Annotated in this window: 55 protein-coding genes and 1 tRNA gene; 26 read left to right on the forward strand and 30 right to left on the reverse strand. The window is 67.8% G+C overall.

The window, feature by feature from the left end:
- Positions 1-406: 406 nt before the first annotated feature.
- From EOW65_RS12740 to EOW65_RS12750, 3 genes are all read right to left on the reverse strand, one after another.
- Entirely contained in the window at positions 407-1009 is a 603-nt protein-coding gene (locus EOW65_RS12740; protein ID WP_128150005.1) for a protein-methionine-sulfoxide reductase heme-binding subunit MsrQ, read from the reverse strand.
- Positions 1009-1929 (reverse strand): protein-methionine-sulfoxide reductase catalytic subunit MsrP, encoded by a 921-nt coding sequence (msrP, locus tag EOW65_RS12745; RefSeq protein ID WP_128150007.1) that lies wholly within the window; start codon positions 1927-1929, stop codon positions 1009-1011. Before msrP ends, EOW65_RS12740 begins: the two co-directional genes overlap by 1 nt.
- 87 nt (positions 1930-2016) lie before the next feature.
- Positions 2017-2463: an ion channel gene (locus EOW65_RS12750; protein ID WP_113898656.1), complete on the reverse strand. Its 447-nt coding sequence runs from the start codon at positions 2461-2463 to the stop codon at positions 2017-2019.
- Positions 2464-2568: 105 nt separating this feature from the next.
- Between EOW65_RS12750 and smpB the strand changes: the two genes are divergently transcribed.
- The 6 genes from smpB to EOW65_RS12780 all read left to right on the forward strand — a co-directional run bounded on the left by smpB (position 2569) and on the right by EOW65_RS12780 (position 8392).
- A complete protein-coding gene (gene smpB / locus EOW65_RS12755; RefSeq protein ID WP_121530482.1) occupies positions 2569-3042 on the forward strand; it encodes an SsrA-binding protein SmpB in 474 nt (157 codons plus the stop codon).
- 106 nt (positions 3043-3148) lie between these two features.
- A complete protein-coding gene (sseA, locus tag EOW65_RS12760; RefSeq protein WP_164880096.1) occupies positions 3149-4000 on the forward strand; it encodes a 3-mercaptopyruvate sulfurtransferase in 852 nt (283 codons plus the stop codon).
- Positions 4000-5181 carry an amino acid aminotransferase gene (locus tag EOW65_RS12765; protein WP_128150011.1) on the forward strand — a complete coding sequence of 394 codons (1182 nt, stop codon included), beginning with the start codon at positions 4000-4002 and terminating at the stop codon, positions 5179-5181. The genes sseA and EOW65_RS12765 overlap by 1 nt, the downstream gene beginning before the upstream one ends.
- 126 nt (positions 5182-5307) lie before the next feature.
- The gene (locus EOW65_RS12770; protein ID WP_128150013.1) at positions 5308-5766 is read left to right on the forward strand and encodes a MarR family winged helix-turn-helix transcriptional regulator; all 459 of its coding nucleotides are present in this window, start codon (positions 5308-5310) and stop codon (positions 5764-5766) included.
- The gene (locus tag EOW65_RS12775; RefSeq protein WP_128150015.1) at positions 5756-6820 is read left to right on the forward strand and encodes an HlyD family secretion protein; all 1065 of its coding nucleotides are present in this window, start codon (positions 5756-5758) and stop codon (positions 6818-6820) included. Before EOW65_RS12770 ends, EOW65_RS12775 begins: the two co-directional genes overlap by 11 nt.
- Before the next feature lie 3 nt (positions 6821-6823).
- Positions 6824-8392 carry a DHA2 family efflux MFS transporter permease subunit gene (locus EOW65_RS12780; protein ID WP_128150017.1) on the forward strand — a complete coding sequence of 523 codons (1569 nt, stop codon included), beginning with the start codon at positions 6824-6826 and terminating at the stop codon, positions 8390-8392.
- A gap of 91 nt (positions 8393-8483) precedes the next feature.
- Here EOW65_RS12780 and EOW65_RS12785 read toward each other — a convergent pair whose 3' ends face one another.
- Complete coding sequence (locus EOW65_RS12785) at positions 8484-9815, reverse strand: ammonium transporter (protein ID WP_128150019.1); 1332 nt, start codon at positions 9813-9815, stop codon at positions 8484-8486.
- A 24-nt stretch (positions 9816-9839) separates the two neighbouring features.
- A complete protein-coding gene (locus tag EOW65_RS12790; protein WP_113898648.1) occupies positions 9840-10178 on the reverse strand; it encodes a P-II family nitrogen regulator in 339 nt (112 codons plus the stop codon).
- Between the two features lie 262 nt (positions 10179-10440).
- On the opposite strand from EOW65_RS12790, the gene EOW65_RS12795 reads away from it, so the two are divergent.
- Positions 10441-12672, forward strand: coding sequence for a transglycosylase domain-containing protein (locus tag EOW65_RS12795; RefSeq protein ID WP_128150021.1), 2232 nt, complete (start codon positions 10441-10443; stop codon positions 12670-12672).
- Between the two features lie 74 nt (positions 12673-12746).
- On the opposite strand, the gene EOW65_RS12800 is transcribed toward EOW65_RS12795, so the two are convergent.
- Positions 12747-13388 carry an MlaC/ttg2D family ABC transporter substrate-binding protein gene (locus tag EOW65_RS12800; RefSeq protein WP_128150023.1) on the reverse strand — a complete coding sequence of 214 codons (642 nt, stop codon included), beginning with the start codon at positions 13386-13388 and terminating at the stop codon, positions 12747-12749.
- A complete protein-coding gene (locus EOW65_RS12805; protein ID WP_128150025.1) occupies positions 13360-14106 on the reverse strand; it encodes an MlaA family lipoprotein in 747 nt (248 codons plus the stop codon). The genes EOW65_RS12800 and EOW65_RS12805 overlap by 29 nt, the downstream gene beginning before the upstream one ends.
- Positions 14107-14335: 229 nt before the next feature.
- Here EOW65_RS12805 and EOW65_RS12810 point away from each other — a divergent pair, with 229 nt between their 5' ends.
- Positions 14336-16072, forward strand: coding sequence for a type I secretion system permease/ATPase (locus EOW65_RS12810; RefSeq protein WP_128150027.1), 1737 nt, complete (start codon positions 14336-14338; stop codon positions 16070-16072).
- Positions 16069-17505 carry an HlyD family type I secretion periplasmic adaptor subunit gene (locus EOW65_RS12815; protein ID WP_240664674.1) on the forward strand — a complete coding sequence of 479 codons (1437 nt, stop codon included), beginning with the start codon at positions 16069-16071 and terminating at the stop codon, positions 17503-17505. Before EOW65_RS12810 ends, EOW65_RS12815 begins: the two co-directional genes overlap by 4 nt.
- Here the strand turns inward: EOW65_RS12815 and EOW65_RS12820 are convergent.
- Positions 17502-18671 carry a lytic murein transglycosylase gene (locus tag EOW65_RS12820; RefSeq protein ID WP_128150029.1) on the reverse strand — a complete coding sequence of 390 codons (1170 nt, stop codon included), beginning with the start codon at positions 18669-18671 and terminating at the stop codon, positions 17502-17504. The genes EOW65_RS12815 and EOW65_RS12820 overlap by 4 nt on opposite strands.
- Before the next feature lie 172 nt (positions 18672-18843).
- On the opposite strand from EOW65_RS12820, the gene EOW65_RS12825 reads away from it, so the two are divergent.
- Positions 18844-19188, forward strand: coding sequence for a hypothetical protein (locus EOW65_RS12825; RefSeq protein WP_128150031.1), 345 nt, complete (start codon positions 18844-18846; stop codon positions 19186-19188).
- 3 nt (positions 19189-19191) lie between these two features.
- Here EOW65_RS12825 and EOW65_RS12830 read toward each other — a convergent pair whose 3' ends face one another.
- Positions 19192-20367, reverse strand: a complete 1176-nt coding sequence (locus tag EOW65_RS12830; RefSeq protein WP_128150032.1) for a MalY/PatB family protein — start codon at positions 20365-20367, stop codon at positions 19192-19194.
- Between the two features lie 173 nt (positions 20368-20540).
- Here EOW65_RS12830 and def (EOW65_RS12835) point away from each other — a divergent pair, with 173 nt between their 5' ends.
- From def (EOW65_RS12835) to fmt, 3 genes are read left to right on the forward strand one after another with little or no spacing between them, the layout of a single operon-like run.
- On the forward strand, positions 20541-21083 hold the full coding sequence (def, locus tag EOW65_RS12835) for a peptide deformylase (RefSeq protein ID WP_128150034.1): 543 nt from the start codon (positions 20541-20543) through the stop codon (positions 21081-21083).
- Positions 21083-21583, forward strand: a complete 501-nt coding sequence (gene def, locus EOW65_RS12840) for a peptide deformylase (RefSeq protein ID WP_121530498.1) — start codon at positions 21083-21085, stop codon at positions 21581-21583. Before def (EOW65_RS12835) ends, def (EOW65_RS12840) begins: the two co-directional genes overlap by 1 nt.
- Before the next feature lie 3 nt (positions 21584-21586).
- Complete coding sequence (gene fmt / locus EOW65_RS12845; protein ID WP_128150036.1) at positions 21587-22483, forward strand: methionyl-tRNA formyltransferase; 897 nt, start codon at positions 21587-21589, stop codon at positions 22481-22483.
- Positions 22484-22570: 87 nt separating this feature from the next.
- Here the strand turns inward: fmt and EOW65_RS12850 are convergent, their stop codons facing one another.
- The 8 genes from EOW65_RS12850 to EOW65_RS12885 all read right to left on the reverse strand — a co-directional run bounded on the left by EOW65_RS12850 (position 22571) and on the right by EOW65_RS12885 (position 30044).
- On the reverse strand, positions 22571-23365 hold the full coding sequence (locus tag EOW65_RS12850) for a creatininase family protein (RefSeq protein WP_128150038.1): 795 nt from the start codon (positions 23363-23365) through the stop codon (positions 22571-22573).
- Complete coding sequence (locus EOW65_RS12855; protein ID WP_128150040.1) at positions 23362-23988, reverse strand: NAD(P)H-dependent oxidoreductase; 627 nt, start codon at positions 23986-23988, stop codon at positions 23362-23364. The genes EOW65_RS12850 and EOW65_RS12855 overlap by 4 nt, the downstream gene beginning before the upstream one ends.
- Positions 23988-24569 carry an NAD(P)H-dependent oxidoreductase gene (locus EOW65_RS12860; RefSeq protein WP_128150042.1) on the reverse strand — a complete coding sequence of 194 codons (582 nt, stop codon included), beginning with the start codon at positions 24567-24569 and terminating at the stop codon, positions 23988-23990. The genes EOW65_RS12855 and EOW65_RS12860 overlap by 1 nt, the downstream gene beginning before the upstream one ends.
- Positions 24570-24696: 127 nt before the next feature.
- Positions 24697-26091, reverse strand: coding sequence for an FAD-binding oxidoreductase (locus EOW65_RS12865; protein WP_128150044.1), 1395 nt, complete (start codon positions 26089-26091; stop codon positions 24697-24699).
- The gene (locus tag EOW65_RS12870; protein WP_128150046.1) at positions 26088-27356 is read right to left on the reverse strand and encodes a cytosine deaminase; all 1269 of its coding nucleotides are present in this window, start codon (positions 27354-27356) and stop codon (positions 26088-26090) included. Before EOW65_RS12870 ends, EOW65_RS12865 begins: the two co-directional genes overlap by 4 nt.
- Positions 27356-28219 (reverse strand): ABC transporter permease, encoded by an 864-nt coding sequence (locus tag EOW65_RS12875; protein WP_128150048.1) that lies wholly within the window; start codon positions 28217-28219, stop codon positions 27356-27358. Before EOW65_RS12875 ends, EOW65_RS12870 begins: the two co-directional genes overlap by 1 nt.
- On the reverse strand, positions 28216-29004 hold the full coding sequence (locus EOW65_RS12880) for an ABC transporter ATP-binding protein (protein ID WP_240664676.1): 789 nt from the start codon (positions 29002-29004) through the stop codon (positions 28216-28218). Before EOW65_RS12880 ends, EOW65_RS12875 begins: the two co-directional genes overlap by 4 nt.
- Before the next feature lie 56 nt (positions 29005-29060).
- Positions 29061-30044: an ABC transporter substrate-binding protein gene (locus tag EOW65_RS12885; RefSeq protein WP_128150050.1), complete on the reverse strand. Its 984-nt coding sequence runs from the start codon at positions 30042-30044 to the stop codon at positions 29061-29063.
- Positions 30045-30296: 252 nt separating this feature from the next.
- On the opposite strand from EOW65_RS12885, the gene EOW65_RS12890 reads away from it, so the two are divergent.
- The 3 genes from EOW65_RS12890 to EOW65_RS12900 are packed head-to-tail and all read left to right on the forward strand — an operon-like array spanning position 30297 to position 32042.
- A complete protein-coding gene (locus tag EOW65_RS12890) occupies positions 30297-30686 on the forward strand; it encodes a RidA family protein (RefSeq protein WP_128150052.1) in 390 nt (129 codons plus the stop codon).
- A gap of 38 nt (positions 30687-30724) precedes the next feature.
- Positions 30725-31351: a LysE family translocator gene (locus EOW65_RS12895; protein ID WP_206364065.1), complete on the forward strand. Its 627-nt coding sequence runs from the start codon at positions 30725-30727 to the stop codon at positions 31349-31351.
- Between the two features lie 37 nt (positions 31352-31388).
- Positions 31389-32042, forward strand: a complete 654-nt coding sequence (locus EOW65_RS12900) for a pseudouridine synthase (protein WP_128150054.1) — start codon at positions 31389-31391, stop codon at positions 32040-32042.
- A gap of 158 nt (positions 32043-32200) precedes the next feature.
- On the opposite strand, the gene EOW65_RS12905 is transcribed toward EOW65_RS12900, so the two are convergent.
- The 4 genes from EOW65_RS12905 to EOW65_RS12920 all read right to left on the reverse strand — a co-directional run bounded on the left by EOW65_RS12905 (position 32201) and on the right by EOW65_RS12920 (position 36269).
- Positions 32201-33343 carry a saccharopine dehydrogenase C-terminal domain-containing protein gene (locus EOW65_RS12905; RefSeq protein ID WP_128150056.1) on the reverse strand — a complete coding sequence of 381 codons (1143 nt, stop codon included), beginning with the start codon at positions 33341-33343 and terminating at the stop codon, positions 32201-32203.
- An 11-nt stretch (positions 33344-33354) separates the two neighbouring features.
- Entirely contained in the window at positions 33355-33594 is a 240-nt protein-coding gene (locus tag EOW65_RS12910) for a WGR domain-containing protein (RefSeq protein ID WP_128150058.1), read from the reverse strand.
- A gap of 66 nt (positions 33595-33660) precedes the next feature.
- The gene (locus EOW65_RS12915; protein ID WP_128150060.1) at positions 33661-34365 is read right to left on the reverse strand and encodes a response regulator transcription factor; all 705 of its coding nucleotides are present in this window, start codon (positions 34363-34365) and stop codon (positions 33661-33663) included.
- Positions 34362-36269 (reverse strand): PAS-domain containing protein, encoded by a 1908-nt coding sequence (locus EOW65_RS12920; protein WP_128150062.1) that lies wholly within the window; start codon positions 36267-36269, stop codon positions 34362-34364. Before EOW65_RS12920 ends, EOW65_RS12915 begins: the two co-directional genes overlap by 4 nt.
- Positions 36270-36464: 195 nt before the next feature.
- Between EOW65_RS12920 and EOW65_RS12925 the strand changes: the two genes are divergently transcribed.
- The 8 genes from EOW65_RS12925 to EOW65_RS12960 all read left to right on the forward strand — a co-directional run bounded on the left by EOW65_RS12925 (position 36465) and on the right by EOW65_RS12960 (position 45260).
- The gene (locus EOW65_RS12925) at positions 36465-38438 is read left to right on the forward strand and encodes a long-chain fatty acid--CoA ligase (RefSeq protein ID WP_128150064.1); all 1974 of its coding nucleotides are present in this window, start codon (positions 36465-36467) and stop codon (positions 38436-38438) included.
- A complete protein-coding gene (locus tag EOW65_RS12930) occupies positions 38435-39253 on the forward strand; it encodes an ABC transporter ATP-binding protein (RefSeq protein WP_121530513.1) in 819 nt (272 codons plus the stop codon). The genes EOW65_RS12925 and EOW65_RS12930 overlap by 4 nt, the downstream gene beginning before the upstream one ends.
- Before the next feature lie 35 nt (positions 39254-39288).
- Complete coding sequence (locus tag EOW65_RS12935; RefSeq protein WP_128150066.1) at positions 39289-40275, forward strand: branched-chain amino acid ABC transporter permease; 987 nt, start codon at positions 39289-39291, stop codon at positions 40273-40275.
- 162 nt (positions 40276-40437) lie between these two features.
- Positions 40438-40617, forward strand: coding sequence for a hypothetical protein (locus EOW65_RS12940; protein WP_113898621.1), 180 nt, complete (start codon positions 40438-40440; stop codon positions 40615-40617).
- 49 nt (positions 40618-40666) lie between these two features.
- The gene (locus EOW65_RS12945; protein ID WP_128150068.1) at positions 40667-41743 is read left to right on the forward strand and encodes a branched-chain amino acid ABC transporter permease; all 1077 of its coding nucleotides are present in this window, start codon (positions 40667-40669) and stop codon (positions 41741-41743) included.
- 55 nt (positions 41744-41798) lie between these two features.
- Positions 41799-43085 carry an ABC transporter substrate-binding protein gene (locus tag EOW65_RS12950; RefSeq protein WP_128150070.1) on the forward strand — a complete coding sequence of 429 codons (1287 nt, stop codon included), beginning with the start codon at positions 41799-41801 and terminating at the stop codon, positions 43083-43085.
- Positions 43086-43135: 50 nt separating this feature from the next.
- The gene (locus EOW65_RS12955; RefSeq protein ID WP_121530517.1) at positions 43136-43957 is read left to right on the forward strand and encodes an ABC transporter ATP-binding protein; all 822 of its coding nucleotides are present in this window, start codon (positions 43136-43138) and stop codon (positions 43955-43957) included.
- 82 nt (positions 43958-44039) lie between these two features.
- Complete coding sequence (locus EOW65_RS12960) at positions 44040-45260, forward strand: phenylacetate--CoA ligase family protein (protein WP_128150072.1); 1221 nt, start codon at positions 44040-44042, stop codon at positions 45258-45260.
- Positions 45261-45412: 152 nt separating this feature from the next.
- Here EOW65_RS12960 and ykgO read toward each other — a convergent pair whose 3' ends face one another.
- Both ykgO and EOW65_RS12970 read right to left on the reverse strand, forming a co-directional pair.
- On the reverse strand, positions 45413-45538 hold the full coding sequence (ykgO, locus tag EOW65_RS12965) for a type B 50S ribosomal protein L36 (protein ID WP_013069105.1): 126 nt from the start codon (positions 45536-45538) through the stop codon (positions 45413-45415).
- A gap of 64 nt (positions 45539-45602) precedes the next feature.
- Positions 45603-45677 (reverse strand) — tRNA-Val (locus EOW65_RS12970).
- 161 nt (positions 45678-45838) lie between these two features.
- Here EOW65_RS12970 and EOW65_RS12975 point away from each other — a divergent pair.
- Positions 45839-46717, forward strand: coding sequence for an N-formylglutamate amidohydrolase (locus EOW65_RS12975; RefSeq protein WP_128150074.1), 879 nt, complete (start codon positions 45839-45841; stop codon positions 46715-46717).
- A gap of 3 nt (positions 46718-46720) precedes the next feature.
- On the opposite strand, the gene EOW65_RS12980 is transcribed toward EOW65_RS12975, so the two are convergent.
- Both EOW65_RS12980 and clpB read right to left on the reverse strand, forming a co-directional pair.
- Positions 46721-48001, reverse strand: coding sequence for a DNA polymerase IV (locus EOW65_RS12980; protein WP_128150076.1), 1281 nt, complete (start codon positions 47999-48001; stop codon positions 46721-46723).
- A 79-nt stretch (positions 48002-48080) separates the two neighbouring features.
- Positions 48081-50696, reverse strand: coding sequence for an ATP-dependent chaperone ClpB (gene clpB, locus EOW65_RS12985; protein ID WP_128150078.1), 2616 nt, complete (start codon positions 50694-50696; stop codon positions 48081-48083).
- Positions 50697-50965: 269 nt separating this feature from the next.
- Here clpB and pyrF point away from each other — a divergent pair, with 269 nt between their 5' ends.
- Positions 50966-51673 carry an orotidine-5'-phosphate decarboxylase gene (pyrF, locus tag EOW65_RS12990; RefSeq protein ID WP_128150080.1) on the forward strand — a complete coding sequence of 236 codons (708 nt, stop codon included), beginning with the start codon at positions 50966-50968 and terminating at the stop codon, positions 51671-51673.
- Between the two features lie 57 nt (positions 51674-51730).
- Here pyrF and EOW65_RS20000 read toward each other — a convergent pair whose 3' ends face one another.
- The 5 genes from EOW65_RS20000 to EOW65_RS13005 all read right to left on the reverse strand — a co-directional run bounded on the left by EOW65_RS20000 (position 51731) and on the right by EOW65_RS13005 (position 53558).
- Complete coding sequence (locus tag EOW65_RS20000) at positions 51731-51889, reverse strand: hypothetical protein (RefSeq protein WP_164880094.1); 159 nt, start codon at positions 51887-51889, stop codon at positions 51731-51733.
- 77 nt (positions 51890-51966) lie between these two features.
- A complete protein-coding gene (locus tag EOW65_RS12995) occupies positions 51967-52236 on the reverse strand; it encodes an NfeD family protein (RefSeq protein ID WP_113898613.1) in 270 nt (89 codons plus the stop codon).
- Complete coding sequence (locus EOW65_RS13000) at positions 52236-53117, reverse strand: SPFH domain-containing protein (protein WP_128150082.1); 882 nt, start codon at positions 53115-53117, stop codon at positions 52236-52238. The genes EOW65_RS12995 and EOW65_RS13000 overlap by 1 nt, the downstream gene beginning before the upstream one ends.
- A 49-nt stretch (positions 53118-53166) precedes the next feature.
- Positions 53167-53322 carry a hypothetical protein gene (locus tag EOW65_RS20005; protein ID WP_164880095.1) on the reverse strand — a complete coding sequence of 52 codons (156 nt, stop codon included), beginning with the start codon at positions 53320-53322 and terminating at the stop codon, positions 53167-53169.
- Positions 53322-53558 (reverse strand): GlsB/YeaQ/YmgE family stress response membrane protein, encoded by a 237-nt coding sequence (locus EOW65_RS13005; protein ID WP_128150084.1) that lies wholly within the window; start codon positions 53556-53558, stop codon positions 53322-53324. The genes EOW65_RS20005 and EOW65_RS13005 overlap by 1 nt, the downstream gene beginning before the upstream one ends.
- Between the last annotated feature and the right edge of the window lie 167 nt (positions 53559-53725).

A 53725-nucleotide genomic window follows, 5' to 3' on the forward strand; every position in this document is an offset into this window, starting at 1 on the left:
GCTACGGTCCGCGTCGCTTGCGACCAAACCGCCCGCATATCTCTTCAGATATCCGTCAATGTCAAAGAGCACGGAAACAAAATCAACCAGTTGCGCACCATCTCGTTGCGCCGCCAGCCAACCCGTTTCCAAATTTTCACTTGCTTTCCAGTGCCTTGCGGCGCTTTCCGGCGACCGGCGCGGTATGTTCCGCTTCGGTGAGGGGCTATTTACGGATCACCTCCCGACTCCGCAAGAGACTTTTTCACTTTTCTCGACGATTTCTCGCGCCCCCTGCCAAAACCCCCTGCTTTCATTGACCCCAGACGGAACGGCGCAAAGGGCAGAAATGCCGCGCAGAGGCGCAGGCGACCGATTGTTGCGAGAACAGACATGCCAACGAAAGAAATCACGGCAGAACCGCCGCTCACCCCCGACTCGATCCCCGAAAGAAAGAGAATCGAACCGCAAGAAGCCCGACGACAACCGCAGCCCAGATCCACCCCTCGATCGAAATCACCTTCATCTGCCACAGGTAATGCGCGCCCCCGAGCAGAACCGCCGGGTAGACGAGCCGGTGCAGCCGCCGCCAGGTCCCACGCAGCCGCCGCACCGAGGCGTCGTTCGAGGTCAAGGCGAGCGGAATCAGCAGCGCGAAGGCCGAGATGCCGAGGAAGAGGTAGGGCCGCTTCAGCAGATCCGTCGCCGCCTGCCGCCACAGCAGCCCCATGTCGAGCCAGACCCAGGCAACCAGATGCAGCGCGATATAGAAGAAGGCCAGCAGCCCCACCGCGCGCCGATAGCGGATCAGGTTCAGCCGTGTCAGGCGCAGCGCCGGCGTGATCGCCAGCCCGCCCACCAGGAACCACAGCCCGACCTTGCCCAGCCGGTGCTCGATCCCCTTCACCGGGTCGACGCCGATGCCGCCCGAGAGCGTCAGCCAGACGATCCAGCCAAGCGGCAACAGGCCGAGCAGATAGACCGCCCCCGGCGGCAGGCGGCGCAGCAGCGCGTTGAGCTGGGCGATCATCAATAATTCGCCCGCAGGTCCATACCGGCGTACAGCGAGGCGACCTGATCGCCATAGCCGTTGAAGGGCAGGGTCTGCTGGCGCGCCGCGAACAGCCCCGCGCCGATCCTGCGCTCGGTCGCCTGGCTCCAGCGCGGATGATCGACCGCCGGGTTCACATTGGCGTAGAAGCCGTATTCCCGCGGCTGCAGGTCGTTCCAGGTGGTGCGCGGCTCGCGGTCGGTCAGGGTGATCTTCACCAGGCTCTTGATCGACTTGAAGCCGTATTTCCACGGCACCACCAGCCGCAGCGGCGCGCCGTTCTGCTTCGGCAGCTCCTCGCCATAGAGGCCCGAGGCCAGGATCGTCAGCGGGTGCATCGCCTCGTCGAGCCGCAGCCCCTCGACATAGGGCCAGTCGATGCCGGGGCCGCGCTGGCCGGGCATCTCGGACGGGCGCAGCAGCGTCTCGAAGGCCACGTATTTCGCCCCGGGCTGCACCCCCACCCGGTTCAGCAGCGCCGCAAGCGGAAAGCCGATCCAGGGAATCACCATCGCCCAGGCCTCGACACAGCGGAAGCGATAGATCCGCTCCTCGGGGGGCGCGGTCTTCAGCACGTCCGCCAGGTCGTAGCTGCCCGGCTTCTCGACCAGACCGCCGATCTCGACCGACCAGGGGTCGGTGGTCAGCGCGCCGGCATGGGCCTTGGGGTCGCCCTTGTCCCAGCCGAATTCGTAGAAGTTGTTGTAGGAGGTGATCTCCTCGAGCGTGTTCGGCGCCGCATCCGTCGAATAGGGCGAGGGCGCGGCGGCGATGCGCGCGGCGGCGGGCCCGGCGACGGTGGCGGCGAGCGCCCCCGCGATGATCTCGCGGCGGTTCAGGAACAGGGCCTTCGGCGTCACCTCGGCCCAGCCCGGCTGCGTGTCGCGGTTTCGGCGCATCGTCACCTCCTCTGTTTCTCCCATGCTACGCGCAAATGGCGCGCGGACGGATGACAACCAGCGGGGCTGACGCACATGTGACCACGATCAGAGATCGCGCGCGCGATGTGCCTGCAGCTGGCTCAGCCGGACATGGCGCAGCGCCTCGACCAGAAGCGCGGTGAGCAACCCGATGTTCAGCAGCCCGTTGGCCGCCGCCATGCCGCCGAGGATGCGCCATTCGTGGGTCAGAAGGATGTCGCCGTAGCCAAGCGTGGTATAGGAGACGAGGGCAAAATAGACCGCGGCCTCCATCGTCACGAAGATGCCGAGCGACCGGAAGCACAGCGCCCAGATCCACACCCCGACCGTCACCATCGCCAGCGCCCAGAAGGCGGCGATCAGCACCACCAGCATCAGCTTCGGCCGGTGCGGCTCGAGCAACAGCCAGAAATGCGAGCGGGCGAAGGCCCACTCCATGCCCCAGGCACTGAAGGCGGCGATCACCACCGTCAGAAGCATCATGACCGAGCCGATGAAAAGCTGAATGAACATCGTCGTCCTCCCCGGCCTCGCGCTACATCCGCGCCCCGGTTCCGGTCAAGTGGCGCGCGTGCCGCACTGGACAGATGCCCTCCCCTCGCCTATCTCGGTGCGACCATGGCGCAGAAATCCGACCCCAATTCCAAGCTGATCGCCGAGAACCGGCAGGCCCGTTACCATTATGCCGTCGAGGACACGCTCGAGGCCGGCATCATGCTGACCGGCTCCGAGGTGAAGTCGCTGCGCACCGGGCAGTCGAACATCGCCGAAAGCTATGCCTCGGTCGAGGGGGGCGAGCTGTGGCTGATCAACGGCTACATCGCCGCCTACAAGGAGGCGGGCGTCTTCGGCCACGAGGAACGGCGCCGCCGCAAGCTTCTGGTCTCGAAGCGCGAGCTCGCGCGGCTGTGGCAGGCGATCGGGCGCGAGGGCATGACCATCGTGCCGCTGAAGATGTATTTCAACGAGAAGGGCCGGGTGAAGCTGCTGCTCGGCATCGCCAAGGGCAAGAAGGTCGCCGACAAGCGCGAGACCGAGGCGAAGCGCGACTGGAACCGGCAGAAACAGCGCCTGCTGAAGCAGAACAGCTGAGCCCGCTTTCCGGGCGCCGGAGGGCGCCGATCGCCCCTTGAGCCTTGCGTCCTTGCCCCCCTTGAGTCTAAGCACAAGACCGAGAAAACGGAGGGGCGCGATGGCCATGGACGATCCGAAGACGCTTGTTTCCACCGAGTGGCTGGCAGCCCACCTGCAGGACCCCGATCTGCGCATCCTCGACGCGAGCTGGTTCATGCCCGACGACGGCCGCGACGCCCGCAAGGGCTATGACGCCGCCCATATCCCCGGCGCGCGGTTCTTCGATATCGACGAGATCTCGGACACCCGCTCACCGCTGCCGCATATGGCGCCGCCGGTCGAGAAGTTCATCTCGCGCATGCGCGCCATGGGCGTGGGCGACGGCCATCAGGTCGTGGTCTATGACCAGGCCGGCGTGTTCTCGGCGCCGCGGGTGTGGTGGCTGTTCCGCCTGATGGGCAAGAGCGACATCGCGGTGCTGGACGGCGGGCTGCCGAAATGGATCGCCGAGGGCCGCCCGACCGAGGACCTGCCGCCGGTGATGCGCGACCGCCACATCACCGTGCAGCGTCAGGCGAGCCTGGTGAAGGACGTCACCCAGGTCGCCCATGCCGCGAAGCTCGGCGATCAGGAGATCGTCGATGCCCGCGCCCATGACCGCTTCACCGGCGCCACGCCCGAACCACGGCCGGGTCTGCGCTCGGGCCATATCCCGGGATCGAAGAACCTGCCCTGGCAGACGGTGGTCACCGCCGACGGCCGGCTGAAATCCCCCGACGAGCTGCGCGCGCTCTTCGCCGAGGCGAAGGTCGACACCACGAAGCCGGTGATCTGCACCTGCGGCTCGGGTGTCTCGGCCTCGATCCTGGCGCTTGCGCTCGAACGCATCGGCCACCGCGACTGGTCCGTCTATGACGGCTCGTGGTCGGAATGGGGCATGTATAACGACCTCAAGGTCGCAACCGGAGAAGCATGATGTTCAACGCATTGAAGCCGCAGTCGCAGGACAAGATCCTCGCGCTGATGGGCATGTTCCGCGCCGATCCCCGGCCCGAGAAGGTCGACCTCGGCGTCGGCGTCTACAAGGACGCGGACGGCCGCACCCCGGTGATGCGCGCGATCAAGGCCGCCGAGAAGCAGCTCTGGGAGGCGGAGACCACCAAGACCTATACCGCGCTGGCGGGCGAGCCCGCCTTCCACGCCGCGATGGCGGGGCTGGTGCTGGGCGCGGACTATCCCAAGGACCGGCTCTCGGCGCTGCAGACCGTGGGCGGCACCGGCGCCGTGCGCATGGCCTTCGAGCTTGCGCGGATTGCCAACCCCGACTGCACCGTCTGGGCCTCGGATCCGACCTGGCCGAACCACCTGTCGATCCTCGACTTCATGCACATGCCGCGGAAGAGCTATCGCTATTTCGACGCCGAGACCCGCGCCGTCGACTTCGACGCGATGATGGCCGACCTTGCCGCGCTGAAGGCGGGCGACGTGGTGCTTCTGCACGGCTGCTGCCACAACCCGACCGGTGCCAACCTGACGATCGAGCAATGGGCGGCGGTCGCCGACCTGCTCGAGCAGACCGGCGCGATCCCGATGGTCGACATCGCCTATCAGGGCTTCGGCGACGGGCTCGAGGCCGATGCCGCCGGCACCCGGCTGATCGCGTCGCGCCTGCCCGAGGTGATGATCGCCGCCTCCTGCTCGAAGAACTTCGGCATCTACCGCGAGCGCACCGGCTGCCTGATGGTGCTGTCGGATGCCGCGGCCAAGGAAACGACGCAGGGCACCCTCGCCTATCTGAACCGGCAGACCTATTCCTTCGCACCCGACCACGGCGCGCGACTGGTGACGATGGTGCTGAGCGACCCGACGCTGCGCGCCGAATGGGAGGCCGAGCTCGAAGCCGTGCGCAACGGCATGCTGGGCCTGCGCGAACAGCTTGCGGCCGAGCTGCGCCAGCTGTCGAACTCGGACCGCTTCGACTTCCTCGCCCGGCACCGCGGCATGTTCTCGCGCCTTGGCGCGACGGCCGAACAGGTCGAGACCATGCGCGCCGAGAACGGCATCTACATGGTCAGCGACTCGCGCTTCAACGTCGCCGGGCTGAACGAGAAATCGGTGCCGGTTCTGGCCCGCGCGATCATCGCCGCCGGCGTCTGAGCCGCGCATTTCCGCACATCCCCTGCGCGGTGGCAGCCCTGCCACCGCGCTTTTCTTTTGCGCATTTCACTTGATTTAGTAAGCAGGCTTATAATATCTCTGCTCACCTTCCAGAAGGCGAGTCGCATGTCCTGTCCCCCAATCCCCGATGAAAGCCTCGGCTTCCTGCTGACCGACGCCACGCGCGCGATCCGCCGCCGGTTCGAGCAGCGCGCCACCGAGCTCGGCCTCAGCTCTGCACAATGGCGCGTCCTCGTGCACTTGCTGCGGCGCGGACCGCTGTCGCAGGCGCGCTTGGCCGAGTTCCTCGAAATCGAGCCGATCTCGGTCTCGCGCCTCGTCGACCGGATGCAGGAGGCGGGCTGGGTCGAGCGCGAACCGGACCCGAACGACCGCCGGGTGAAGCGTGTCGTCGCGAAGTGCAAGGCCCATGCCGCCTTCGAGAACGCGCGGCAGATTGCCGATGACCTTTACGAACAGGCGCTGGCCGGGCTGCCCCCCGGCGCGCTCGAGACCCTGACCGACGCGCTGCGCCGGATCATCATCAACCTTTCCGACAGCCCCGAGGCGCAAAATGACCGCTGAGAACGTTCAGAAGAAACCGAAGAAATGGCTGATGGCCGCGCTGCCGCTGGCGCTGGTCATCGGCGGCACCTGGGTCTGGCTCGACGCCGGGCGCTACGAGAACACTGAGAACGCCGCAGTCCGGCAGGCACGGATCTCGGTCGCCTCGGACCTCTCGGGCCGCGTGACCGAGGTCTTCGTGAGCGACAGCACCCAGGTGAAAGCCGGGCAGGAGCTGTTCCGCGTCGACCCCGAGCCCTACAAGCTCGCCCTCGCGCAAGCCGAGGCCGCGCTGTCGCAGGCCCGGCTTGGCATCGAGCAGCTCCGCGCCGCCTATCGCGTCTCTCTCGCTCAGGCCAAGGTCGCCCAGGACAACCTCGACTACCTCGAGTCCGAGCTGAAGCGGCAGCAGGCGATCACCGGGCGCGGTGCGGGCACCGAATCGGCGCTCGATGCGGCCCGGCACAACGCGAAATCCGCTCGGGAATCGCTGGCCGCCGCGCAGCAGGGCGTCGAGGCGGCACTCGCCGCGCTTGGCAGCGACCCGGAGATCGCCACCGACGATCACCCGACCGTGCAGGCAGCGATCGTGGCGCGCGACAAGGCCGCCTACAACCTGTCGCTGACCACGGTGAAAGCGCCCGCCGACGGCGTGATCTACAAGGCCGACAGCTTCAAGCCCGGCCAGTTCGTCACCGCGGGCGCCACGCTCTTCTCGCTGGTCGAGACCGGCGACACCTGGATCGAGGCGAATTTCAAGGAAACCCAGATCGGCGGCATGCGCCCCGGCCAGAGCGCCGACATCGAGTTCGACACCTTCCCGGGCCGCGACTACACCGCCACGGTCGAATCCGTGGGCGCGGGCACCGGGGCCGAGTTCTCGATCCTGCCGGCGCAGAACGCCACCGGCAACTGGGTGAAGGTGACGCAGCGCGTGCCGGTGCGGCTGCGGCTGGCCGAGGGCTCCGACATGAGCGGGCTGCGCTCGGGCCTCTCCGCCTCGGTCACCGTCGACACCAAGGCCGAGACCCGTCTCGGGGCGATCTTCGCGCATGGCGCGACGGTGGAGAAGTAAGCCATGGCGGCCGGCGTCGTCTCTTCCCCCGGCGAGGTCAAGCACCATGGGCTGATCACCCTCTCGCTGATGCTCGCGACGATCATGCAGGTGCTCGATACCACCATCGCGAACGTCGCCCTGCCCTCGATGCGCGCCGACCTCGGCGCATCCTCGGACACGATCAACTGGGTTCTGACCTCCTATATCGTCGCCGCGGCGATCGTTACGCCGCTGTCGGGCTGGATGTCGGAACGCTTCGGCCGCAAGGAGATCTTCGTCGCCTCGGTCGCCGGCTTCATCCTGACCTCGATGCTGTGCGGCATCGCCTGGAGCCTCGAGACGATGGTGCTGTTCCGCATGGCGCAGGGCGTCTTCGGCGCCGCCATCGTGCCGCTCAGCCAGACCTTCCTGCTCGACATCAACCCGAAGGAAAAGCACGGCTCGGCGATGGCGATGTGGGGCGCGGGGATCATGGTCGGCCCGATCATCGGCCCCACCCTCGGCGGCTATCTGACCGACACCTTCAACTGGCGGTGGGTGTTCTACATCAACGTGCCGCTCGGCGCGGTGGCGCTCGCGGGCTGCATGGCCTACCTGCCCGACATGGCGCGCCGGATCCGGCAGTTCGACTTCTTCGGCTTCGCGGCACTTGGCATCGGGGTGGGCGCGCTGCAGCTGATGCTCGACCGCGGCGGCGAGGTCGACTGGTTCAACTCGGCCGAGATCTGGATCGAGTTCGCCATCGCGCTCTCAGGGTTCTGGGTCTTCGTGGTCTGGATCATCGGCGCCGAGCACCCGTTCCTCGACCCGCGGATGTTCCTCGACCGCAACTTCGCCACCGGGCTGGTGTTCATCTTCGTCGTGGGCATCATCCTGCTCGCCTCTCTGGCGCTGCTGCCGCCGATGCTGTCGGGCCTGTTCGGCTATCCGGTGATCACCGTCGGCATGGTGATGGCCCCGCGCGGCGTCGGCACGATGATCATGATGATGGCGGCGGGCAAGCTGCTGCGGGTGATCGACGCACGGGTGCTAGTGGTGGCGGGGCTCTTGCTGACGGCGCTCTCGCTCGACATCATGACCGGCTTCGGCCCGCAGATGGACGCGCGGCTGATCGTGGTCTCGGGCCTCGTGCAGGGCTTCGGGCTCGGCCTCGTCTTCGTGCCGCTCTCCACCGTCTCCTTCGCCACGATCGAGGCGCGCTTCCGTGGCGATGCGACGGCGCTTTACAGCCTGGTGCGCAATATCGGCTCGTCGATCGGGATCTCGGTGGTGACGCTGCTGCTGACCCGCAACACGCAGATCAACCACACCGAGCTGGTGCAGAAGGTCTCGGCGCTCGATCCGGACTTCACGCAGCTGACGAACGGGCCGCTGGCCGGCGCCCTGAAGATGCTGACACTGAAATACGGTGACGGCGCGGTCTGGACGATCGTCAACCAGCTCGTCACCCAGCAGGCGGCGATGGTGGGCTATCTCGACGACTTCAAGGCGATGATGTGGGTCACCCTTGCCGCGGTACCGTTGGTGCTGCTGCTGCGCCGCCCGGGGCTGAGCGAGGCGGGCGAGGCGGCGACGATCCACGCCGACTGAGCGCCCGCATCCACGCAAGGCAAAAGGCCCGGGGTTTCCCCCGGGCCTTTCGCATTTCCGTCGTCCCTCCCGCTTTCGCGGGACATCGCTCTTACGAGTGATAGGCGCTTTCGCCGTGGGTGGTGAGGTCGAGGCCCTGACGCTCGTCGTCGACCGACACACGCAGACCGGTGATCGCCTTGACGATGTAGAGCAGGATCAGCGAGCCGATGCCCGACCACAGCAGGGTGATGATGACGGCCTTGATCTGGATGAGGACCTGAGCGCCCATCGCGAAGTCGTCGCCGCCCGTGCCGCCAAGGCCCGGAGCCATCAGGATACCGGTGGCGATGGCGCCGATGATGCCGCCGACGCCATGCACGCCGAAGACGTCGAGGCTGTCGTCATAGCCGAACTTCGACTTCACCGTGGTGACGAAGAAGTAGCAGATCGGCGAGACGGCGAGGCCGAGGACGATCGCGCCGACCGGGCCGGTGGTGCCGCAGGCCGGGGTGATGGCGACGAGGCCGGCAACCATGCCCGACGCGGCGCCGAGGCCCGAGGCCTTGCCGCGGGTCAGGGTCTCGACGAGGCCCCAGCTGACGATCGCAGCGGCGGTGCACACGAAGGTGTTCAGCATCGCAAGCGTCGCGCCGGCGGTCGCTTCGAGGTTCGAACCGGCGTTGAAGCCGAACCAGCCAACCCACAGCATCGCGGCGCCGGTCATCGTCAGCGTCATCGAGTGCGGCGCCATCATGTCCTTGCCCAGACCGATGCGCGGGCCGATGACGAGCGCGGCGACGAGCGCGGTGATCCCGGCGTTGATGTGGACCACGGTGCCGCCGGCGAAGTCAACGGCGCCCATGTTGAAGATCAGGCCCGAGCCGTCCCACACCATGTGGGCGATCGGGAAGTAGATCACCGTCACCCAGAGGATGGTGAACAGGATCACGGCCGAGAACTTGATGCGCTCGGCGAAGGCGCCGATGAACAGCGCCGGGGTGATCGCGGCGAAGGTCATCTGGAACGCGATGAAGACGTATTCCGGCAGCACGACGCCGTCGGTGAAGGTCGCGGCGGTCGACTCCATCGTCACGCCCGACAGGAAGAGCTTGCCGAGGCCGCCCCAGAACGGCGAGGTGCCGCCGCCGAAGGCGAAGGAGTAGCCGTAGAGGATCCAGATGATCATCACGACGGCGGTGATCATGGTGCACTGCATCAGCACCGAGAGCATGTTCTTGGTGCGCACGAGGCCACCGTAGAACAGCGCGAGGCCCGGGATCGTCATGAACAGCACGAGCGCCGAGGAGACCATCATCCAGGCAACGTCGCCCTTGTCGATGACCGGCGCCGCTTCCGCCGCCGCGTCCTGCGCGACGGCCGGCAGGGCGGCTGCGGCAGCCAGCGCCGCGGCGAGACCCGCAATCTTGGTAAGGTTTTTCATCGTTTCACTTCCCCTGAGCGTTTCTTACAGCGCGTCGTCGCCAGCTTCGCCGGTCCGCACGCGAACCGCCTGGTTCACGTCGAGCACGAAGATCTTGCCGTCGCCGATCTTGTCGGTCTTTGCCGACTTCAGGATCGTATCCACGACCTCGTCGGCGAGGCTGTCGGGGACCACGATCTCGAGCTTCACCTTCGGCACGAAGTTCACCGCATATTCCGCACCGCGATAGATCTCGGTGTGGCCGGACTGAGCGCCGAAACCCTTGATTTCCGTAACCATCATGCCGCGCACGCCGATGGCGGTGAGCGCCTCGCGCACCTCCTCGAGCTTGAACGGCTTGACTGCTGCAATGATCAGTTTCACTGGATTTCCCTTCCTATGGTCCGCAGCCCCGATGCCAGCGAGGGCACCGCACGCCAGCAGAAGGCCTTTTCCCCCCCTTCCAGACAAGCAAAGCGCGCATCGGCCGCGACGTCCCTCTCGTGCTTTGCGCCCAAAAGTCACATAAATCAGGCATTCTGGTTAAAATTTAATCGCCGCAAAAACCGAATCGTGAATGCTTGTTGCTCCACAAGCGGAAAGCATCCATGTAACCTGCTCCAGAAGGCAGGCAGCAGGCGAAACAATGGCAGGAACAGGCGGGCGGCGCGGGCCGCTGATGGCAGACAAACGATATCCGACGGGGTCAGCCCCCGCCGCGAAGGCTACGCCGAAACCCGCCCCGTCGCAGAAGTCTCACGGCTCTTCCGCCCCCCGGCCGCCGCGCCGGCGCGGGCCGATCCGCACTGCGCTCTACGGTTTCGCGCATTTCATCTGGCGCGTGGTCTGGGGCACCGCCTGGCGGGTCGGCGCGGTGATCGCGCTGATCGTCGGGCTGGCGACCTTCTATTTCTATTCGCAGCTGCCCGAGTACACGGCGCTGCTCGACGGGCGCAACCGCGGCTCGGTCACCCTTCTCGACCGCGGCGGCGAGGTCTTCGCCTGGCGCGGCGAGACCTTCGGCGGCCAGATCACCGCGGAAAACGTCTCGCCCAATCTGCGCAACGCCATCATCGCCACCGAGGACCGCCGCTTCTACAAGCATTTCGGCGTCTCGCCGCGCGGCATCGCCTCGGCGATCGCGATCAACCTGCGCGAGGGGCGCGGCCCGCTCGAGGGCAACGGCGGCTCGACGATCACCCAGCAGGTGGCGAAACTGCTCTGCCTCGGTGTCGCCTATGACCCGAAACGCTGGAAGACCGAGGCCGCCTATGAGGACGACTGCCGCTCGGGCGGGGTGAAGCGCAAGATCAAGGAGATCCCCTTCGCCTTGGCGATGGAATTCAAGTATTCCAAGAACCAGATCCTGACGATCTACCTCAACCGCGCCTATCTCGGCGCCGGCGCGCGCGGCTTCGAGGCGGCGGCGCAGCGCTACTTCGGCACCTCCGCCGCGAATGTCACCCCGCAACAGGCGGCAATGCTGGCCGGGCTGCTGAAGGCGCCCTCCTATTACGCGCCCACCTCGAACCTGAAACGCTCGCAGGAGCGGGCCGGGATGGTGCTGGCGCTGATGCACGAGCAGGGTTTCCTGAACGACAAGGACTGGGCGCAGGCGCGCGACAACCCCGCCACGCTCTCCGAGGCGGCGCAGGCGCGCGCCGGCGGCTATTTCGCCGACTGGGTGATGGACACGATCCCCGACTTCCTGTCGAAGGACACCACCGAGGACGTGGTGATCCGCACCACGCTCGACCAGAGCCTGCAGCGCAAGGCCGAGGAGGCCCTTGCGGCCGTCTTCGACACCAAGGTCAAGGACGGCTCGGCGGCCGAGGCGGCGATCGTCGTGATGTCCTCGGACGGCGCGGTGCGGGCGATGGTGGGCGGGCGCAAGACCAAGGTCTCGGGCGCCTTCAACCGCGCCACCCAGGCGAAGCGGCAGACCGGCTCGACCTTCAAGCCCTTCGTCTATGCCGCGGCACTCGACATGGGCTGGACGCCCGACACGCCCATTCTCGACGGCCCGCTGACGATCAACGTCAAGGGCTCGGGCCCGTGGTCGCCGAAGAACTACACCAACAAGTATCTGGGCGAGATCCCGCTGTGGAAGGCGCTCGCCGAGTCGATCAACACCGCCACCGTGCGCGTGGGTCAGGCCGTGGGCTTCGATGCGGTGCGCAAGGTCGCCACCGACTTCGGCTTTGCCTCCGATCTCGCGGCGGGGCCGGCGGTGGTTCTGGGCGTGTCCGAATCGACGCTGCTCGAGATGACCGGCTCCTATGCCGGCATCCTGAACGGCGGCTCCTCGGTGAAACCCTACGGCCTGACCGAGCTGCGGCTGAAGGGCGACACGGATCCGCTTTTCGGGGCCGGCGGCGGCATGGGCGAGCGGGTGATCTCGGAGCGCGCCGCGCGCGAGCTGATGTGGATGATGTTCCAGGGCGTCGAACAGGGCACCAGCCGGCGCGCGCGCCTCGACGGGCACGAGGTCGCCGGTAAGACCGGCACCACGCAATCGGCGCGCGACGCCTGGTTCATCGGCTTCACCGCCGATTACGTCACCGGGGTCTGGATGGGCTACGACGACAACCGCCCGCTTTCGGGGGTGACCGGCGGCGGCCTGCCGGCCGAGATCTGGCACGAGGTGATGGCCCGGGTCGAGGCCGACGTGCCCTCGACGCCGCTGCCCAAGGCCGATCCGGCGGAATGGCGCAACCAACCCGTGGCGCAGGGCGCGCCGCAGGCGCCCTGGACCGAGGGCGGCCCGATCCCCGAGGGCGGCGTGCCGGTGGTGGATGGCGAGCTTGTCCGCCCCGAACCGCAGAAGACGGAAACCCTTGGCGACAAGATCGAATCTCTGCTGCACTCGCTGTACTGAGTGCAGCAGCCCCGGCAAGCGAAAGGCGCGGCCCCTTGCGGGACCGCGCCTTTTTCATGCATCGGCTGGGCCGATCAGCCGGCCGTCTTCAGATCGGCGATCAGCGCATTGACGTCACCGCGCCGCGCGTCGAGCATCGAGCCGATCTCGGTGCGTTCGGCCGCGAGCATGTTCACGCCCTCGATGATGATGTTGAAGAACAGATCCTTGCCGGACTTGTCCGAAACCTGCCACAGCACCTCGAAGGGCGACTGGCCGCGCAGGTAGGCAACCGTCTTCACCTCGTAGAAGGTCTTGACCTGGCGCGCCTCGGCAACCTCGAAGCGGGCGCCGATGAACTCGCGGAAACGCTTGCCGTACTTGCGCGAGATATAGCCGCGGAAGGCGGTGGTGAAAGCCGCCATCTGCGCCGGGCTTGCCGAGCGCGAGGCAACGCCGAGCGCCGAGCGCGCGATCGTCGGCACGTCGGCGTATTTCACGAAGATGCTCTCGAACAGGGCATAAAGCGCCGGCCCGGTCTTGCCCGAATCGATGGCCGAATTCACGTCGTCGACGGCCTTGCCGATCAGCGCACGGGCCTGGGTGTCGTTCAGCGCGAAAGCCGCGCCGGGCAGCATGGCGGTCGCCGCCAGTGCGGCGCCACCGCGCAGGAAGGCGCGACGCCCCCCGGCCCGGCTCAGGCCGCGTTCATTGCTGCTGCTGGTAAGGGTCAGCATAGGGATCCCATGCCTGGGCATCGTTATACTCCTGTCCGGACAACTGGTAACGCCGGTTCTGCAGATAGAGGAGGCGGGCCTGCGCGTAGCTGTCCGCACTGTCGTAAAGGATGGATTCGACGATATCGCCGTGGATCTTGCGGTCTGCCACCTTGCCGGCAACGCGCGCCGTGCTGGCGGCGGCGGCATCGGCGCCTTTCAGCACCTGCCCCACCGGGTTCATCGCCATGTCGACCACGGTGCCGACCGCATCGCGTTCGGTCGAGGGGCCGAAGACCGGCAGCTCGACATAGGCGCCCTCGCGCACCCCCCACACCGCAAGCGTCTCGCCGAAATCGGTGTCGGTCTCGGGCAGCGAGAAGGACGAGCCCGCCGGATCGAAGATGCCGCCCAGCCCGATCGTCGAGTTGATCAGGAAGCGGAAGGTGTTCTTCACCGCCGGTTCAGGACGCCCCTGCAACAGCGAGTTCACCACCTTGCTCGGCAGCCCCAGGTTCGAGCCCACGTTCGAGACCGAGCGCACGAAGCCGTTGTCGATCGTGCGCGGTTGCCCCGGGCGGGCCTTGAACAGCGCCTCGTCGACGCCCTTGTTGAAGGCGTGCATTTGCCGGTTGGTCTTTTCATAGGGATCGTTGATCCCAGTCGGCGACTCGCTCTGCGCGGCGCAGCCGACAAGTGCGAGCACCACCACAGCGGCGCCGCCAAGTGCTCTGGCCATCCCGTTCTCCCGTTCCGTTCCCCTCACCTCTGACGGCAGCGAACCAGGGTGACTCGCAGCCGCGTTTGAGGGTAAACCACGGGGCAAGAATTAAGGTTGTGGCATCGCTGAGACAAGGCGCCGATGCGGCTTTTCTGTTCACGAGCGGGAAACCTGGCTCGATTTGAATGAACTGTGGCGGGGAAGCGCCGATTCGGGGGCGCCCCCGAATGTCCGGAGGGGGATCCTGATGAAACGCGACGAACTCGCGAAGGGCCGGGCAGAGCTGCACGGCGCACGGGCGGAAAGCAACGCGCTGATCTGGTCAGTCGGCCTGTTCTCGGCCTTCGTCAACCTGCTGATGCTGACCGGGCCGCTGTTCATGCTGCAGGTCTATGACCGCGTCCTCGGCGCCCATTCGGTCGAGACGCTGACCGCGCTCTTCCTCCTCGTCGTCTTCCTCTTCGCGATGATGGGCGTGCTCGATTACGTCCGCGCGCGCGTAATGGCGCGGGTCGGGGCGCAGTTCCAGGCCCGGCTCGAGGCGCGGGTCTTCGACGCGGCGTTGCGCCGTCATGCGGTCGCGCCGAACGACCCGGTGGCGGTCTCGTCGCTGCGCGACCTCGATGCGGTGCACAAGCTGCTGGCGGCGCCGGTGTTCCTTGCCCTCTTCGACCTGCCCTGGTCGCCGATCTTCTTCGCCGCGATCTTCTTCTTCCATCCCTGGCTCGGGTTTCTGGCGCTTGCCGGCGGCGCGCTGCTGATCGCGGTCACCCTGCTCAACCAATCGATGACCATGCAGCCGCTGATGCGCGCGACCAGCGCCCACATCGCCTCGGACCGGCTCTCGGACCATCTGCGCGACGAGGCGGAACTGCTGCAGGCGCTCGGCATGCGCCGCGCCTCGTTCCTGCGCTGGAAGGTGGCGCGCACACACGCCGAAGAGGCCGCGCTGCGCGCCACCGACATCGGCGGCGGCTTTGCCACCTTCACCCGCACCTTCCGGGTCTTCCTGCAATCGGCGATGCTGGCGCTTGGCGCCTTCGTCGTGCTGCGCGGCGAGATGACCGCGGGGGCGATGATCGCGGGCTCGATCCTGATGGGCCGCGCCCTCGCCCCGGTCGAGCAGGCGGTGACCGGCTGGTCCGTCGTCGCCCGCGCCCGCGAGGGCTGGGGCCGGCTGATGGTGCTGCTCAGCTCGGTCCCGGCCGAGACCGCGCGCACCCCGCTGCCGCGCCCGCGCGCCGTGCTCGAGGCGAACAACCTCACCGTGGTGCCCCCCGGCCATTCCGCCGCGACGCTGCGCATGGTCTCGTTCCGGCTCGAACCCGGTCAGGCCATGGGCGTGATCGGCCCCTCGGGCGCCGGCAAGTCGACGCTTGCCCGCGCGCTGTGCGGGGTGTGGCGGCCGGCGGGCGGCTGGATCCGGCTCGATGGCGCCACGCTCGAGCAATACGACCCCGACGTGCTCGGCGGGCTGATCGGCTATCTGCCGCAGCGGGTGACGCTGTTCGACGGCACCATCGCCGAGAACATCGCCCGCCTGTCGCCCCACCCCGACCCCGCGCAGGTGGTCGAGGCGGCCAAGCGCGCCGCGGCGCATCAGATGATCCTCGACCTGCCCGAGGGCTACGACACCCGCGTCGATCAGGCCGGAGGACGGCTCTCGGGCGGGCAGATCCAGCGCATCGGCCTGGCTCGCGCGCTCTACGGCCACCCGGTGCTGCTCATCCTCGACGAGCCGAACTCGAACCTCGACAACGAGGGCAGCCTCGCGCTGAACACCGCGGTGCGCAGCATGAAGGCCGCGGGGGGCGCGGTGCTGATCATGGCGCACCGGCCGGCGGCGATCGCTGAATGCGACACGCTCCTGATGCTCGAGGGCGGGCTGCGCCGCGCCTTCGGCCCGCGCGAGGAGGTGCTGCGCGCGATGGTGCAGAACGCGAACGAAATCACCCGCAAATCCGGCCCCGGAGGTGTGGCATGAGCCACGGCGCGAACCCCGACCCGAAACCCCCGGTGCCGACCGGCGGCACCCCCGATTCGATGGCGCTGGTGCGCAAGGCGATCCCGACGCATCCGGTGAAGGCCGAGCCCCCCGCCTCGCCGCCGCCTGAGCCGCCGAAGGGCCACCACCTGTCGGCCCGCCGCTCGCTGATCGCGGGCTTCGTGGCGCTGTTCGTGCTGGTCGGCGGCTTTGGCGTCTGGGGCACCGTCAGTTCGATCGCCGGCGCCGTCGTCGCGAGCGGCCAGATCGAGGTCGATCAGCGCCGGCAGGTGGTGCAGCACCCCGACGGCGGCGTCGTCGACGCGATCCTCGTCCATGACGGCGACCACGTGCAGGCCGGCGATACGCTGATCCGCCTCGACGGCGAGATGCTGCGCTCGGAACATGCGATCGTCGAGGGCCAGTTCTACGAGCTTCTGGCGCGCCGCGGCCGGCTCGAGGCCGAGCGGGCCGACGCCCCCGCGATCAGCTTCGCGCCCGAGCTTCTGGCCGCCGCGCAGGCCGACCCCGACGTGGCCGAGCTGGTCGACGGCCAGCAGCGCCTCTTCGACGCGCGCCTCGCCACGCTGACGAAGTCGCTCGAACAGGTGGGAAAGCGGCGCGAGCAGACGCAATCGCAGATCTCCGGGATCGACGCGCAGCTGACCGCACTCGCCACCCAGCAAGACCTGATCGGGCAGGAGCTGACCGATCAGCGCGGGTTACTGGCGAAGGGGCTCGCACAATCGAGCCGGGTTCTGGCCCTCGAACGCGAGGCGGCGAATCTTGCCGGCCAGGTCGGCGAGCTGACGGCGCAGCGCGCCCAGGCCGAGGGCCGGATCACCGAGCTTGAGCTCGAGACCCTGCGGCTCAGCTCGCAGCGGCGCGAGGATGCCGAGACGGAGCTGCGCAACATCGGCTATCGCGAGCTGGAACTGGCCGAGCGGCGCCGCGCGCTGAGCGGACAGATCGAGCGGCTCGACCTGCGCGCGCCGGTCTCGGGCGTGGTCTACGGCATGACCGTCACCACGCCACGCGCGGTGATCCGGGCGGCCGAGCCCGTGCTCTACATCGTGCCGCAGGACCGGCCGCTGGTCATCGCCGCGCGGATCTCGCCGATCCATATCGACGAGATTTCCATCGGCCAGCGGGTGCAGCTGCGCTTTTCCGCCTTCGCCAGCCGCACCACGCCGCAGCTTCTGGGCCAGGTCACCAAGATCTCGGCCGACGCGATCACCGACGAGGCGACGCGCACCTCCTATTACCGGGCCGAGGTGATGCTGAACCCGGGCGAGCAGGCCAAGCTCGGTGCGCTGACGCTGCTGCCCGGCATGCCGGTCGAGGTCTACATCCGCACCGGCGAGCGCTCGCCGCTGGCCTATCTGGTCAAGCCCTTCGCCGATTACTTCAACCGCGCCTTCCGCGAGGATTAAAGCCGGCCCAGCAGCGCCGCGGTCGGCCAGGCATCGGCGGGCAGGCCCAGACGGGCCTGCTCGGCCTGCACCGCCTCGCGCGTCTTCTCGCCAAGGATGCCGTCGATCTTGCCGACGTCATGGCCGCGGGCGGCAAGTTTCGCCTGCAGCGCCTTCATCTGATCGGCACTCAGCCCCGGCTCGGGCGCGCGCGGGTCAAGCCGCGGCGCGCCCTCGAGACGCGTGGCGAAATAGGCGGCCGAGGTGACATAGACGAAGCTCTTGTTCCACTCGAAGAGCACCCGGAAATTCGGATAGACCATGAAGGCCGGCCCCTTGCGCCCCATCGGCAAAAGCACCGAGCCCTGCCCCGGTGCGAGCGCCCCGGTCCGCCCGCGCACGCCCATCCGCGCCCAGTCGGCGGTCGAAAGCGCATGGTTCAGCCCGGTCTGGCGCCAGTCTAGGTCGGCGGGGACGGTGATCTCCTGCATCCAGGGCTCGCCCGCGCGCCAGCCCATGCCGGCGATCATCTTCGCCCCCGACATCAGCGCATCGGGCGCCGAGCCCTTCAGGTCGATGTGCCCGTCGCCATCGCCATCGACACCGTTCACCAGGATGTCGGCGGGCAGCATCTGCACCTGCCCGATCTCGCCCGCCCAGGCCCCGCGGGTCCGCGCCGGGTCGAAATCGCCCCGCGCCGCAAGCCGCGCCGCGGCCAGAACCTGCGGCCGGAACAGGTCGGGCCGACGGCAATCATGCGCCAGCGTCACCAGCGCGTCGCGGGTGCTGAAATCGCCCTGCACCGCGCCGAAATCGGTCTCGAGCCCCCAGAAAGCCAGCAGCACGCCGCGCGGCACGCCAAAGCTGCGCTCGGCCCGGTCGAAGACCGCAGTATGTTTCGTCCCCATCCGGGCCCCGATCGTCAGCCGGTTCTGGCTGATGACCGAGGCCGAGAAGTCCAGGAAATCCTTGCGGAAAACGCCCTGTCCGCGGTCGGCGCGCAGAACCCGCGCGTCCTGGCTCACGCCCCGGAAGAAGGCGTCGGCCTGCGCCGCGCTCAGCCCCTCGGCCCGCATCTCGGCCTTCAGCCCGGCGACGAAGGCGCCGAAATCGCCGCCGCACTCGGCCGCCCGGGCAAGTGCCGGAACGGCGAGGGCAAGGCAGGTGGCAAGGAACAGGCGGCACATCGAAAAACTCCCGGAAAGAACACCCCGACGGTAGCCGCGGGCGCGCCGTGGAGCAACCGCGCGCGGCGGAGTCACATTTCGGGCACATGCTGCACTGCGGCCAGCACCGTCGCTTGATCTTTACAGGTGCGTGCACAGACTTGTGAGAAGGGAATGACCATCGGAGGGGGAGATGGAGATTCTGCCAAAAGAGCTTCTGGCCGGGCTGCGGGCGGCCACTCAGGGCGGCCGGCGCCGCTCACGGCTGCGGATCCAGGCGGGCGAGGAAAGCTGGCCTGTGCTGCGGCGTTGGCGCGGCGGCTTTGCCCTTGATGCCGCGCAGATTCACACCCTGCGCGGCCTTGTCGATCTCTATGAGGGCAGCCGCCATCTGGCGACCTGCCTGATCGTCGCCTCGGAGGTCGAGGGGGGCGAGCTGATCTGCACCGTCAAGCGCGAGACCGCAGTGACCGATCGCCCGCCCGTGGATTTCGTCCGCGACGAGAACGCGCCGGCGGGGCTTCTGCCCCGCCTCTGAGCCTTACTGCAGATCGGAGAACGCCGCCCGCAACCGCGCGACGGCCTGCTCCACCCGCGCCCGCGGCGTCGCAAGGTTGAAGCGCAGCCAGCTTTCGCCGCCGGTGCCGAAGCTCGGCCCGTGGTTCACCGCGATCTTCGCGCCCTTCTCGACGCGCGCGGTGAACTCCTCGGCGCTCATCCCGGTGCCGGAGAAATCGACCCAGGCGAGATAGGTCGCCTCGAGCGGCATCGAGCGCAGCCCCGGGATCGCATTCACCCCCTCGTCGAAGACCTTCCGGTTGCCGTCGAGATAGGCGATCAGCGCGTCGAGCCAGGCCGCGCCCTCGGGGCTGTAGGCGGCCGTCGCCATCGCCAGACCGAAGCTGTTCGGCGAGATGCCAAGCGCCGCCATCCGGCCCGCGAACCGCGCCCGCAGATCCGGATCGGCGATGATCACATTGCCCGAATGGGTGCCGGCGATGTTGAAGGTCTTGGTCGTCGCCGACATCATCACCACCGGGTAATCGGTCGCCGTCGCCATCGGGATGTGGCGGTGGCCCGGCATCACCAGATCATGGTGGATCTCGTCCGAGACCAGCACCAGATCATGCCGGCGCGCGAACTCGGCGGTGGCCTGCAACTCCTCGGCGGTCCAGACCCGCCCGCCCGGATTGTGCGGCGAGCACAGGATCAGCATCTTGGCCGAGCTGTCGACGAGGCCCTCCCAGGCGTCGAAATCCATCTGATAACGGCCGTCGACCAGCTTCAGCGGGCATTCGACGACGGTGCGCCCCGCCGCCCGGATCACCCGTGCAAAGGCGTGATAGACCGGCGTCATCAGCACCACGCCATCGCCCGGCTGGGTGAAGGCGTCGACGCAGATCGCGGTGCCGTTCACCAGCCCATGGGTGGTGAAGATCCACTCGGGCTCGACCTGCCAGCCGTGCCGGTTCGCCATCCACCAGCGGATCGCGGCGTGATAGGCGCGGTCGTCGCCCCAATAGCCATAGACGCCCTGCGCCACCATCGTCTCGAGCGCACCCTGCACGCAGGCCGGCGGGCGGAAGTCCATGTCGGCCACCCACATCGCGATTCCCTCTTCGGGGCTCACGCCGTAAAGGTCCTGCATGCAGTCCCACTTGACCGAATGGGTGCCGACGCGGTCGATCACCTCGTCGAAGTCGGGGGCAAGGCTCATATCTTCACGCTCCTGTCGAAATTTTAGTCCTTGCCGGATGAATATCCCAGCACAACGTCCCGATGAAGATCCATTCATCGGGATTTATTCCCTGAATTTTCAGCAAACATGGAACGCTTTTCCGATTTCATCAGGCCATTGCACGGCGTCGCGCCATCCCCTACATCAACGCCATGACACTGCGCCCGATCCTGATCCATCCCGACCCCCGGCTCAAGAAGCATTGCGACCCCGTCGTCACCGTCGACGACGAAATCCGCAAACTTGCCGACGACATGCTTGCCACGATGTATGACGCCCCCGGCGTCGGGCTTGCGGCACCGCAGGTCGGCGTGCTCAAGCGCCTCTTCGTGATGGATTGCGTCAAGGACAAGGCCACCGCCCCCGCGCCGATGGTGATGCTCAACCCCGAGGTCACCTGGACCTCGGAAGAGACCAACGTCTACGAGGAAGGCTGCCTCTCGATCCCCGATCAATACGCCGAGGTGACCCGCCCGAAAGAGGTGCGGATGCGCTGGCTCGGCCTTGACGGGCAGATCCACGAGGAGCAGTTCGACGGGCTCTGGGCGACCTGCGCCCAGCACGAGAACGACCACCTCGACGGCAAGCTCTTCATTGACTACCTCGGCCCCCTGAAGCGGCAGATGATCACCCGCAAGATGGAAAAGCTGAAACGCGAGCGCGCCCGCGCCGCGAAGGACCAAAGCATCCTCTGATGGCCGCGCGTCCCTTCATTCCCTACGATGACCGCCGCCTGCACACGGCCGCCGAGCCGGTGACGGCGGTGACCGAGACGGTGCGGATGATCTGGGACGACATGGTCGAGACGATGGAGGCGATGCCGGGCGTGGGTCTGGCCGCGCCGCAGATCGGCATCATGCTGCGTCTGGCCGTCGTCGATGCCTCGGACAAGCGCGGTCAGGCGGTGAAGATGGCCAACCCCGAGGTGCTGCATGCCTCGGTGCAGCTGCGCCGCCATGACGAGGCCTCGCCCAACCTGCCCGGCGTCTTCGCCACGATCGAACGGCCCCGCGCCGTCACCGTGCGCTTCCTGAACGAGGCGGGCGAGATCGAGGAGCGCGACTTCGTCGGGCTCTGGGCGACCTCGGTGCAGCACCAGATCGACCATCTGAACGGCAAGACCTATCTCGACCATCTGTCGCCGCTGCGCCGCAAGATGCTGGTGCAGAAGGCGGCGAAACTCGCCCGGAGGTAAGCGATGCGCGTCGTCTTCATGGGCACGCCCGAGTTCTCGGTGCCGGTGCTCGCGGCGCTGGCGGCGCATCACGAGGTGGTCGCGGTCTATTCGCAACCGCCCCGCCCTGCCGGCCGCGGCAAGAAGGACCGCCCGACGCCGGTGCACATGAAGGCGCTCGAGCTTGGCCTGCCGGTGCGCACGCCGCTGAACTTCCGCGCCGAGGAAGACCGCACCGCCTTCGCCGCGCTTGATGCCGATGTGGCCGTGGTGGTGGCCTACGGGCTGATCCTGCCGCAGGCGCTCCTCGACGCGCCGCGGCACGGCTGCCTGAACATCCATGCCTCGCTCCTGCCGCGCTGGCGCGGTGCCGCGCCGATCCACCGCGCGATCATGGCCGGCGATGCCGAGACCGGGCTGTGCATCATGCAGATGGAGGCCGGGCTCGATACCGGCCCGGTTCTGCTCCGCGCCACGACCCCGATCGGCGCGACCGAGACCACCGGCGCGCTCCATGACCGGCTGAGCGAGATGGCCGCGGCGCTGATCCTCGAGGCGCTCGACCGGCTCGATACCCTCACCCCCGAACCGCAGCCCGAAGCCGGCGTCACCTATGCCGCCAAGATCGACAAGGCCGAGGCACGGATCGACTGGACCCGCCCGGCGGCCGACCTCGTGCGCCAGGTGAACGGCCTCTCCCCTTTCCCGGGCGCGTGGTGCCTTGCGGGCGAGGAGCGGCTGAAACTGCTGCGCGCGGCCCCGGCGCCCGGCAACGGCACGCCCGGCCAGGTGCTCGGCGGCTTCACCGTGGCCTGCGGCACCGGCGCCCTCGAGGTGCTCGAGGCGCAACGCGAGGGCAAACGCCCGATGCCCGCCGCCGAAGTGCTGAAGGGCCTCCCCCTGCCCGATCACCTCGCGTGACCGGCCCTCGCCGCGCCTGACGGCCCGGCTTTCATCTTGCCACAAATACCTCGCGGGGGTCCGGGGGCGTGAAGCCCCCGGCGCGCGTCACCCGGCAACCGGCGCGAACCCGTCGAGCGGCTGCGCCGCCACCTTGCGCAGCAGCGCGACAAAGCCCGCCACCTGATGTGCCGCCGTCGCCCGGCCCTTCTCGGCCGTCGCCGCAGCGGCATTGCCGACGGCGCCAAGCGGGTTCACATCGGACGCGATCCAGCCATAGGAGATCGGCCCCACCGGCGAGATCGGCCCGGTCTCGGCGCTCGAGGCGAAGTCCTGCGCCGCGCCCATGTCCACGGTCTCGGGGTTGAAGGCCAGCATCAGCGAGGTCTCGACATCGCCACCATGGATGCCATAGGTCAGCTCCTTCGCCGGATACATGCCCTCGGGATGGCCGAAGGCGGTCCACTGGCATTTCACCGCGAACATCCCCGCCCGCACCCGCAACTCGCGCGACAGGATCGACACCAGGTCAAGGTTGCCGCCATGGCTGTTCACCAGCACGATCTTGCGGATCCCCGCCCGCGCCACCGACAGCCCGATCTCGACCCAGGCCTTCAGCGCGGTCTCGGCGCTCAGCGTGGCGGTGCCCGGCGCCCACAGATGCTCGTTCGACTTGCCCACGGCCTGCACCGGCAGGATCCGCACCCGGGGTGCATCGGGCGCCGCATCGAGCTGCCGGCGCAGCTCGGCCAGCATCCCCTCCATGATCAGCGTGTCGGTGCCCACCGGCAGATGCGGCCCGTGCTGCTCGATCGCGGCGGTGGGCAGGATCGCGATGGTCGTCATCGGATCGAGCCCCTTGAAAGCGGGCGCGCGGTGGAACGCCCAGTCGTGGCGGGTCATGCCCTGACCTCCTGTCGTTGCGGCACCGGCCCGATCAGCCGGTCCATCTGGCGCGCGACCCGTTGCAGGTGCCGCGCGCGGGTTTTCGGGGTGGAACTGTCCATCAGGTAATGCATGGCGAAGGCGGTGCGCCGGCCGGGCTTGCACAAGAGGCCCAGCCCCCGCAGCAACGTCCGCCGCCCCGGCGCGCCGACGAAGAAGGTCAGCAGCCGCGAGGCGCCGCCGGTGGTGAAGACACCCAGCCGGGTGATATGACGCAGCCCCGGCCGGATCGTGCCATTCTCGCCCTCGGGCATCAGGAAGGCCACGTCGGGCAGAAGCACCCGGTCGAGCCAGCCCTTCAGCATCGCCGGCAGCCCGTACCACCAGGTCGGATAGACGAAGATCAGCGTGTCACACCAGCGGATCGCCGCGACATGGGGGGCCATGTGCTCGGTGCCGATCGTCAGGTCCAGATAGGCGGCATTCTCGGGCCCCGACATCACCGGGTCGAACCCCTCGGCATACAGGTCGATCAGCCGGGTCTCGGCCCCGGCGGCGGCCAGCTTTTCAAGCACCACATCGCGCACGGCGGCGTTGAAGCTGTCGGCACGCGGGTGGCAATAGACGACAAGCGCGCGCATCAGAAGGCCTCCATCGCGCGGCCGACGCGGGCCAGGAAAGCCTCGCGCCCGGCCTGGGTCACGCGGTTCATGTCATGCAGCGCGAGGAAGCGGAAGCGCTCGGGCCGGGTGATGTAGCGCAGATGGCGCGTGACCAGCCGGCGCGGCGGATCGCCCGCCAGAAAGGTGCGCCAGCGCGAGCCGCCATAGGTCGTCACCGCGGCCAGCCGGCGGATATGGGTCAGGTTCGGTACGGTCTGGCCGTTCTCCATCCGGAACGACACGCCGGGCAGGAACACCCGGTCGAGGAAGCCCTTCAGGATCGCCGGATAGCCCATGTTCCAGACCGGAAACACCAGCACCAGCGCCTCGGCCGCGCGCAGCCGCGCGACATGCTCTGCCACCGTATCGAGGTTCGGCCCGATGTCGTGATAGCCGCGCCGCTCGGCCGCGCTCAGCACCGGCGCAAAGCCCTCGGCATAGAGGTCGCAGTCATCGACCTCCCAGCCCCGCGCGGAAAGCGTGTCGCAGACCCGCCGGTGCAGCGCCGCCGAGAAACTTTCGGCGCAGGGGTGGGCGAAGAGAACCATCGCGCGCGTCATCCCCGCCCTCCGCGCCCGGCCCGGTCCGCGGACGCCTCCGGCGGGAGTAGTTTTCCAAGGAAGGGCAGAGCGGCTTTTTCCCGGCCCAACTCCTCACTCTGCCCCCAGCCACAGGAACCGGCGCCGGTCATTCTGCCGCCCTCATCCCGGCATAGGCATAGATCCTCTCATAGCCCCAGTCCGGCACGTCCCAGGCGATCATCTTGCCGGGGTTCAAAAGCCCCTTCGGATCCGCCTCGCGCTTGAAGGCAAGCTGGCGCGCATCGGCCGACTGCCGCCCGCCCTCCTCGAGCGTGTAGCGGTGCGGGTTGAAGATCATCGCGCCCATCTCCTCGTGCTCGCGCACGATCTCCTCGAGCCGCTCCTCGGTGGTGAAGCGCACCATGGTCAGCCCAGCATAGATCACCTGGCCATGCTCGCGCATCACCTCGAGGTGCTGCATCAGCTCGGCGCCGAAACGGGCACGGACCGCCTCGATCACCTCGAGAAAATCGGCGCCGTGATAGCGCACCTGCAGATAGGTGATGTCGGGATCGACCTTCAGCGCGCGCAGCGTGGTGTGGTTCCAGCCGTATTCATAGGCGACGCCCGGGTCGCGGCTCCAGTCATGCGCGTCCGAGCGGAAGATCATCTTTCCCGCCGGCCAGCGCGCAAGGAAGGTCTCGAGCGCGGGCATCGACTGCGGCGCAACCATCAGCTGGAGCGTGTTGTCGCCCTCGCTCACATGGCCCTTGAAGCGCTGGAAGTACTGGGCGGCGATCGGTGCCTCGCAGACGGTGATCAGCTTGACCAGGATCCCGTCCTCGGCCGCAAGCTCGGCGCCGAAACGCGCGGCCTCGGCGAAATCGGGGAAGGTCAGCACCGTCGAGACCCAGTCATAGGCCGGGGCGAGCGGCATCTCGATCTCGGTGATGATGCCGTTCGTGCCATAGGCGTGGCTGACCCGGTGCAGCTCCTCGCCGGTGAATTCGTGGATCTGCGGCTCGGCCTCCATCGAGACAACGCGCAGCCGGATGATGTTGCCCAGATCGCGCAGCGCGCCCCAGCGGACCGAGCCCACGCCGCCCGAGCCGCCGGCAATGAAACCGCCAAGCGTCGCCGTGGCCGCGGTCGAGGGCATCATCCGCAGCTCCTGCCCCGACTGCGCCTTGGTCTGCGCGTCGAGGTCGCGGATCACGATGCCCGGCTCCGCCACCACCCGGCCTGGGGCGATCTCGCGGATCCGGTTCATGTTCTTCAGGTGCATCACGCAGCCGCCCGCCAGCGGCATCGCCTGACCGTAATTGCCGGTGCCGGCGCCGCGCACGGTGACCGGCACGTCATGGGCGTAGCAGGTCTTGAGCACCTCGATCACCTCGGCCTCGTCGCGCGGCGAGACGACGAAATCGGCGACGACGTGATCGAGCCGCGCCTTCAGCACCGGCGAATACCAGAAGAAATCCCGGCTTTTCGAGCGGATCGAGGCGGGGTTGTCGTCAAGCTCGAGATGGGCGAGCGCGGCCTTTGCGGCATCAATGTTCATGTCATCAGTCCGTCGAGTTCGGAATAATCGGGAAGGGTGCGGTCGATCTGCCGCCCGGCGCGCAGCACGATGCGGTCGGCCTGCGGGCGGGCGAAGAGCTCGGTCCAGCTGCGGGCGCGGCAGATCACCAGATCGGCGGGCGCACCCGGGGCCAGCGAGGGCGCGTCAAAGCCGCAGGCACGGGCGGGGTTCGCGGTGAAGGCGCGCGGCCAGTCGGTGCCGCTGTGGTCGAGATGCGAGATCCGCGTCGCCTCGCGCATCACCTCGATCATGTCGAGATCGCCATAGGCATAGAACGGATCGCGGGTGTTGTCGGAGGCGAAGCTGACGTTGATGCCGCGCGCCGCCATCTCGTGCACCAGCGTCACCCCGCGCCAGCGCGGCGTGCGGCCGGGCGTGCGGTCCTGCAGGTACATGTTGCACATCGGCAGGCTGACGACATTCAGCCCGGCCTTGGCGACCAGATCGAGCGTGCGCGCCGCCTCGGCCTCGGGCTGAACGGCGAGCGAGCAGCAATGCCCCACCGTCACCGGCGCGTCGAAGCCCATCTCCAGCGCCACCTCGGCGATCACCTTCAGCGTCGCGACCGAGGCGTCGCCGGTCTCGTCGACGTGGAAATCCGCCTGCAGCCCGCGCCGCGCGGCGTGGTCGAAGAACACCCGCAGCCGGCGGCGCAGGTCGGGGACCGGATAGGTGACGGCGCCAAGCACGCCGCCCGAGCGCGCGACGATCGCCGCGGTGCGGTCGAAGGGGCCGCCCTCCTCGACCATGTCGATCGGCACGAGGCACGAGCCCTGCAGCGCGATCCGCCCCGCCCACTCCTCGCGCAGCTCGGCGAAGACCGGGAAGGAGATCGCATCCTGCGGCGCGAGGCTGTCGAGATGGGTGCGGACCGCCCGCGTCCCATGCGCCCAGGCACAGCGCAGCGCGAACTCCATCCGCGCGCGCACATCCTCGGCCGACCAGTTCGCCACGCGGTCGGCACCGACGGTGGCCAGCGCGCCCTCGAAGGTGCCGTCGGGGTTCGCCGCGCGCGGCCAGATATGGCCCTTGTCGAGATGCGTGTGCATGTCGACGAAGGCCGGAAAGACCATCTTGCCGGCCATGTCCACCACGGGCGCGTCGGGCGGCACTGCCGCGACGATCCGGCCATCCGAGATGGCCAGGTCGATCTGGGCGAGGTCGCCCTCTTGTCCGAGGAGGCAGGCCGGGGTTTTCAGATTGATCAGACGATACGTGCCGCTGGGCAGAACGCAAAAATCCATCAATTCTCCCGTTTGATGGCACTCTCGTGCCATTTGTGAAGCATCAGGTGCGTGATCAGGCTCAGCACCGCGAAGATGACGACGCCGGTGAGCGCGATGAGGGCAAGCGCCGCGAACATCCGCGGGATGTTCAGCCGATAGCCCGCCTCGAGGATGCGGAAGGCAAGGCCCGAGCCGATGCCGCCGGTGCCCGCGACATATTCCGCCACCACCGCCCCGATCAGGCTCAGCCCGCCGGCGATGCGCAGACCGCCGAGGAAATAGGGCAGCGCCGTCGGGATCTGCAGATAGCGCAGCCGCTGCCAGCGGGTCGCGCCATAGATCCGGTAAAGGTCGCGCAAATTGTGGTCGGTCGAGTTCAGCCCGAGCGTGGTGTTCGACAGGATCGGGAAGAAGGCGACGATCCAGGCACAGAGCAAGAGCCCCGCCAGCCGGTTGTCGACATAGATGAAGATCAGCGGCGCGATCGAGACGACGGGGGTGACCTGCAAGATCACCGCGAAGGGATAGAAACACATCTCGGCCCAGCGGCTGAGACTGAAGAGCACCGCAAGCCCGACGCCGCCCACCACCGCGACGGCAAGCGCCATCAGCGTGATCTGCAGCGTGACGCCAAGCGCCGGCAGCAGGATCGGTGCGTCCTTGACCAGCGTCTGCGCGACCAGACCGGGGCCGGGCAGGATGTAATGCGGGATCTCGTTCCAGGCGACGATGCGGTCCCACAGCACGATCATCAGCGCGACGGTGACACTCGGCAGCAGCCAGCGCAGCACCCGCTCGCGCCGCCGGGCGCGGGCACGCGCCAGCTCGTCGGCATCGACCGGGGTGTCGCCTGCGGCAAGGGCGGGATCGGCAAGGCTCATGCGGTCTCTCCCATCGCGGCATGGAGCGCATCCGAGGCAGTGCGGCACAGCGCGGCATAATCGGCCGAGGTGCGGAACGCCTCGCCGCGCGGATAGGGTGCGTCGACGGTCAACTCGGTCGAGACCCGGCCGGGCCGCGCCGCCATCACCACGATCCGGTCGCTCAGGAACACCGATTCGAACACCGAATGGGTGACGAAGATCACCGTCGAGGCGATCTTTTCCTTCAGCTCGAGCAGATCCTTGTTCAGCTTGTGGCGGGTGATCTCGTCCAATGCGGCGAAGGGCTCGTCCATCAGGATCAGTCGCGGCCGCGTCACCATCGCCCGCGCGATCGAGACCCTCATCTTCATCCCGCCCGACAGCTCGCGCGGATAGGCCTTGGCGAACTTCTCGAGCCCCACCAGCTTCAGCACCAGATGGATGTCGTCGCGCACCTGCACGAAGCTCTGCCCCTTCAGCCGGAAGGGCAGATAGACGTTCTGCTCGACCGTCGCCCAGGGCATCAGCGTCGGCTCCTGGAAGACGACGCCGATCTCGGCCTCGCCGCCCTCCCAGCGGATCTGCCCGCGCGTCGGGTGCATCAGCCCGGCGATCAGCCGCAGCGCCGTCGACTTGCCACAGCCCGAGGGGCCGAGAAGCGAGATGAAATCGCCCTCGTTCACGGTGAGGTTCATGTCTTGGAGCGCCAGCGTGCCCCCGGCAAAGGCCTTGTCAACCGCGGCCATCTCCAGAAGTTTCGCCCGCTCGCCCAGCGGTTTCGGCTTGCGCCAGGTCACCACCATCGGTGCCTCGTCTCGGAAAGGTTCGGGCGGGCCACCATAGGCCCGCCCCCGGAAGATCACTTCTTCAGATCGAGGCCCACGCCCGCGCCGACGAACTCGGTGGTGTAGGCGGCCTTGTAGTCGAGATCGGCGGGCACGACCCCGGCGGCGACCATCTTGTCGAAGAAGTCCTTCACATGGGCGTCGGTGATCACCCCGATGCCCTTTTCAAGCGCATCCCCCGAATCGACGATGCCCTTCTCCTTCAGCTGGGCGATGCCGAAGGCGATCTGCTCGTCGGTCATGTCGGGGTTGTCCTTCTTGATCCTCTCCTTCGCGGCGCTGTTGTCGCCGTAAAGGAAATTGTACCAGCCCTTGATCGAGCCATCGACGAAGCACTTCACCACCTCGGGCTCCTTCGCGACGGTGTCGGCCATGGTCTCGATCAGCGTCGAATAGGTCGAATAGCCGGCATCGGCGAGCAGCCAGACGTCGGGCTTGAAGCCGCCCTCCTTCTCGACCATCAGCGGCTCGGACGAGAGATAGCCCTGCATCCCCGACTTCTCATCGGCGATGAAGGGCGCGGGGTTGAAGGTGTAGACCTCGCGCTGCTCGGCGGTGAAGCCATAGGCCTTGATCATCCACTGATAATAGGACGCATAGCCCGCATCGCCGATGAGCAGCTTGAGGTTTTTGAGGTCCTCGAAGCTTTTCGCCACGCCCGGATGGGTCAGGATGACCTGCGGTTCCTTCTGGAAGGTGGCGGCGACGGCGACGACCGGAATCCCCTCCTGCACCGCCGAGAATTCCTCGAGCAGGTTGCCCCCCATGTTGAAGTCGATCTTGCCCGCCAGCATCAGCGCCCGGTTGTTCACCTGCGGCCCGCCCGGCTGGATCGTCACGTCAAGCCCGCAGGCCGCATAGGTGCCATCGGCCACCGACTGGTAGAAGCCGCCATGCTCGGCCTGCGCCAGCCAGTTGGTGCCGAAGGTCACCGCGGTGTTCGCCGAGGCTGCGGTGGCGACGGTCGTCAGAAGCAGGGAAAGGACAATCTTGCGCATGCGCGGCTCCGGGGTGTGATTCTCTGCGGCCAGCCTAGGAGGGCGTGCGGGCAGGCTCAGCGGGCGGGGCGACAGAAACCCGTGCGCCGGCAGAAGACGCCGCGGCTTTGGGCAGGTTTTTCCGACCCCTGCCCGTGTTTTCGGCAAAGACTGAAAATTTTGCCCGTTTGGTCAGGAAGCATGGCCATCGCCCGGCGCCGGGGGCAGGATCGCGCCGAAGAAACCGGAGCCCTGAGAAAGCGGAGGTTGCCCATGCGTGCCCTTGCCCCGACCTCGATCCGTCCGCCCTTCGGCGCCTATGCCCATGGCATCGAGGTGCCGAAGGGCGCGCGGCTGGTGATGACCTCGGGCCAGCTCGGCCTCGGCCCCGACGACATCGCCCCGCCCACGGTGCGCGAACAGGCGCGGCTGTGCTTTGCCAATGTCTCCGCGATCCTCGCCGAGGCCGGGATGGGCCCGGCCGACGTGATCCGGATCAACGCCTTCGTCACCGACCGCGCGCATTTCCCGGACTACATGGCGGCGCGCGACGAGTGGCTTCAGGGCTCGGGCAACCTGCCCGCCTCGACCCTGGTCATCGTCACCGGCTTCACCCGCGCCGAATTCCTCGTCGAAGTCGAGGTGACGGCGGCCGCGCTCTAGGCTAGCGTCGCGCGAGACCGCCCGAAGGAGTTCCCCGGATGCTCGACACGTTGATGGCCTTTCCGCCGGCGACGCTGCTTGCCTTTCTGGCCGGCGCGCTGGTGCTGAACCTGACGCCCGGGTCGGACGTGCTGTTCGCCATCGCCTCGGGGCTGCAGGGCGGGCCGAAGGCAGGGATGGCCGCGGGCTTCGGCGTCGGCATCGGCGGCATCTTCCACACCTGCGCCACCGCCTTCGGTCTGGCGGCGCTGGTGGCGGCCCATCCCGGCACGCTCGACATCGTCCGCTGGGCGGGGGCGGCCTATCTGCTGTGGATCGCGGTGAAGAGCTGGCGCGCGGTGGTGCCACCGCCCGAAAGCGTGGGCGGCGCGCTCCTGCCCCGCGACGCCTTCCGCCGCGGCGTCATCACCAATGTGCTGAACCCGAAAGTGGCCCTCTTCATGCTGGCCTATCTGCCGCAGTTCACCGACCCGGCGATCGGCCCGCTGTGGCAGCAGATGCTGATCCTCGGCGGCATCGTCTTCACCGGCGGTACGCTGATCACCATGGGTTACGGCGCCTCGGCGGGCTGGCTCGGCACCCGGCTCGCGCGGCGGATGGGGGTGCTGAACAAGGTCGCGGCGCTGCTGTTCGGCGGGCTCGCGGCCAGGCTCGCCCTCGACTGAGCTTGATTTCGCCGCGCCGGCGCGCCATCTGGGCGGCATGACCGATTTCGTCTACACCCCCACGACCGAACAGCCTCGCATCCTGCACGCCGATCACGAGATCCTCGTGGTCGACAAGCCGGCCGGGCTGCTCTCGGTGCCCGGCAAGGGCGAGGACCGCGCCGATTGCCTGATCGCACGGCTGCGCGCGGCCTATCCCATGGTGCTGCTGGTGCACCGGCTCGACATGGACACCTCGGGGGTGATGGTCTTCGGCCTGACGCCGCACGCGCAGCGCCACCTCGGCCTGCAGTTCGAGCACCGGCAGACGAAGAAGCATTACCTCGCCCGGCTCTGGGGTCATCTCGAGCCGAAGGAGGGCCATGTCGACCTGCCGCTCTGCGTCGACTGGCCGAACCGGCCGCGCCAGCATGTCGACCACGAAAACGGCCGCCCGGCACAGACCGACTGGCGCGTGCTGCGGCTCGAGGCGGACGGCACGACACGGGTGCGGCTGACCCCGCTCACCGGCCGCAGCCACCAGCTGCGCGTGCACATGCGGGAGACCGGCCATCCGATCCTTGGCGATCCGCTTTATGCCGAAGGGCCCGCGCGGGACTTCCCGCGACTGATGCTGCATGCCGAAAGCCTGCGCCTGCGCCATCCCGACGGCGGGCGTCACATGACCTTCACCGCGCCCTGCCCGTTCTGAGGCCAGGGGGGCGTCTTCAGCGCGATGCGTCACATCCTCTTGCGCAGACACGAAATTCACACGGGGTATCTGGGGCGTTTCGCGCCCTGCTTTCTCCTTGCCTGAAATACCTCGGGGGTGAGGCCGAAGGCCGAGGGGGCAGCGCCCCCGGCCCCCCGTCAGGCCAGATGATCGACCTTCGCCAGATATTGCGCCTGCACCTGCAGCGCGGAAAGCCAGCCCTGCACCAGCTTCGGATCATGCGGCGCGGCGTGGACGCCCGCCGGGATGTCATGCGCCAGCACCGCCTCGACCGCGAGCGAGACCGTCCCGGAAACAAGCCGCGCCATCGCGCTGCCACGGATGTCGCCCGTCGCCTCGAGTACCCAGGACCGGTCGAAGACCGCGCGCCCGGCGCGTTTCGCCGTGAGCGTGACGACCGCCACCACCCGGTCGGGTTCGTCCGGACCATAGCCGTTCTCGCGCAACAGCCGCTCGGCGAGTTGCGCAAGGCGGCGCTCCGCCCCGTCGGAGGTATCGCCGAGCGCCGCGAAGACCGGCTGCCAGGCCTCGGCCCAGCCCAGAAGTCGCAGCGTGCCGCGGACGAAATCCTCGATCCGCCAGCTCGGATCGAAGCGGTATTCGCCGATGTAGCCGAGGCTGTCGCGGTTCGGATAGACCTCGAAGGTCTCGGGATGCGGCAGAGGCGCGTCATAGCGCATCACCCCTTCCCAGGGATGGGCCAGACGCAGCTCGGTGAAATGGCGGATCGAGCGCGAGGGCGATTTCAGCCCCCGCAGCACACCAAGCGGCGACCAGCTGAACTTGTAGCGAAACGCGTTCGGCCGCGCCGGGATGCCGCCGCAATAGCTGTGGAACGACACCGTATCGCCCGGAGCGATCGTCCCCGAGGCACGGTAATCGGCGACCAGATCATGCGCCATCAGATGGTCGATGCCGGGGGCAAGCCCGACCTCCCCCACCACGGCGACGCCCGCCTTGCGCGCCGCCGCATCAAGCCCGCGCAGCTCGGGCGTCAGCTCCGAGGCACAGACGAAATGCGCCTGCCGGTGCAGCGCGATGCGGGCAAGCGCCGGATGCAGATCGGAGGGCAGCATCGAGACGACGACATCGCCCGGCCGCAATGTCGCCTCGAGCGCGGGCAGGCTGTACTCGGCGATGCGGGCGCGGCGGCCGGCAAGCAGCGCCTCGGCCTGCGGCCGCTCGATCGTCCAGACGGTGAGCGCGCGCCCCGCGTCGATCAGCCGACGCAGCCCCGGCCCCGAGCTCAGCCCCGTTCCGCACCAATGGATCATCGCCATCGCCGCCCTCCTCAGCCGCGCGCGGCGCGCCGTTCGCTCAGCCGGTAGCCGCGCGAGATTGCCCGCCCGCGCCAGAGATCGGCGGCCTGCACCGCGTCGCGCAGGTTGGAAAACCAGTTCACCCGCGCGCCCGCAAGCCGCCCGGCCCGGCCCCATTCGCGCAGCACGGTGTATTCGCCGAACAGGTTGTCGGAGATTTCCACGCGATAGAAGGCGCGCGCCGGGGCACGATGAAGCAGGATGGTCAGCATGGCAGTGCCTTCCGCAGGGATCTGGCCCAAGGGAATCAGAAGCGCGCCGGCATTGCCAGCGCAAAATCAGCTCCAGCGCACCTCGCCCAGGAAGATATAGCCCGCCCCATAGATCGTCTTGATCAGACGCGGGTTCTTCGGATCTTCGCCGAGCTTCGTGCGCAGCCGCGAGATCCGCACATCCATCGCCCGGTCGAAGCTTTCGCCGGCCCCGCTGCCCAGTGCCTCCTGCATCTGGGCGCGGGTGATGAGCCGGTTCGGGCTTTCGAGGAAGAGCCGCAGCACCTCGCCCTCAGCGTGCGAAAACGGCGTCTCGCGGCCCCCGGCATCGGTCAGCACATAACGGTCGAACTGCGCGCGCCAGCCGGCGAAATCGGCACTCTGGGCGGCCGGCGCCGCCTCGGCGCGGGGTTTGCGCAACCGGGCGCGGATGCGGGCCACCACCTCGGCCGGGTCGAAGGGCTTGATGATGTAATCGTCGGCGCCGAGTTCCAGCCCGGTGACGCGGTCATGCACCTGCGCGCGCCCCGAGATGATGATGATCGCCGCCCCCTGTTCCAGCGCCAGCCGGTGCACCAGTGCCAGCCCGTCGCGGTCGGGCAGGCCCAGATCGACCAGGCAGACATCGGGCTGGGCACGCTTCAGCCCCGCCTCGAATTCGGTCGCACGGGCATAGCAGGTGGTGCGGAACCCGGCCTCTTCGAGCGCGTCCGACAGCATCCGGCGGATCTCCGGCTCGTCGTCGAGGATGGCGACATGCGGGGCGGTCATCGGCGGGCTCCGTCGATCAGGGCGGCGAGTTCGCGCGCGGAGAAGGGTTTTTGCAGCACCGCGCAGGGGGCAGAGGCGCGCAGCGGATCGCCGGGCGGCAGCGAGGTCATCAGCACCACCGGCACCCGCGGCGCAAGCCGGCGTGCGAGGTCGACGCCCGTCGCCTCGCCCGGCAGCTGGATGTCGGAGAGCACCATCGCGATATCGGGCAGCGCGGAAAGCGCCTCGGCCTCGGTCACGCTTGCCGCCTCGATCACCGTGTGGCCCAGGCCGCGCAGCATCTCGCGCACATCGGCGCGGATGTCGTCGTTGTCCTCGACCAGCAGCACCAGCATCGGCGCGGCCGGCGCGCCGGCGGGCCGCAGCGGCAGGCGCAGGGTGACGCACGCGCCCTCCTCGGTGTTCTCGAGCTGCACGGTGCCGCCCGCAAGCTTCGTCTGGTCATAGACCATCGACAGGCCAAGCCCCGAACCCTCGCCGCCCTTCGTGGTGAAGAACGGATCGAGCCCGCGGGAGAGCGCCTCGGCCGAGAAGCCGGGGCCGGTGTCGGTGACGGAAATCTCGACCCAGGTGTCGCGCACCGGATGCAGCTCGACCCGGATCTTTCCGCCGCGCGGCCCCATCGCGTCGCGCGCGTTCAGAAGCAGGTTCAGCAGGCTGTCCTGCAGCTGCCCCGGATCGACCAGAACCGGCCGGTCGAGCCCGCCGACGAAGGTCTCGAGCCGGATCGCATCGCCAAGCGTCGGGCGCGCCATCGCGGCGATATCCTCGACCAGCGGGCGCAACTCGACCGCTTCGGGGCGCAGCGCGCGGCGACCCGAAATCGCGGCGATCCGGTCCAGCAACGTGCCACCGCGCCGCGCCGCGGCCAGCGTGCCGCGGGCGATCTCGGCCGCGGCGGGGGGCAGGTCGGGCAAGCGCGCAAGCCGCCCCTGCAGGCCGAGAATGACGGTGAGCAGGTTCGCGAAATCATGCGCAAGCCCCGAGGTCAGATGCCCCGCGAGCTCGCGCTTGGCCGATTGGGCGAGTGCGGCGCGCGCCTGCGCCTCGTGCGTGACATCGGTCGAGAGGATATAGACGCCGGCCACCTCGCCCGCCGCATCGCGATCGGGGGTCAGCGCCACCCGCACCCGCCGCCCCGACGGGGTATGGGTGATCTCGCGCACATTCGCCTCGCCGGCCAGCGCCTGCAGGAAGCCGGGCTCGAGCCGCGCGAAGGTGTCGGCCCCCAGCGTCTCGGAAGCATGGCGGCCGACCGGGTCGAGCACAGCGCCCGGCATCACCGAGGGCAGCTTGCGGTTCGAGAAGGTATAGATCAGCCCACGGTCCACATGCGCGATATGGGCGGGCATCATCTCGGTCACCTGCCGCGTGCGCGCCTCGATCGCCGTCAGCTCGCGCTGCGTCTCGGCGAGCGCGGCATTCGTCGCGCCAAGCTCGCGGTTCGCCGTCGCCAGCCGTTCGGCATGGTCGAGCACCTGCACCGACAGCTCCTGCGAGCGGGCGCGCAGCAACCCCTCCTGACGCTTGATCTCGGTGATGTCGGTATAGACCGTGACCCAGCCGCCCTGCGCGAGCGGCGCTCCCTCGACCGCGATCGTGCGGCCGTTCGCCCGCGCGCGCTCCATGTAATGCGGCGCGAAGGTCCGCGCCTGCGCGACGCGCAGCCGCACCGCCTCCTCGAGATCGGTGACAGGCCCGTATTCGCCGCGGGTCACGAGAAAGCGGATGGTGTCCTCGAATGGCGTGCCCGGACGGGTCAGCGCCTCGGGCAGATCGAACATCAGCGCGAATGGCCGGTTGCACACCGCCAGCCGCAACTCGCTGTCATAGATCGACAGCGCCTGGCCGATCATGTTCAGCCCGGCCTCCATCAGCCGCGCATGGGTGTCCTCTGCCGTCATCCTCTCTCCTCCCCCGCCATCGCTAGCATCCCGGCGGGGCCCGGCAAAGGGGCAAGGGCTGCCGGAAAGGATTCGTTAGATTTCGGAAAAAGTCAGGAAAACTTTGACCCGCAGCCTTCAGGCATGACGCGGCGGGCGATGGAGGAATCGCCTCCCGCGGCGAGGACGCCGGGCGACCGGCGTGAGGGAGGACACATGGCGGACAGAACGGCGGCGGAGCACTCCGCGCAGTCGATTCCTGCGCTTCTGGCGCGGAACGTGGCGCGGTATGGCGGCTATCCGGCCTATCGCGAAAAGGAATTCGGGATCTGGCAAAGCTGGACCTGGGCCCAGGCGGACGAGGAGATCCGCGCCCTGGCGATGGGGCTGCTGAGCCTTGGCGTCGCCCGCGGCGATCACATCGCGATCATCGGGCGCAACCGCCCGGCGCATTACTGGGCGATGGTCGCGGCACAGATGTGCGGCGCGGTGCCGGTGCCGCTCTATCAGGATGCGGTGGCCGAGGAGATGGCCTATGTCCTTGGCCATTGCGGCGCGCGTTTCGTGCTGTGCGGCGATCAGGAACAGGTCGACAAGGTCGTGGAGATCGAGGACCGGATCCACACGATCGAGCACGTGATGTACACCGACAAGCGCGGCATGCGGAAATACGACCATTCCCGCATGAACGCGCTGGCCGATGTGATCGCCGAGGGCAAGGCCGGGCACTACCGCTATCAGGAAGAGCTCGAGGCCCGCATCGCCGAGCTGACCTATGACAGCACCTGCGTGATGCTCTACACCTCCGGCACCACCGGCAAGCCGAAGGGCGTGGTTCTGTCGAACCGCAACATCATCGAGACGGCGAAGAACTCGGTCTCCTTCGACAAGCTCACGCGGATGGAAGAGGTGCTCGCCTATCTGCCGATGGCCTGGGTGGGCGATTTCATCTTCTCGGTCGGGCAGGCCTATTGGGCGGGCTTCACCGTGAACTGCCCGGAAAACGCCGCGACGATGATGACCGACCTGCGCGAGATCGGGCCGACCTATTTCTTCGCCCCGCCGCGGGTGTTCGAGGGCCAGCTGACCCAGGTGATGATCCGCATGGAAGATGCGGGGCGGGTGAAGAAGTGGCTCTTCGACCATTACATGGCGCTGGCCCGCCGGGTCGGCCCCGCGATCCTCGACGGCGAGCCCGTCGGCATGCTCGACCGGCTGCGCTATGCGCTTGGCGGGTTCTTCATCTACGGGCCGCTGAAGAACACGCTCGGCTTCTCGCGCATCCGCGTCGGCTATACCGCGGGCGAGGCGATCGGGCCCGAGATCTTCGACTTCTACCGCTCGCTCGGGATCAACCTGAAGCAGCTCTACGGCCAGACCGAGGCCTCGGTCTTCATCACCCAGCAGCCCGACGGTCAGGTCCGCTCCGACACCGTCGGCGTGCCCTCGCCGGGCGTCGAGGTGAAGATCGGCGAGAACGGTGAAGTCTACTATCGCTCGCCGGGCACTTTCGTCGAGTATTACAACAACCCCGACAGCACCGCCTCGACCAAGGACGCCGAGGGCTGGGTTGCCACGGGGGATGCGGGGTTCTTCGAGGAAGGCTCGGGGCACCTGCGCATCATCGACCGCGCCAAGGACGTCGGCAAACTGGCCGATGGCCGGCTCTTCGCTCCCAAATACGTGGAAAACAAGCTCAAGTTCTACCCAAGCATTCTTGAGGCTGTCGTCTTTGGCGCGGGTCGCGACCGCTGCACCGCCTTCATCAACATCGACCTGACCGCGGTCGGCAACTGGGCCGAGCGCAACAACATCGCCTATGCCTCCTATCAGGAACTGGCCGGGCACCCGAAGGTCTATGACATGATCCGCGGTCACATCGACGAGGTGAACGCCTCGGTGGCGCGCGACCCGATGCTCTCCGGCTGCCAGATCCACCGCTTCCTGATCCTGCACAAGGAACTCGACGCGGACGATGGCGAGATGACCCGCACCCGCAAGGTGCGCCGCAACATCGTGGCCGAGAAATACGCCGACCTGATCGACGCGCTCTATGACGGGCGCGACAGCGTCTACACCGAGACCGAGGTCACCTACGAGGACGGCCGCAAGGGGGCGATCAAGGCGACGCTGACGCTTGCCGACGCGACCGTCGCTCCCGGGGTGCAGCTGGCGGAGGCCGCAGAATGAAGGACATGAACGAAGGCTGGGTCACCGCCGACGGCCGCAAGATCGGTGGCGTGCTGATGGAGCTGCGCAACATCACGCTGAAGTTCGGCGGGGTGACGGCGATCAAGGACATCAGCTTCGACATCCGCGACGGCGAGATCCGCGCGATCATCGGCCCGAACGGCGCCGGCAAATCCTCGATGCTGAACGTGATCTCGGGCTTTTACGTGCCGACCGAGGGCTCGGTCTGGTTCAAGGGCTATCAGCGCGGGCCGATGAAGCCCTATCAGGTCGCCCAACTCGGCATCGCGCGCACCTTCCAGAACATCGCGCTCTTCGACGGCATGTCGGTGCTCGACAACATCATGACCGGGCGGCTGACGCTGATGAAATCGGGGCTCTTCAGCCAGGCTTTCTGGTGGGGCGGCGCGAGCCGCGAGGAAGAGGCGCATCGCGAAAAGGTCGAGAAGATCATCGACTTTCTGGAGATCCAGAACATCCGGAAAACGCCTGTCGGTCGCCTGCCATACGGGCTGAAGAAGCGCGTCGAGCTGGCGCGCGCCCTGGCCGCCGAGCCGAAGATCCTGCTGCTCGACGAGCCGATGGCGGGGATGAACGTCGAGGAGAAGGAGGACATGTGCCGCTTCATCCTCGACGTGAACGACGAGTTCGGCACCACCATCGTGCTGATCGAGCACGACATGGGCGTGGTGATGGACCTGAGCGACCGCGTGGTGGTGATGGATTACGGCAAGAAGATCGGCGACGGCCCGCCCGAGGAGGTGCGCAGCAACCAGGCCGTGATCGACGCCTATCTGGGGGTGGCCCATGACTGACGCCCGTCCGCAACCGAACTCGAAGGGAGGCCGCCATGCCTGACCAGCTGCTTTACGCGATGGAAGTGACCCTGAACGGCCTGATGGCGGGGGTGATGTATGCGCTCGTCGCACTCGGCTTCGTGCTGATCTACAAGGCCTCGGGCATCTTCAACTATGCGCAGGGGGTGCTTGCGCTCTTTGCCGCGCTGACGCTTGTCGGCATCCAGCAGGGGCAGGTGCCCTTCGCCCATGTCATCAACGCGATCACCGGCGGGCATCTCGAAAGCTTCGGCTGGCAGCTGCCCTCGATCCTCGCGATCGGGCTCACCGCCGGGGTGATGGTGCTGCTGGCGATCGTCATCGAGAAGCTGGTGCTGAAGCATCTGGTGGGCCAGGCCGAGATCATCCTCTTCATGGCGACGATCGGGCTGGCCTATTTCCTCGAGGGCTTCGGCGACGTGATGTGGGGCGCCGACATCAAGACGCTGGACGTCGGCCTGCCGCAGGGCATCAACGAGACGCTCGAGAGCGTGACCGACGGCCTCTTCGGCTATGGCTTCTTCGTCGACAATCTCGACATCGTCGCGGCGCTGGTCGCGGTGGCGCTGGTCACGGCGCTGACCCTCTTCAGCCAGTATTCGAAACAGGGCCGCGCCCTGCGCGCGGTGGCCGACGACCACCAGGCGGCGCTCTCGGTCGGGATCTCGCTGCGCTTCATCTGGGTGCTGGTGTGGTCGATCGCAGGCATCGTCGCGCTCGTCGCCGGGATCATGTGGGGCTCGAAATCGGGCGTGCAGTTCTCGCTCAGCCTGATTGCGCTGAAGGCGCTGCCGGTGCTGATGCTGGGTGGCTTCACCTCGATCCCCGGCGCGATCGTCGGCGGTCTCATCATCGGCATGGGCGAGAAGCTGTTCGAGTTCTTCCTCGGCCCGCTGATCGGCGGCGCCACCGAGAACTGGTTCGCCTATGTGCTCGCCCTCGTCTTCCTCGTGTTCCGGCCGCAGGGCCTGTTCGGCGAACGCATCATCGAGCGGGTGTGACGATGGCTGCTAGCGCAAACACGATTTTCGTTGAGTGCCGGGCGGGGATGCGACATCCTGTCGCAGATCCGATCGCGCAGGGGCAGGGAGGCCCCGGTCGGAGGGAAGGGTTGCTGACGCGGCCCGTCATGGCCGCGCAAGGGATTGGGAGGTCCTTTGGTCATGAAAACCTGTGCGACTGTCTTCACCATCGGTTCGGGCGCGGCGCTGGCCTTCGGCTGGATCGCGCTCGCCGCCCCGCCGGACGAACCGACGGCGCTGCACTCACTCAACATCCTACTGGCCGCGGCCGGTGCCGGGGCAGCCTTGCTCGCCTGGGCGCGTCTGAAGCGCGGCTGCTGAGGGGGACGGATCACGCCTTCCCCCGTACGATCAACGGGGGGAAGGCCTGATGTTCTACCGCGAGGCAGGTGATTTCAAGACGAGCTACCGGGAGGACAACCAGACCTTCCCGATCCGCTTCGACCGCATGGGGTTCTATGCCGCGTTGGCCGTGGCCTATGGCGTGATTCCGCTCGTCATCGACGACTACTGGGCGAATGCGGTCTTCGTACCCTTCCTGATCTACGCGATCGCGGCGATCGGGCTGAATATCCTCGTGGGCTATGCCGGGCAGGTCAGCCTTGGCACCGGCGGCTTCATGGCCGTGGGCGCCTATGCGGTCTACAAGCTGATGACCGCCTTCCCGGATGTGCCGGTCTTCATCCACGTGCTGCTTGCGGGTGGCATCACCGCCGCCGTGGGCGTGCTGTTCGGCCTGCCCTCGCTGCGGATCAAGGGCTTCTACCTGGCCGTGGCAACGCTTGCCGCGCAGTTCTTCCTGGTCTGGCTCTTCAACAAGGTGCCGTGGTTCTACAACTACTCGGCCTCGGGCCAGATCACCGCGCCCGACCGCAGCATGTTCGGCGTCTTCGTCACCGGCGCACAGACCTCGGCCACCGCGAAATACATGTTCTGCCTGATCCTGCTGACGCTCGTCGCGCTGGTCGCCCGCAACCTCACCCGCGGCACCATCGGCCGCAAGTGGATGGCGATCCGCGACATGGACATCGCCGCCGAGATCATCGGGGTGAACCCGCTGACCACCAAGATCACCGCCTTCGCCGTCAGCTCGTTCTTCATCGGCATCGCCGGGGCGCTGTTCTTCTCGGTCTATCTCGGCGCGGCCGAAGTGGGCGAGGCTTTCGGCATCAACAAGTCCTTCCTGATCCTCTTCATGGTGATCATCGGCGGGCTTGGCTCGATCTTCGGCTCCTTCGCCGGGGCGGCCTTCCTGGTGCTGCTGCCGGTGTTCCTGAAAAACGTGCTCGTCGGCGGCCTCGGCTGGCCCACCGACCTCGCCGCCCATATCGAGCTGATGATCGTGGGCGGGCTCATCATCGTCTTCCTGATCGCCGAGCCGCATGGCCTCGCCCAGCTCTGGCGGGTGGCGAAGGAGAAACTGCGCCTGTGGCCGTTCCCGCACTGAGGAGGGCGGGAAAGTCACGGGAAATCAACCGAATACGTTCTGGGAGGAATAGCGTATGAAGAAGACCTTTGCAGCCCTGGTGGCCGCGGCCATCACCGCCACCGCCTTGCCGGCCTCGGCCGAACTGGTGGTGCCGAACCTGAGCTATCGCACCGGGCCCTTCGCGGCCGGCGGCATCCCCTACGCCGACGGGTTCAACGATTACTTCACCTTGCTCAACGAGCGCGACGGCGGCATCGGCGGCGAGAAGGTCGTCGTGCCGGAATGCGAGACCGCCTACAACACCGAGAAGGGTGTCGAGTGCTATGAAAGCACCAAGGGCATGGGCGCGCTCGCCTACAACCCGCTGTCGACCGGCATCACCTATCAGCTGATCCCGAAGATGGCCGCCGACGGCATCACCCTCTACACCCCGGGCTATGGCCGCACCTCGGCCGCGAACGGCAAGGTCTTCGAATGGGTGTTCAACTACCCGGCGAACTACTGGGACGGCGCCTCGGTCGCGGTGAAATACCTGCTCGACCAGTCGGGCGGCAGCCTCGAGGGCAAGAAGATCACCCTGCTCTACCACAACTCGGCCTATGGCAAGGAACCGATCCGCACGCTCGAGGAGCTGGCGAAGAAGCACGGCTTCAAGCTGACCACCCTGCCGATCGACAGCCCCGGCCAGGAGCAGAAGTCGCAATGGCTGCAGGTGCGCCGCGACAAGCCCGATTACGTGCTGTTCTGGGGCTGGGGCGTGATGAACCAGGTGGCGATCCAGGAAGCCGCGAACATCAAGTTCCCGATGGACCATTTCATCGGCATCTGGTGGTCGGGTTCGGAAAATGACGTCAAGCCCGCCGGCGCCGGCGCGAACGGCTACAAGGCGCTGACCATGCACGGCGTCGGCACCGACTACCCGATCTACGCCGACCTGAAGAAATACGTCTACGATCCCGGCAAGGCGAGCGGCCCGGCCGAGGCCGAGGGCTCGGTGATCTATTCGCGCGGCATGTATGCCGCCGTGGTCATCGCCGAGGCGATCCGCAAGGCGCAGGAGCTGGCCGGCCATGCCAACGTCAATGCCGCCGAGGTCCGCAACGGCTTCGAGGCGCTCGAGATCACCGATGCGCGGATGGCCGAGCTGGGCCTGCCGAACTTCGGCCAGCCCTTCGCCGCCACCTGCGCCGATCACGGCGGCCCGGGCGGCGCGATGATCCAGCAGTGGGATGCGGCGGCCGGCAAGTGGACCCTCGTCACCGGCTTCATCGCCCCCGACAAGGAGGTCCTCGACCCGCTCATCGCCGCCGATTCCGAGGCCTACGCCAAGGAAGCCGGCCTCACCGAACGCTGCAAATGACCCCCTCCCCCCGGCCCACGGGCCGGGGGACCACCCCCACGGAGGACGCCATGCTCGACGCCGCCAAGACCGAGACCCTGCTCGAGGTGAACAACATCGAGGTGATCTACAACCACGTCATCCTGGTGCTGAAGGGCGTCAGCCTGGCGGTGCCGAAGGGCGGCATCACCGCGCTTCTGGGCGGCAACGGCGCGGGCAAGACCACGACGCTGAAGGCAATCTCGAACCTGCTCAAATCCGAGCGTGGCGAGATCACCAAGGGCTCGGTGATCTACCGCGGCGAACGGCTGCAGGACATGGCGCCCGCCGATCTGGTGAAGAAGGGCGTGATCCAGGTGATGGAGGGCCGCCACTGCTTCGAGCACCTCACCGTCGAGGAAAACCTGCTCACCGGCGCCTATACCCGCACCGACGGCCGCGCCGCGATCGCCCGCGACCTCGAGATGGTCTACACCTATTTCCCGCGCCTGAAGGAGCGCCGCCGCAGCCAGGCGGGCTATACCTCGGGCGGCGAACAGCAGATGGTCGCCATGGGCCGCGCGCTGATGTCGCGCCCCGAGATGATCCTGCTCGACGAACCCTCGATGGGCCTCGCGCCGCAGCTCGTCGAACAGATCTTCGAGATCGTGAAGGCGGTGAACGAGGGCGAGGGCGTGACCTTCCTGCTCGCCGAACAGAACACCAACGTCGCGCTGCGCTATGCCCATTACGGCTATATCCTCGAAAGCGGGCGGGTGGTGATGGACGGCCCGGCGCAGGCGCTGCGCGAGAACCCGGACGTGAAGGAATTCTACCTCGGGATGTCGGACGAGGGCCGGAAATCCTTCCGCGAGGTGCGCAGCTATCGCCGACGCAAGCGCTGGCTTGCGTGACGCAACAGATTGAAACCACAAGATTGCTGCGCAGCATTCTGCGCCGCAGCATCGACCAGGACAGACCCGGAGACAGACCCCGATGAGCCGCTACTTCGACGCGCTGGAAACCCGCTCGCAGGATGAACGCGAGGCCGCGCTGGCGCGCGACCTGCCCGCGGTGATCGCCCGCGCGCTCACCGCCCCCGGGCTTGCGGCGCATCTCGGCCCGGTCGATCCGGCCGCGATCACCTCGCGCGCGGATCTCGCCCGGCTGCCGCTGCTGCGCAAGTCCGACCTCGGCGCGGCGCAGAAGGCGGCCTTTCCCTTCGGTGGGCTGACGGCGAAGCCCGCCCATGCCTTCGCCCATATCTTCCAGAGCCCCGGCCCGATCTACGAGCCCGGCGATGTCAGCGCCGACTGGTGGCGGATGGGGCGCTTCCTGCATGCCTGCGGCGTCGGCCCCGGCGACATCGTGCAGAACTGCTTCGGCTATCACCTGACACCCGCCGGGATGATCTTCGAATCGGGGGCGCGCGCGGTCGGTGCCGCGGTGCTGCCCGCCGGCACCGGCCAGACCGAACTGCAGGTGCGCGCCGCGGTCGATGTCGGCACCTCGGTCTATTCCGGCACGCCCGATTACCTGAAGGTGATCCTCGACAAGGCCGAGGAGATGGGCGAGCGTCTGGCAATCACCCGCGCGGCCGTGGGCGGCGGCGCGCTCTTCCCCTCGCTGCGCCAGGAATATGCCGATCGCGGCATCGCCTGCCTGCAATGCTATGCCACCGCCGATCTGGGCAATATCGCCTACGAGAGCCCGGCGATGGAGGGGATGATTCTCGACGAGGGCGTGATCGTCGAGATCGTCCGCCCCGGCACCGGCGACCCGGTGCCCGAGGGCGAGGTGGGCGAGGTCGTGGTGACCACGCTGAACCCCGACTATCCGCTCGTGCGCTTCGCCACCGGCGATCTCAGCGCGCTGATGCCCGGCGTCTCACCCTGCGGGCGGACGAATGCGCGCATCCGCGGCTGGCTCGGCCGCGCCGACCAGACCACCAAGATCAAGGGCATGTTCGTGCGCCCAGAACAGGTCGCGGCCTTCGTCGCCGCCCATCCCGAGGTGAAACGCGCCCGCGTCATCGCCACCCGCGACGGCGAGATGGATGTGATGACGGTGCGGATCGAAACCGAAGCGACCGACACGCGGCGCTTTGCCGGCGGCGTGGTCGAGGCGCTGAAACTGCGCGGCGCGATCGAACTGGTGGCGCCCGGCAGCCTGCCGAACGATGGCAAGGTGATCGAGGACCTGCGCAGCTACGGCTGAGCGTGGCAGGGGGCGCTGCCCCCTCCTCCGCGCCGTTCCGGCGACGGGGGCAGCGCCCCCGCGACTTCTCCGCAAGCAATGGCGCAAACAAGGAAAAGGCCGCGCGGATCACTCCGGTGCGGCCCATCCATTTCCGAGGCTCGAAGCCTGCTTCAGCCCTGACGGGCTTTGAAGCGCTTCTGCGTCTTGTTGATCACGTAGACGCGGCCCTTGCGGCGCACGATCTGACAATCGCGATGACGCTGCTTGAGCGAGCGGAGCGAGTTGCGGACCTTCATCGGTCTTCTCCTAGTCGCGGCGCGCGTGCGCCTGAAACTGATGTGCCCCCGAAGGGGCGGTGAATGGTGGGCGGTACTGGGATCGAACCAGTGACCCCTACGATGTCAACGTAGTGCTCTACCGCTGAGCTAACCGCCCGTGAAGCCTCGTGATCCCGCTTTCCATCCGGCCCATTTCGGGGCGTTCCGGGGCGGAACCGCTTCGGTCTGGCGGTCTATAAAAGGAGTCGGCGCGGCTTTCAAGAGGGTTTTGGAAGGAAAACAATCCGGTGTAGTCTGTTTCCTGAACCGGGGAGAAAAATGGCCGTTCAGCTGTGCGAGACTGAAGTGTACCGGCTGTGGACGCCGGAGAGGATGACCACCGCCGTCATCTTCGCCTCGCCCCATTCCGGGCGCGACTATCCGCCTGAAATGCTGGCACGCTCGGTGCTTGACCTGCAACGGCTGCGCTCTTCCGAGGATGCCTTCGTCGACCGTTTCCTCGAAGGGGCCCCGCGCGAGGGGGCGGCGGCGCTGTCGGCGCGGCTGCCGCGCGCCTGGGTCGACCTGAACCGCGACGAGACAGAGCTCGACCCGGCGCTGATTGAGGGCCTGGGGCGCGGCGCGGCGGGGCCACGGGTGCAGGCCGGGCTTGGAGTGATTCCCCGCGTCGTCTCGGCGAACCGGGCAATCTATTCCGGCAAGCTGACGCGGGATGAGGCCGAGCGGCGGATCGCCACCGTCTGGCGCCCCTATCACGCCACCCTGGCCGCGCTCTTGCGCGAGGTGCGGGCACGCTTTGGCCGGGCGATCCTGATCGACATGCATTCGATGCCCTCCGAGGCGGTGAGCGGCGCCGGCCCGCGACCGGCGGAGGTGGTGCTGGGCGACCGCTACGGTGCCGCCGCGCGCCCCGACACGGTTGCCGCAGTCGAGACGATTTTCGCCCGGCTCGGGCTGCGGGTGGCGCGCAACGCCCCCTTCGCCGGCGCCTATGTGACCCAGCATTACGGCCGCCCGGCAAGCGGATACGAGGTGATCCAGGTCGAAATCAGCCGCGGCCTCTACATGGACGAGGCGGCGATTCGGCCCTCGGCCGGGTATGAGGACTTCCGCGCGCTGATGGCACGTGCCGTGGCAGGCATCGCGGCGATCGGGCGCGAGAGCACCACGGCTCACGGCTCGCTGGCCGCCGAATAGCGCTCAGCCGCGCGGCAGCTTGTCTCCGGTGCCAAGGCTGCGCCCGCTGCGGATCGCACCGGCGCCGAATTTCGCGCGAATCGCATCGACGGCCCGTTCCGCCTCTGCCCGCCGGCCGGCACCCGGGTCGAGCAGGTCGCCCACCGGGTCGCGCCCGTCTGCGGGCGCCAGATCGGCATAGCCCGCGCCGATCAGCCGGAACGGCCCCTCCTCGGGCAACGCCTCCAGAAGGGTGAGCGTTGCGCGAAACAGCGTGTCGGCAAGCTGGCTCGGCTCGTCGAGGCGCTGCTGCCGGCTGAGCGCCGAGAAATCCGCCCGCCGCAGCTTCAGCACCGCGGTGCGTCCGCTCAGCCCCTTCGCCTTCATCCGCGCCGCGGTCTTCTCGCACATCACCCAGAGCCAGGCCTCGAGCCGGGCGCGGTCGGCGATGTCGGTGTCGAAGGTGGTCTCGTTCGAGACCGATTTCACCGGCGCATCGGGGGTGACGCGGCGCGGGTCCTCGCCCATAGCCAGCGCATGAAGCCGTGCGCCCGAGGCGCCGAATCGCGCCACCATCGCGGCGTGTCCCGCCCGGCGGATGTCGGCGAGCGTGCGCAGCCCCGCCCGCCCCAGCGCCGCGCGCGTCGCCGCGCCAACGCCCCAGAGCATCGACACCGGCTGATCGCGCAGGAATTCCGCCGTCTCGGCCCGGCCGATCACCGAAAAGCCGCGCGGCTTGTCGAGATCGGAGGCGACCTTGGCCAGGAACTTGGTGTGCGACAGCCCGACCGAGGCGGTGACGCCGATCTCGGTCTCGATCTCGCGCGCGAGCCGCGCCATCAGCAGCGCCGGCGGCGCATGGTGCAGCCGCGTCGTGCCGCCCAGATCGAGGAAGGCCTCGTCGAGCGAGAGCGGCTCGATCAGCGGGGTCAGCGCCGCCATCTTCGCGCGGATCTGCGCCGAGACGGCGGCGTAATGCTCCATCCGCGGCCGGATCACCACCGCGTCGGGGCAGAGCTTCAGCGCCTGGAACATCGGCATCGCCGAGCGCACCCCCGAGATCCGCGCGACATAGCAGCAGGTGGAGACGACGCCGCGGGTGCCGCCGCCGACGATCACCGGGCGCGAAGCGAGCGTCGGGTCGTCGCGCTTCTCGACGGAGGCATAGAAGCTGTCGCAATCGAGATGCGCGATGGTCAGATCGAAAAGCTCGGGGTGGGAGAGCACGCGCGGGCGCCCGCAACGCGGGCAGCGTGCGGGGGCGTCGTCGAAGGTGGCAAGGCAGTCGCGGCACAGGGCGGGCATGATCGCCATCCTAGCGCGCCCGGGCGGGCATGAAAAAGGGGGCGGGTTGCCCCGCCCCCTTCGCATCCTGTCGCAGCGCTTACTGCAGCGGCGCGTCGGCTGGGCGCGTGCGCGCCGAGGCCGAGACCCGGCCCCCGACCACCAGCCCGTCGGGGCCCGCGGTCACATGCACCGTGCTGCCGTCCTTCACCTCGCCGCCCAGCAGCAGCTCGGCCAGCGGGTCCTGCAGGCTGCGCTGGATCACCCGCTTCAGCGGGCGCGCACCATAGACCGGGTCATAGCCCTCGTCGGCCAGCCACTTTCGCGCCTCGGCGTCGAGGTCGAGCGTGATCTTGCGCGCCGCGAGCCGCTTCTCGAGCCGTTTGAGCTGGATCGAGACGATGCCGTCCATGTTCGCCCGGGTCAGCCGGTCGAAGATGACGATCTCGTCCAGACGGTTCAGGAACTCGGGGCGGAAATGTGCCCGCACCGCGTCCATCACCTCGTCCCGCGCCTCGGACGAATCGCTACCCTCGGGCAGCATGCTCAGCGCCTGGCTGCCGAGGTTCGAGGTCAGCACGATCAGCGTCTGCTTGAAGTCGACGGTGCGGCCCTGACCATCGGTCAGCTGGCCGTCGTCCAGTACCTGCAGCAGAACGTTGAACACGTCCGGATGCGCCTTCTCGACCTCGTCGAACAGCACGACCTGATAGGGCCGGCGCCGCACCGCCTCGGTCAGAACGCCGCCCTCGTCATAGCCGACATAGCCGGGCGGGGCGCCGATCAGCCGCGCCACGGAGTGCTTCTCCATGAACTCGGACATGTCGATGCGCACCATCGCGGTGTCGTCGTCGAAGAGGTATTCGGCAACGGCCTTGGTCAGCTCGGTCTTGCCGACGCCGGTCGGGCCGAGGAAGAGGAACGAGCCCAGCGGCCGGTTCTCGTCGTTCAGCCCGGCACGCGCACGGCGCACCGCATTGGCGACGGCGGTGATCGCCGCATCCTGACCGATGACCCGGCCGTGCAGCTCTTCCTCCATCTTCAACAGCTTCTCGCGCTCGCCTTCCAGCATCTTCGTGGTCGGAATGCCGGTCCAGCGCTCGACCACCTCGGCGATCTGCTCGGGACGGACGGCCTCGGAAACCATCTGGCCGTCTTCCTTCTCCTCGGCCTCGCCCAGCTTGCGCTCGAGGTCCGGGATCTTGCCATATTGCAGCTCGCCCGCCTTGCCGAAGTTGCCTTCGCGCTTGGCCTGGTCAAGTTCGGCGCGCGCCCGGTCGAGCTGTTCCTTCAGATCGCGCGAGACCTCGAGCTTGTCGCGCTCGGCCTGCCATTTCGCGGTCATCGAGGCGGCCCGGTCCATGAGCTCGGCCAGCTCCTTCTCGAGCGTGACGAGACGGTCCTTCGAGGCCGCGTCATCCTCCTTCTTCAGCGCCTCGGCCTCGATCTGCATCTGCAGGATCTGCCGGTCGAGCGCATCGAGCTCCTCGGGCTTGCTGTCCACTTCCATGCGCAGACGCGACGCCGCCTCGTCGACAAGGTCGATCGCCTTGTCGGGCAGGAAGCGGTCGGTGATGTAGCGATGCGAGAGCGTCGCCGCCGCCACCAGCGCCGAGTCGGAGATCTTCACGCCGTGGTGGAGTTCGTATTTCTCCTTGATGCCGCGCAGGATCGAGATCGTGTCCTCGACCGTCGGCTCCTCGACCATCACCGGCTGGAACCGGCGGGCAAGGGCCGCGTCCTTCTCGACATACTTGCGGTATTCATCGAGCGTGGTCGCGCCGACGCAGTGAAGTTCCCCACGCGCAAGCGCCGGCTTGATCAGGTTCGCGGCATCCATCGCGCCTTCGGACTTGCCGGCGCCCACAAGGGTGTGGATCTCGTCGATGAACAGGATGATCTCGCCCGCCGCGGCCTCGATCTCCTTCAGGATGCTCTTCAGCCGTTCCTCGAACTCGCCGCGATATTTCGCCCCGGCGATCAGCGCGCCCATGTCGAGCGCAAGCAGCTTCTTGTTGCGCAAGCTCTCCGGCACGTCACCGTTGACGATGCGCAGCGCGAGGCCTTCCGCGATCGCGGTCTTGCCCACGCCCGGCTCGCCGATCAGGATCGGGTTGTTCTTGGTGCGGCGCGACAGCACCTGCATGGCGCGGCGGATCTCCTCGTCGCGGCCGATGATCGGGTCGATCTTGCCCTCTTCCGCGGCCTCGGTCAGATCGCGGGCGTATTTCTTCAGTGCGTCATAGCCTTCCTCGGCCGAGGCCGAATCGGCGGTGCGGCCCTTCCGCAGATCGTTGATCGCAGCGTTCAGCTTCTGCGCGGTCACTGCGCCCTGATCGAGACAGTCCTTCGCCCGGGTGTTGACCACGGCCAGCGCCATCAGGATCCGTTCCACCGGAACGAAGCTGTCGCCCGCCTTCTGCGCGATCTTCTCGGCCTCGTCGAGCACGCGCACCAGCGACTGTTCGACATAGACCTGCCCCTCACCGCCCGACACTTTCGGCAGTTTCGACACGGCCAGATCGACCGCCTCCTGCACGCGCTGCGGCTCGCCGCCGGAGCGTCGGATCAAATTCGACGACAGCCCCTGATCGTCATCCATCAATGCTTTCAGCAAGTGTTCAGGCACCACCCGCTGATGTCCCTCGCGCATCGCGATGGTCTGGGCAGCCTGAATGAAGCCCCGCGACCGCTCGGTGAACTTTTCCATGTTCATCGGGTATCTCCTTTTCTGAAGCCCCCGGGAAAATCGAGCGCCCATGACGGCACGCTCTGGTCCGGGTCTTGAGAGGGAGGTGGAGGCGGATCGCGGTCGCTTCAAGGGGGGTGCGACAGGCTGCGCGGAAAAAATATGCGCGGTGTAAAGCGCGGGAACGAAACACAAACCGGGCGGAGCCGGCGGGGCCCGCGCCCTGCTTTTCCTTGACCGGTGCCGGCTTCGGGCGCAAAAGGCGGGCGTTTGCCTGCCATCTCCGGAGCCTCACCATGACCGATCTGCTGCCCGCCGACGACCGCCTGATCGTCGCCCTCGACCTGCCCACCGCGCTCGACGGGCTTTCGCTTGCGAAGACGCTCGGTGACAGCGTTTCCTTCTACAAGATCGGCCTTGGCATGCTGACCGGCGGCGGGCTCGCGCTGGCGAACGAGCTGAAGCAGGAACAGGGCAAGAAGATCTTCCTCGACATGAAGCTCTTCGACATCGGCGCCACGGTCGAGGCGGCGGTGCGCGGCATCGCGCGCTATGACCTCGACTTCCTCACCGTGCACGGCGACCCTTATGTGGTGAAGGCGGCGAAACAGGGCGCGGCGGGGTCTGCCACGAAAATCCTCGCGGTGACGATTCTGACCTCGCTCGACCGCGCCGACCTCGACGGGGCGCTGATCAAGCCGGGCGAGATCGAGGCGCTGGTCACCGAACGCGCCGCACGCGCCTTCGAGGCCGGGGCGGATGGCGTCATCGCCTCGCCGCGCGAGGCGGCGGCGATCCGCGCGCTGCCGGGCGCCGCGGGCAAGCTGATCGTCACCCCGGGCGTGCGCCCGGCGGGCGCCGCACTTGGCGATCAGAAGCGGGTCGAGACGCCCGCCTCGGCGCTGGCGGCGGGCGCCGATCACCTCGTCGTCGGCCGCCCGATCTGGCAAGCCAAGGACCCGCGCACCGCGGCGCAGGCGATCCTCGCCGAGATCCGCGGCTGAGCCATGAAAAACGGCGGCCGATGGCCGCCGTTTCCGCTCCGTGCCGGGTCGGCCGGATCACGGCTGATGCGTGACCGCCAGCGTGGTGGTCGAGCTGGCATCGCCGTTCATCGGATGCGTCACCAGAATCCAGACCACGACGCCCACGAGGGCAAGCGTCACCATCTTGAGGAAATACTTGAGGCCTTTCGCCTCTTCGGGAAAATCGTCGTACATCGCGCCTCTCCATCTCGGGATGCGAGTCCACTAGGGCCCCGGGGCCTGAAAATCCAGCCCCGGCCGGCGCGCGGCGGTCATTTCTCGTTGATGTCGTGGTGCCAGATCCTCACCTGACCGCGGCGCACGCCCATCACCCGGCGCAACACGCCCCAGGCGATCGCCGCGATCACCGCCATCACCAGCAGCATCGGCGGCAGGGTGACCAGAAGGCCGATCCAGATCAGCACGCCGACACAGACCGCCCCGATCGCGAAGCCGAGCAGGATGAAGCCCGGCAGCAGCATCTCGAGCAGCGCCAGCACCACACCGCCGGCGATCCAGACCCAGGCAAGTTCCCACAGCATCACGACCGCCCCTTGAGCAGCCCGAAGGCATCCGAGAAGGCATCAAGCGCCGCAGCCGGCAGCAGCACCACCTGCTTGCCCTCGCCCTTGCCGACGATGCTCAGCGCCTCGACCTGCTTCAGCGCGACCTGGAACTGCGCCGCCTCGAGCCCGTTCTTCGCGATCGCCTCGGCGATCACCGACGTGGCGAAAGCCTCGGCCTCGGCGGTGACGCGGCGCGCCTTCGCCTGCTGCTCGGCGGCGTAAAGCTCGGCATCGGCCGCCAGTTCCACCGCGCGCTTGCGCCCCTCGGCCTCGGTGACCTGGGCACGACGCGCGCGCTCGGCGTTCAGCTGCTGCAACATCGCCGCCCGCGTCGCCTCGTCGAGGTTCACATCGAGAATCTCGGCCCGGGTGACCTCGATCCCCCAGTCGTCGACGACATTGGCGAGATTCTCCTGAATCGTGTGGATCAGCCCGGCGCGGTTCGACTGCACGGCATCGAGTTCCATCTTGCCGATCTCGGCGCGCACGATGCCCGCGACGGTGGTCGAGATCGCGGCGTCGATGTCGCGGATCCGGTAGACGGTCTTTTCCGGCTCGGTCACCCGGTAGAAGACCGAGGTCTCGACCTGCACCAGCACGTTGTCGGCGGTGATCGCATCCTGCCGGGTGGTGGGCAGCTGGCGCTCGAGCACCGAGACCTTGTGCGCCACCCGGTCGAGGAAGGGCACGATGAAGTTGATCCCCGGGCCAAGCACCGCACGCAGCCGGCCGAATCGCTCGACCACGTATTTCTCGGACTGCGGCACGATCCGCACCCCCTGATAGACGGCGACGATGACGAAGGCCGCGAGTGCCAGGAAGATGGCGTTCTCGCCGAGGAAATCTTGCAAGGTCATGGGGTCTCCCGGGGGTGGGGCGCGGCGGCGGGGCGCAGCGCGGATGGTCTCATTTCTGCGGCAGAAGCTTCACGCCGACCAGCGCCGCGACGGCAAGCACCGCCCAGCCTCCCGGCCGGCGCAACAGCCAGATCGCGAGGCCAAGCGACCACAGCGTCAGCCGCGTCGTCGCCATGCCGGCCAGTCCGAAAAGCGGCCCCCACATCAGCGCCGCCCGTACTGGCGCCACAGCCAGATCAGCACGAACGCGCCGAGCAGGGCACCGACGAAGCCGCCAAGCGCGCCGGTCAGCGCCACCAGGAAGCGCAGCACCAGCCCGCCGATCAGCGCGCCGATCACGCCGATAGCGATGGTGGTGGGGATGTCGGTTTCCATCTTCATCGCACGGGTGGCGATGAAGCCCGCCGCCGCGCCGATGATGATGAGAGCAATGACCTGCATGGGCTGCCTCCGGTTTCCGCTCCAATATGGGCGCGGGGCACGCGGGGCAAAAGGGGGAAGCGCAGGGCGGGCCGGCGCTGATGCGCGAAAGCGTCACCCCCGCCAGGTAGTTCCGGGCCGGCGATACGCTTTGGTAAGCATTTCCGGATACCCTTTGACGGTGAACG

This window comes from Paenirhodobacter ferrireducens, from assembly GCF_004022265.1.
Taxonomy (GTDB): Bacteria; Pseudomonadota; Alphaproteobacteria; order Rhodobacterales; family Rhodobacteraceae; genus Rhodobacter; species Rhodobacter ferrireducens.

Coding starts and splice junctions, on each gene's coding strand:
- EOW65_RS12740 (WP_128150005.1), bottom strand. CDS start 1,009: ATGATCGCCCAGCTCAACGCGCTGCTGCGCCGCCTGCCGCCGGGGGCG.
- msrP (WP_128150007.1), bottom strand. CDS start 1,929: ATGCGCCGAAACCGCGACACGCAGCCGGGCTGGGCCGAGGTGACGCCG.
- EOW65_RS12750 (WP_113898656.1), bottom strand. CDS start 2,463: ATGTTCATTCAGCTTTTCATCGGCTCGGTCATGATGCTTCTGACGGTG.
- smpB (WP_121530482.1), top strand. CDS start 2,569: ATGGCGCAGAAATCCGACCCCAATTCCAAGCTGATCGCCGAGAACCGG.
- sseA (WP_164880096.1), top strand. CDS start 3,149: ATGGACGATCCGAAGACGCTTGTTTCCACCGAGTGGCTGGCAGCCCAC.
- EOW65_RS12765 (WP_128150011.1), top strand. CDS start 4,000: ATGTTCAACGCATTGAAGCCGCAGTCGCAGGACAAGATCCTCGCGCTG.
- EOW65_RS12770 (WP_128150013.1), top strand. CDS start 5,308: ATGTCCTGTCCCCCAATCCCCGATGAAAGCCTCGGCTTCCTGCTGACC.
- EOW65_RS12775 (WP_128150015.1), top strand. CDS start 5,756: ATGACCGCTGAGAACGTTCAGAAGAAACCGAAGAAATGGCTGATGGCC.
- EOW65_RS12780 (WP_128150017.1), top strand. CDS start 6,824: ATGGCGGCCGGCGTCGTCTCTTCCCCCGGCGAGGTCAAGCACCATGGG.
- EOW65_RS12785 (WP_128150019.1), bottom strand. CDS start 9,815: ATGAAAAACCTTACCAAGATTGCGGGTCTCGCCGCGGCGCTGGCTGCC.
- EOW65_RS12795 (WP_128150021.1), top strand. CDS start 10,441: ATGGCAGGAACAGGCGGGCGGCGCGGGCCGCTGATGGCAGACAAACGA.
- EOW65_RS12800 (WP_128150023.1), bottom strand. CDS start 13,388: ATGCTGACCCTTACCAGCAGCAGCAATGAACGCGGCCTGAGCCGGGCC.
- EOW65_RS12805 (WP_128150025.1), bottom strand. CDS start 14,106: ATGGCCAGAGCACTTGGCGGCGCCGCTGTGGTGGTGCTCGCACTTGTC.
- EOW65_RS12810 (WP_128150027.1), top strand. CDS start 14,336: ATGAAACGCGACGAACTCGCGAAGGGCCGGGCAGAGCTGCACGGCGCA.
- EOW65_RS12815 (WP_240664674.1), top strand. CDS start 16,069: ATGAGCCACGGCGCGAACCCCGACCCGAAACCCCCGGTGCCGACCGGC.
- EOW65_RS12820 (WP_128150029.1), bottom strand. CDS start 18,671: ATGTGCCGCCTGTTCCTTGCCACCTGCCTTGCCCTCGCCGTTCCGGCA.
- EOW65_RS12825 (WP_128150031.1), top strand. CDS start 18,844: ATGGAGATTCTGCCAAAAGAGCTTCTGGCCGGGCTGCGGGCGGCCACT.
- EOW65_RS12830 (WP_128150032.1), bottom strand. CDS start 20,367: ATGAGCCTTGCCCCCGACTTCGACGAGGTGATCGACCGCGTCGGCACC.
- def (WP_128150034.1), top strand. CDS start 20,541: ATGACACTGCGCCCGATCCTGATCCATCCCGACCCCCGGCTCAAGAAG.
- def (WP_121530498.1), top strand. CDS start 21,083: ATGGCCGCGCGTCCCTTCATTCCCTACGATGACCGCCGCCTGCACACG.
- fmt (WP_128150036.1), top strand. CDS start 21,587: ATGCGCGTCGTCTTCATGGGCACGCCCGAGTTCTCGGTGCCGGTGCTC.
- EOW65_RS12850 (WP_128150038.1), bottom strand. CDS start 23,365: ATGACCCGCCACGACTGGGCGTTCCACCGCGCGCCCGCTTTCAAGGGG.
- EOW65_RS12855 (WP_128150040.1), bottom strand. CDS start 23,988: ATGCGCGCGCTTGTCGTCTATTGCCACCCGCGTGCCGACAGCTTCAAC.
- EOW65_RS12860 (WP_128150042.1), bottom strand. CDS start 24,569: ATGACGCGCGCGATGGTTCTCTTCGCCCACCCCTGCGCCGAAAGTTTC.
- EOW65_RS12865 (WP_128150044.1), bottom strand. CDS start 26,091: ATGAACATTGATGCCGCAAAGGCCGCGCTCGCCCATCTCGAGCTTGAC.
- EOW65_RS12870 (WP_128150046.1), bottom strand. CDS start 27,356: ATGGATTTTTGCGTTCTGCCCAGCGGCACGTATCGTCTGATCAATCTG.
- EOW65_RS12875 (WP_128150048.1), bottom strand. CDS start 28,219: ATGAGCCTTGCCGATCCCGCCCTTGCCGCAGGCGACACCCCGGTCGAT.
- EOW65_RS12880 (WP_240664676.1), bottom strand. CDS start 29,004: ATGGTGGTGACCTGGCGCAAGCCGAAACCGCTGGGCGAGCGGGCGAAA.
- EOW65_RS12885 (WP_128150050.1), bottom strand. CDS start 30,044: ATGCGCAAGATTGTCCTTTCCCTGCTTCTGACGACCGTCGCCACCGCA.
- EOW65_RS12890 (WP_128150052.1), top strand. CDS start 30,297: ATGCGTGCCCTTGCCCCGACCTCGATCCGTCCGCCCTTCGGCGCCTAT.
- EOW65_RS12895 (WP_206364065.1), top strand. CDS start 30,725: ATGCTCGACACGTTGATGGCCTTTCCGCCGGCGACGCTGCTTGCCTTT.
- EOW65_RS12900 (WP_128150054.1), top strand. CDS start 31,389: ATGACCGATTTCGTCTACACCCCCACGACCGAACAGCCTCGCATCCTG.
- EOW65_RS12905 (WP_128150056.1), bottom strand. CDS start 33,343: ATGGCGATGATCCATTGGTGCGGAACGGGGCTGAGCTCGGGGCCGGGG.
- EOW65_RS12910 (WP_128150058.1), bottom strand. CDS start 33,594: ATGCTGACCATCCTGCTTCATCGTGCCCCGGCGCGCGCCTTCTATCGC.
- EOW65_RS12915 (WP_128150060.1), bottom strand. CDS start 34,365: ATGACCGCCCCGCATGTCGCCATCCTCGACGACGAGCCGGAGATCCGC.
- EOW65_RS12920 (WP_128150062.1), bottom strand. CDS start 36,269: ATGACGGCAGAGGACACCCATGCGCGGCTGATGGAGGCCGGGCTGAAC.
- EOW65_RS12925 (WP_128150064.1), top strand. CDS start 36,465: ATGGCGGACAGAACGGCGGCGGAGCACTCCGCGCAGTCGATTCCTGCG.
- EOW65_RS12930 (WP_121530513.1), top strand. CDS start 38,435: ATGAAGGACATGAACGAAGGCTGGGTCACCGCCGACGGCCGCAAGATC.
- EOW65_RS12935 (WP_128150066.1), top strand. CDS start 39,289: ATGCCTGACCAGCTGCTTTACGCGATGGAAGTGACCCTGAACGGCCTG.
- EOW65_RS12940 (WP_113898621.1), top strand. CDS start 40,438: ATGAAAACCTGTGCGACTGTCTTCACCATCGGTTCGGGCGCGGCGCTG.
- EOW65_RS12945 (WP_128150068.1), top strand. CDS start 40,667: ATGTTCTACCGCGAGGCAGGTGATTTCAAGACGAGCTACCGGGAGGAC.
- EOW65_RS12950 (WP_128150070.1), top strand. CDS start 41,799: ATGAAGAAGACCTTTGCAGCCCTGGTGGCCGCGGCCATCACCGCCACC.
- EOW65_RS12955 (WP_121530517.1), top strand. CDS start 43,136: ATGCTCGACGCCGCCAAGACCGAGACCCTGCTCGAGGTGAACAACATC.
- EOW65_RS12960 (WP_128150072.1), top strand. CDS start 44,040: ATGAGCCGCTACTTCGACGCGCTGGAAACCCGCTCGCAGGATGAACGC.
- ykgO (WP_013069105.1), bottom strand. CDS start 45,538: ATGAAGGTCCGCAACTCGCTCCGCTCGCTCAAGCAGCGTCATCGCGAT.
- EOW65_RS12975 (WP_128150074.1), top strand. CDS start 45,839: ATGGCCGTTCAGCTGTGCGAGACTGAAGTGTACCGGCTGTGGACGCCG.
- EOW65_RS12980 (WP_128150076.1), bottom strand. CDS start 48,001: ATGCCCGCCCTGTGCCGCGACTGCCTTGCCACCTTCGACGACGCCCCC.
- clpB (WP_128150078.1), bottom strand. CDS start 50,696: ATGAACATGGAAAAGTTCACCGAGCGGTCGCGGGGCTTCATTCAGGCT.
- pyrF (WP_128150080.1), top strand. CDS start 50,966: ATGACCGATCTGCTGCCCGCCGACGACCGCCTGATCGTCGCCCTCGAC.
- EOW65_RS20000 (WP_164880094.1), bottom strand. CDS start 51,889: ATGTACGACGATTTTCCCGAAGAGGCGAAAGGCCTCAAGTATTTCCTC.
- EOW65_RS12995 (WP_113898613.1), bottom strand. CDS start 52,236: ATGCTGTGGGAACTTGCCTGGGTCTGGATCGCCGGCGGTGTGGTGCTG.
- EOW65_RS13000 (WP_128150082.1), bottom strand. CDS start 53,117: ATGACCTTGCAAGATTTCCTCGGCGAGAACGCCATCTTCCTGGCACTC.
- EOW65_RS20005 (WP_164880095.1), bottom strand. CDS start 53,322: ATGTGGGGGCCGCTTTTCGGACTGGCCGGCATGGCGACGACGCGGCTG.
- EOW65_RS13005 (WP_128150084.1), bottom strand. CDS start 53,558: ATGCAGGTCATTGCTCTCATCATCATCGGCGCGGCGGCGGGCTTCATC.